56 protein-coding genes and 3 tRNA genes (2 of these 59 only partly in view) are annotated in these 55,308 nt (G+C 71.3%); 40 read left to right on the plus strand and 19 right to left on the minus strand.

What is annotated here, in order from left to right; genetic code table 11:
* Positions 1–168, minus strand: partial view of a heparinase II/III domain-containing protein gene (locus tag ID574_RS26245; RefSeq protein WP_223167076.1) — the start only. It extends 1,461 nt beyond the left edge of the window; the window shows 168 of its 1,629 coding nt (coding positions 1–168); its start codon is at positions 166–168; its stop codon lies off the left edge, out of view.
* A gap of 119 nt (positions 169–287) precedes the next feature.
* Between ID574_RS26245 and ID574_RS26250 the strand changes: the two genes are divergently transcribed.
* The gene (locus tag ID574_RS26250; protein ID WP_188191629.1) at positions 288–884 is read left to right on the plus strand and encodes an HD domain-containing protein; all 597 of its coding nucleotides are present in this window, start codon (positions 288–290) and stop codon (positions 882–884) included.
* Here ID574_RS26250 and ID574_RS26255 read toward each other — a convergent pair whose 3' ends face one another.
* Positions 885–1,226 carry an antibiotic biosynthesis monooxygenase family protein gene (locus ID574_RS26255; protein WP_188191630.1) on the minus strand — a complete coding sequence of 114 codons (342 nt, stop codon included), beginning with the start codon at positions 1,224–1,226 and terminating at the stop codon, positions 885–887.
* A 228-nt stretch (positions 1,227–1,454) separates the two neighbouring features.
* Between ID574_RS26255 and ID574_RS26260 the strand changes: the two genes are divergently transcribed.
* The 3 genes from ID574_RS26260 to ID574_RS26270 are packed head-to-tail and all read left to right on the plus strand — an operon-like array spanning position 1,455 to position 4,467.
* Positions 1,455–2,231: a fumarylacetoacetate hydrolase family protein gene (locus ID574_RS26260; RefSeq protein WP_188191631.1), complete on the plus strand. Its 777-nt coding sequence runs from the start codon at positions 1,455–1,457 to the stop codon at positions 2,229–2,231.
* A 34-nt stretch (positions 2,232–2,265) separates the two neighbouring features.
* The gene (gene gltX, locus ID574_RS26265; protein ID WP_442939329.1) at positions 2,266–3,603 is read left to right on the plus strand and encodes a glutamate--tRNA ligase; all 1,338 of its coding nucleotides are present in this window, start codon (positions 2,266–2,268) and stop codon (positions 3,601–3,603) included.
* A gap of 30 nt (positions 3,604–3,633) precedes the next feature.
* Complete coding sequence (locus ID574_RS26270; RefSeq protein WP_188191633.1) at positions 3,634–4,467, plus strand: NAD(P)H-binding protein; 834 nt, start codon at positions 3,634–3,636, stop codon at positions 4,465–4,467.
* Here ID574_RS26270 and ID574_RS26275 read toward each other — a convergent pair.
* Positions 4,445–6,412: a M3 family metallopeptidase gene (locus tag ID574_RS26275; protein WP_188191634.1), complete on the minus strand. Its 1,968-nt coding sequence runs from the start codon at positions 6,410–6,412 to the stop codon at positions 4,445–4,447. The two genes, ID574_RS26270 and ID574_RS26275, sit on opposite strands and share 23 nt — an antisense overlap.
* A 152-nt stretch (positions 6,413–6,564) precedes the next feature.
* Here ID574_RS26275 and ID574_RS26280 point away from each other — a divergent pair.
* Positions 6,565–6,636 (plus strand) — tRNA-Gln (locus ID574_RS26280).
* Between the two features lie 36 nt (positions 6,637–6,672).
* On the opposite strand, the gene ID574_RS26285 is transcribed toward ID574_RS26280, so the two are convergent.
* Positions 6,673–7,572: an alpha/beta fold hydrolase gene (locus tag ID574_RS26285; RefSeq protein WP_223167077.1), complete on the minus strand. Its 900-nt coding sequence runs from the start codon at positions 7,570–7,572 to the stop codon at positions 6,673–6,675.
* Between the two features lie 133 nt (positions 7,573–7,705).
* On the opposite strand from ID574_RS26285, the gene ID574_RS26290 reads away from it, so the two are divergent.
* The 5 genes from ID574_RS26290 to ID574_RS26310 all read left to right on the plus strand — a co-directional run bounded on the left by ID574_RS26290 (position 7,706) and on the right by ID574_RS26310 (position 11,059).
* Positions 7,706–9,163 carry a histidine kinase gene (locus tag ID574_RS26290; RefSeq protein WP_188191635.1) on the plus strand — a complete coding sequence of 486 codons (1,458 nt, stop codon included), beginning with the start codon at positions 7,706–7,708 and terminating at the stop codon, positions 9,161–9,163.
* A 450-nt stretch (positions 9,164–9,613) separates the two neighbouring features.
* Positions 9,614–10,228 carry a response regulator gene (locus ID574_RS26295; RefSeq protein ID WP_188191636.1) on the plus strand — a complete coding sequence of 205 codons (615 nt, stop codon included), beginning with the start codon at positions 9,614–9,616 and terminating at the stop codon, positions 10,226–10,228.
* A gap of 2 nt (positions 10,229–10,230) precedes the next feature.
* Positions 10,231–10,809 (plus strand): hypothetical protein, encoded by a 579-nt coding sequence (locus ID574_RS26300; protein WP_188191637.1) that lies wholly within the window; start codon positions 10,231–10,233, stop codon positions 10,807–10,809.
* Positions 10,810–10,892: 83 nt separating this feature from the next.
* Positions 10,893–10,968 (plus strand) — tRNA-Glu (locus tag ID574_RS26305).
* An 18-nt stretch (positions 10,969–10,986) separates the two neighbouring features.
* Positions 10,987–11,059, plus strand: a tRNA-Glu gene (locus tag ID574_RS26310).
* 375 nt (positions 11,060–11,434) lie between these two features.
* Here ID574_RS26310 and ID574_RS26315 read toward each other — a convergent pair.
* Positions 11,435–13,162 (minus strand): hypothetical protein, encoded by a 1,728-nt coding sequence (locus ID574_RS26315; RefSeq protein ID WP_188191638.1) that lies wholly within the window; start codon positions 13,160–13,162, stop codon positions 11,435–11,437.
* 58 nt (positions 13,163–13,220) lie between these two features.
* The gene (locus ID574_RS26320) at positions 13,221–13,937 is read right to left on the minus strand and encodes an IclR family transcriptional regulator (protein ID WP_188191639.1); all 717 of its coding nucleotides are present in this window, start codon (positions 13,935–13,937) and stop codon (positions 13,221–13,223) included.
* Positions 13,938–14,080: 143 nt separating this feature from the next.
* Between ID574_RS26320 and leuC the strand changes: the two genes are divergently transcribed.
* The 4 genes from leuC to ID574_RS26340 all read left to right on the plus strand — a co-directional run bounded on the left by leuC (position 14,081) and on the right by ID574_RS26340 (position 16,686).
* Complete coding sequence (gene leuC / locus ID574_RS26325; RefSeq protein ID WP_188191640.1) at positions 14,081–15,466, plus strand: 3-isopropylmalate dehydratase large subunit; 1,386 nt, start codon at positions 14,081–14,083, stop codon at positions 15,464–15,466.
* A 13-nt stretch (positions 15,467–15,479) separates the two neighbouring features.
* Complete coding sequence (leuD, locus tag ID574_RS26330; RefSeq protein WP_188191641.1) at positions 15,480–16,067, plus strand: 3-isopropylmalate dehydratase small subunit; 588 nt, start codon at positions 15,480–15,482, stop codon at positions 16,065–16,067.
* Positions 16,046–16,285 carry an SCO5555 family protein gene (locus ID574_RS26335; RefSeq protein WP_188191642.1) on the plus strand — a complete coding sequence of 80 codons (240 nt, stop codon included), beginning with the start codon at positions 16,046–16,048 and terminating at the stop codon, positions 16,283–16,285. The genes leuD and ID574_RS26335 overlap by 22 nt, the downstream gene beginning before the upstream one ends.
* 101 nt (positions 16,286–16,386) lie before the next feature.
* Positions 16,387–16,686, plus strand: coding sequence for an HU family DNA-binding protein (locus tag ID574_RS26340; RefSeq protein WP_188191643.1), 300 nt, complete (start codon positions 16,387–16,389; stop codon positions 16,684–16,686).
* A 47-nt stretch (positions 16,687–16,733) separates the two neighbouring features.
* Here ID574_RS26340 and ID574_RS26345 read toward each other — a convergent pair whose 3' ends face one another.
* Entirely contained in the window at positions 16,734–16,940 is a 207-nt protein-coding gene (locus ID574_RS26345; protein ID WP_188191644.1) for a hypothetical protein, read from the minus strand.
* A 56-nt stretch (positions 16,941–16,996) separates the two neighbouring features.
* On the opposite strand from ID574_RS26345, the gene ID574_RS26350 reads away from it, so the two are divergent.
* Positions 16,997–18,259, plus strand: coding sequence for an MFS transporter (locus ID574_RS26350; RefSeq protein WP_188191645.1), 1,263 nt, complete (start codon positions 16,997–16,999; stop codon positions 18,257–18,259).
* Here ID574_RS26350 and cofC read toward each other — a convergent pair.
* Complete coding sequence (gene cofC, locus ID574_RS26355; RefSeq protein ID WP_188191646.1) at positions 18,254–18,889, minus strand: 2-phospho-L-lactate guanylyltransferase; 636 nt, start codon at positions 18,887–18,889, stop codon at positions 18,254–18,256. The two genes, ID574_RS26350 and cofC, sit on opposite strands and share 6 nt — an antisense overlap.
* Before the next feature lie 74 nt (positions 18,890–18,963).
* On the opposite strand from cofC, the gene ID574_RS26360 reads away from it, so the two are divergent.
* The 3 genes from ID574_RS26360 (at position 18,964) to ID574_RS26370 (ending at position 21,848) form a co-directional block, all read left to right on the plus strand.
* Positions 18,964–19,674 (plus strand): lysophospholipid acyltransferase family protein, encoded by a 711-nt coding sequence (locus tag ID574_RS26360; RefSeq protein ID WP_188191647.1) that lies wholly within the window; start codon positions 18,964–18,966, stop codon positions 19,672–19,674.
* Between the two features lie 4 nt (positions 19,675–19,678).
* Entirely contained in the window at positions 19,679–20,689 is a 1,011-nt protein-coding gene (locus ID574_RS26365; protein ID WP_188191648.1) for an NAD(P)H-dependent glycerol-3-phosphate dehydrogenase, read from the plus strand.
* A 64-nt stretch (positions 20,690–20,753) separates the two neighbouring features.
* The gene (locus tag ID574_RS26370) at positions 20,754–21,848 is read left to right on the plus strand and encodes a D-alanine--D-alanine ligase family protein (protein WP_188191649.1); all 1,095 of its coding nucleotides are present in this window, start codon (positions 20,754–20,756) and stop codon (positions 21,846–21,848) included.
* Here ID574_RS26370 and ID574_RS26375 read toward each other — a convergent pair whose 3' ends face one another.
* Both ID574_RS26375 and ID574_RS26380 read right to left on the minus strand, forming a co-directional pair.
* Positions 21,849–22,274, minus strand: a complete 426-nt coding sequence (locus ID574_RS26375) for a DUF3515 family protein (RefSeq protein WP_188191650.1) — start codon at positions 22,272–22,274, stop codon at positions 21,849–21,851.
* 13 nt (positions 22,275–22,287) lie between these two features.
* Positions 22,288–22,521 (minus strand): Lrp/AsnC family transcriptional regulator, encoded by a 234-nt coding sequence (locus ID574_RS26380; RefSeq protein WP_188191651.1) that lies wholly within the window; start codon positions 22,519–22,521, stop codon positions 22,288–22,290.
* A gap of 47 nt (positions 22,522–22,568) precedes the next feature.
* Between ID574_RS26380 and ID574_RS26385 the strand changes: the two genes are divergently transcribed.
* The 3 genes from ID574_RS26385 to thiD all read left to right on the plus strand — a co-directional run bounded on the left by ID574_RS26385 (position 22,569) and on the right by thiD (position 26,489).
* Positions 22,569–23,537 carry a thiamine-phosphate kinase gene (locus tag ID574_RS26385; protein WP_188191652.1) on the plus strand — a complete coding sequence of 323 codons (969 nt, stop codon included), beginning with the start codon at positions 22,569–22,571 and terminating at the stop codon, positions 23,535–23,537.
* Between the two features lie 269 nt (positions 23,538–23,806).
* Entirely contained in the window at positions 23,807–25,678 is a 1,872-nt protein-coding gene (locus ID574_RS26390) for a hypothetical protein (RefSeq protein WP_188191653.1), read from the plus strand.
* A 16-nt stretch (positions 25,679–25,694) separates the two neighbouring features.
* A complete protein-coding gene (gene thiD / locus ID574_RS26395) occupies positions 25,695–26,489 on the plus strand; it encodes a bifunctional hydroxymethylpyrimidine kinase/phosphomethylpyrimidine kinase (RefSeq protein WP_188191654.1) in 795 nt (264 codons plus the stop codon).
* Between the two features lie 97 nt (positions 26,490–26,586).
* Here the strand turns inward: thiD and rpmB are convergent, their stop codons facing one another.
* Positions 26,587–26,772 (minus strand): 50S ribosomal protein L28, encoded by a 186-nt coding sequence (rpmB, locus tag ID574_RS26400; protein ID WP_043618345.1) that lies wholly within the window; start codon positions 26,770–26,772, stop codon positions 26,587–26,589.
* A 218-nt stretch (positions 26,773–26,990) separates the two neighbouring features.
* Here rpmB and ID574_RS26405 point away from each other — a divergent pair, with 218 nt between their 5' ends.
* The 8 genes from ID574_RS26405 to mutM all read left to right on the plus strand — a co-directional run bounded on the left by ID574_RS26405 (position 26,991) and on the right by mutM (position 35,118).
* Positions 26,991–28,535, plus strand: a complete 1,545-nt coding sequence (locus ID574_RS26405) for a DAK2 domain-containing protein (RefSeq protein WP_188191655.1) — start codon at positions 26,991–26,993, stop codon at positions 28,533–28,535.
* Positions 28,536–28,613: 78 nt separating this feature from the next.
* On the plus strand, positions 28,614–30,797 hold the full coding sequence (gene recG / locus ID574_RS26410; RefSeq protein ID WP_188191656.1) for an ATP-dependent DNA helicase RecG: 2,184 nt from the start codon (positions 28,614–28,616) through the stop codon (positions 30,795–30,797).
* Between the two features lie 496 nt (positions 30,798–31,293).
* Positions 31,294–31,860 carry a 16S rRNA (guanine(966)-N(2))-methyltransferase RsmD gene (gene rsmD, locus ID574_RS26415; RefSeq protein ID WP_188191657.1) on the plus strand — a complete coding sequence of 189 codons (567 nt, stop codon included), beginning with the start codon at positions 31,294–31,296 and terminating at the stop codon, positions 31,858–31,860.
* A 14-nt stretch (positions 31,861–31,874) separates the two neighbouring features.
* Positions 31,875–32,354, plus strand: coding sequence for a pantetheine-phosphate adenylyltransferase (gene coaD / locus ID574_RS26420; protein WP_188191658.1), 480 nt, complete (start codon positions 31,875–31,877; stop codon positions 32,352–32,354).
* Between the two features lie 121 nt (positions 32,355–32,475).
* Positions 32,476–33,045, plus strand: a complete 570-nt coding sequence (locus ID574_RS26425; protein WP_188191659.1) for a YceD family protein — start codon at positions 32,476–32,478, stop codon at positions 33,043–33,045.
* A 1-nt stretch (position 33,046) separates the two neighbouring features.
* Positions 33,047–33,226, plus strand: a complete 180-nt coding sequence (rpmF, locus tag ID574_RS26430; protein WP_082535183.1) for a 50S ribosomal protein L32 — start codon at positions 33,047–33,049, stop codon at positions 33,224–33,226.
* Between the two features lie 287 nt (positions 33,227–33,513).
* Entirely contained in the window at positions 33,514–34,245 is a 732-nt protein-coding gene (rnc, locus tag ID574_RS26435; protein WP_188191930.1) for a ribonuclease III, read from the plus strand.
* 27 nt (positions 34,246–34,272) lie between these two features.
* Entirely contained in the window at positions 34,273–35,118 is an 846-nt protein-coding gene (gene mutM / locus ID574_RS26440) for a bifunctional DNA-formamidopyrimidine glycosylase/DNA-(apurinic or apyrimidinic site) lyase (RefSeq protein ID WP_188191660.1), read from the plus strand.
* Here mutM and ID574_RS26445 read toward each other — a convergent pair.
* Entirely contained in the window at positions 35,066–36,223 is a 1,158-nt protein-coding gene (locus ID574_RS26445) for an MFS transporter (protein ID WP_188191661.1), read from the minus strand. The genes mutM and ID574_RS26445 overlap by 53 nt on opposite strands.
* A gap of 92 nt (positions 36,224–36,315) precedes the next feature.
* On the opposite strand from ID574_RS26445, the gene ID574_RS26450 reads away from it, so the two are divergent.
* The 8 genes from ID574_RS26450 (at position 36,316) to ID574_RS26485 (ending at position 46,891) form a co-directional block, all read left to right on the plus strand.
* A complete protein-coding gene (locus tag ID574_RS26450) occupies positions 36,316–37,218 on the plus strand; it encodes a LysR family transcriptional regulator (RefSeq protein WP_188191662.1) in 903 nt (300 codons plus the stop codon).
* A gap of 31 nt (positions 37,219–37,249) precedes the next feature.
* Positions 37,250–37,525 carry an acylphosphatase gene (locus ID574_RS26455; RefSeq protein WP_188191663.1) on the plus strand — a complete coding sequence of 92 codons (276 nt, stop codon included), beginning with the start codon at positions 37,250–37,252 and terminating at the stop codon, positions 37,523–37,525.
* Between the two features lie 191 nt (positions 37,526–37,716).
* Positions 37,717–37,911, plus strand: a complete 195-nt coding sequence (locus ID574_RS26460; protein WP_090938435.1) for a hypothetical protein — start codon at positions 37,717–37,719, stop codon at positions 37,909–37,911.
* 168 nt (positions 37,912–38,079) lie between these two features.
* A complete protein-coding gene (gene smc / locus ID574_RS26465) occupies positions 38,080–41,829 on the plus strand; it encodes a chromosome segregation protein SMC (RefSeq protein ID WP_188191664.1) in 3,750 nt (1,249 codons plus the stop codon).
* A 228-nt stretch (positions 41,830–42,057) separates the two neighbouring features.
* Positions 42,058–43,263 carry a signal recognition particle-docking protein FtsY gene (ftsY, locus tag ID574_RS26470; protein ID WP_188191931.1) on the plus strand — a complete coding sequence of 402 codons (1,206 nt, stop codon included), beginning with the start codon at positions 42,058–42,060 and terminating at the stop codon, positions 43,261–43,263.
* Between the two features lie 247 nt (positions 43,264–43,510).
* The gene (locus ID574_RS26475) at positions 43,511–45,166 is read left to right on the plus strand and encodes a tetratricopeptide repeat protein (RefSeq protein WP_188191665.1); all 1,656 of its coding nucleotides are present in this window, start codon (positions 43,511–43,513) and stop codon (positions 45,164–45,166) included.
* A gap of 118 nt (positions 45,167–45,284) precedes the next feature.
* Positions 45,285–45,815 carry an RNA polymerase sigma factor gene (locus ID574_RS26480; protein ID WP_188191666.1) on the plus strand — a complete coding sequence of 177 codons (531 nt, stop codon included), beginning with the start codon at positions 45,285–45,287 and terminating at the stop codon, positions 45,813–45,815.
* Positions 45,812–46,891 (plus strand): CU044_5270 family protein, encoded by a 1,080-nt coding sequence (locus ID574_RS26485; RefSeq protein WP_188191667.1) that lies wholly within the window; start codon positions 45,812–45,814, stop codon positions 46,889–46,891. The genes ID574_RS26480 and ID574_RS26485 overlap by 4 nt, the downstream gene beginning before the upstream one ends.
* Here the strand turns inward: ID574_RS26485 and ID574_RS26490 are convergent.
* From ID574_RS26490 to ID574_RS26500, 3 genes are read right to left on the minus strand one after another with little or no spacing between them, the layout of a single operon-like run.
* Entirely contained in the window at positions 46,888–47,682 is a 795-nt protein-coding gene (locus ID574_RS26490) for an ABC transporter ATP-binding protein (protein WP_188191668.1), read from the minus strand. The two genes, ID574_RS26485 and ID574_RS26490, sit on opposite strands and share 4 nt — an antisense overlap.
* Entirely contained in the window at positions 47,679–48,773 is a 1,095-nt protein-coding gene (locus ID574_RS26495; protein ID WP_188191669.1) for a FecCD family ABC transporter permease, read from the minus strand. Before ID574_RS26495 ends, ID574_RS26490 begins: the two co-directional genes overlap by 4 nt.
* Complete coding sequence (locus tag ID574_RS26500) at positions 48,773–49,807, minus strand: FecCD family ABC transporter permease (protein WP_223167078.1); 1,035 nt, start codon at positions 49,805–49,807, stop codon at positions 48,773–48,775. Before ID574_RS26500 ends, ID574_RS26495 begins: the two co-directional genes overlap by 1 nt.
* A 103-nt stretch (positions 49,808–49,910) precedes the next feature.
* Here ID574_RS26500 and ID574_RS26505 point away from each other — a divergent pair, with 103 nt between their 5' ends.
* Complete coding sequence (locus ID574_RS26505; RefSeq protein ID WP_188191671.1) at positions 49,911–50,900, plus strand: ABC transporter substrate-binding protein; 990 nt, start codon at positions 49,911–49,913, stop codon at positions 50,898–50,900.
* Between the two features lie 37 nt (positions 50,901–50,937).
* On the opposite strand, the gene ID574_RS26510 is transcribed toward ID574_RS26505, so the two are convergent.
* The 4 genes from ID574_RS26510 to ID574_RS26525 form a co-directional block, all read right to left on the minus strand.
* On the minus strand, positions 50,938–51,588 hold the full coding sequence (locus ID574_RS26510; protein WP_188191672.1) for a DUF2461 domain-containing protein: 651 nt from the start codon (positions 51,586–51,588) through the stop codon (positions 50,938–50,940).
* Between the two features lie 70 nt (positions 51,589–51,658).
* On the minus strand, positions 51,659–52,474 hold the full coding sequence (locus ID574_RS26515; RefSeq protein WP_188191673.1) for a polysaccharide deacetylase family protein: 816 nt from the start codon (positions 52,472–52,474) through the stop codon (positions 51,659–51,661).
* Between the two features lie 30 nt (positions 52,475–52,504).
* Positions 52,505–52,810, minus strand: a complete 306-nt coding sequence (locus ID574_RS26520) for a hypothetical protein (RefSeq protein WP_188191674.1) — start codon at positions 52,808–52,810, stop codon at positions 52,505–52,507.
* A gap of 206 nt (positions 52,811–53,016) precedes the next feature.
* Positions 53,017–53,592, minus strand: a complete 576-nt coding sequence (locus ID574_RS26525; RefSeq protein ID WP_188191675.1) for a helix-turn-helix domain-containing protein — start codon at positions 53,590–53,592, stop codon at positions 53,017–53,019.
* Positions 53,593–53,682: 90 nt separating this feature from the next.
* Here ID574_RS26525 and ID574_RS26530 point away from each other — a divergent pair, with 90 nt between their 5' ends.
* Positions 53,683–54,516, plus strand: a complete 834-nt coding sequence (locus ID574_RS26530; protein ID WP_188191676.1) for a DMT family transporter — start codon at positions 53,683–53,685, stop codon at positions 54,514–54,516.
* A gap of 27 nt (positions 54,517–54,543) precedes the next feature.
* Positions 54,544–55,308, plus strand: partial view of a sensor histidine kinase gene (locus ID574_RS26535; protein WP_188191677.1) — the 5' portion only. Its footprint extends 180 nt past the window's final position; only the first 765 of its 945 coding nucleotides appear in the window; its start codon is at positions 54,544–54,546; the stop codon falls past the right edge of the window.

The following is a 55,308-nucleotide window of genomic DNA, read 5'->3' on the forward strand; positions in this document are numbered from 1 at the left end:
AAGCCCCACCAGCGCCAGCTCGCCCCGCATGACCTCCTCGGCCGTCGGCGTGCCGGGCAGCCAGTCACCCTGGCACGCCCAGGTGCGGTCGACCTTGTCGGCCTGGGCCGGGCTCACGTGCCCGCCGAGTGCGAGCGTGAGGGCAAGAGGTATCGCGAGCCGGCGCACGCCAGTTCCTTTCGGGACAAAAGATGAGGGCGGAACATGCTGTCCGAATCGCGATCAACTGGTCAAGTTGAATGACCGATTCGTTAGCCGCGCGATGCCCCACTGGCATGCTGGTGTCCGTGACATTCGACGATCTCGTGATCCCCGACACACCCGCCTGCCGCGGCGCCCTCGAGGTGGCCACCCGCTACCACTCGCCGTCGCTGCTCAACCATTCGATCCGCGCCTACCTGTGGGCGGCCGCGTACGCGCGTGCCAACGACATCGCGTTCGACGCCGAGCTGCTCTACGTGTCGGCCATGCTCCACGACATCGGGCTGGTCGCCGAGTTCGACAGCCACACGGTGCCGTACGAGGAGGCGGGCGGGCACGTGGCCTGGGCCTTCTGCGCCGGGGCCGGCTGGTCGCCCGAGCGCAGGACGAGGGCCGCCGAGGTGATCATCCGGCACATGTGGGAGGAGGTGCCGGTGGAGGAGGATCCCGAAGGACACCTGCTGGAGCTCTCGACCGGCATGGACATCTCCGGCCGCCGCACCGACGAGATCCCCGCCGAGGTGCGGCGGGAGGTGCTGGAGCGCCATCCGCGGCTGGAGATCGCCAAGGAGTTCGCCGTGTGCATCTCCGAGCAGGGGGCGCGCAAGCCGGGCAGCATCGCCGCGCAGTTCGTGCGGAGCGGCATTGTGGACCGCATCGCGCGCAACCCCCTGGACGGCTGACTACTCCTTGGGAGCCGCGGTCTCGGCGACCTCGAACGTCCACACCTCCGAGCCGGTCGCCGCGGGCCCCTGCCCGTGGCCGTGTCCCTGGCCGGCGGCCGCGGCGGCCTGGGCGTGCCCGCGCTGGAACGCCTGGCTCTGCTGCCACTTCTGGAAGTCCTCCTCGCTGCGCCAGCGCGTGTAGACGAGGTACCGTTCGGTGCCCTCCACCGGCCTGAGCAGTTCGAACCACTCGAAGCCGTCGGCGGACTCCACCATCCCGGCCCGCTTGGCGAAGCGCCTTTCGAGCTCCTCGCGCATGTCGGCGGGCACGGTCAGCACGTTGATCTTCACGACGGACAACGGGATCCCCTTTCCTCAGTGAGGACTCCAGGCTAGCCCCGTCCCTCGTGTGATCCACTTCTCGCCGGGCCGTTCCTGTACGAACTCGGCCGGGCGACGCGCCGGCGCCGCCGCCGGGCACAGGCGACGTCAGGAGAGGCGGGGGAGGCGATCGCGGGAGTCGCGGAGATCTGCGGCGCGACCTGCTCATTGGGCCGACCCCTGTGGCGGCGGCGATAGCCTTGTCAGGTGCGTATAGCGAGGTTCTCCACAGGCGAAGGCGTGTCGTTCGGCGTGGTCGAAGGCGGCCCGGGCGAGGAGTTCGTCTCCACGATCTCCGGACACCCCTTCGCCACGGTGCAGTTCACCGGCGAGCGGTTCCCGCTCTCCCAGGTGAAGCTGCTGGCTCCGATGCTGCCCAGCAAGGTCATCGCCATCGGCAGAAACTACGCCGAGCACGCACGCGAGATGGGCAACGAGGTGCCCGAGGAGCCGCTCATCTTCATGAAGCCGTCCACCTCGGTGATCGGTCACGGCGAGAACATCGCCTATCCCACGTCGCTGTCCGACCGCGTCGACTACGAAGGCGAGCTGGCCGTGGTGATCGGCCGGCTCTGCCGCGAGGTCCCGGTCGAGCGGGCCAAGGACGTCATCTTCGGCTACACCTGCGCCAACGACGTCACCGCCCGCGACCTGCAGAAGAAGGACGTGCAGTTCACCCGGGCCAAGGGGTTCGACACGTTCTGCCCGCTCGGGCCGTGGATCCAGACCGACCTGGACGCGAGCGACCTCGCGCTGACGACCACGGTCAACGGCGAGGTGCGCCAGAGCGGCCGCACCAGCCAGCTCATCAACGACATCCCCGCGCTGGTGGCCTACGTCAGCGCGGTCATGACGCTGATCCCCGGCGACGTCATCCTGACCGGCACCCCGGCAGGCGTCGGCCCGCTGCAGATCGGTGACGAGGTCAGCGTCGGCATCGAAGGCATCGGCACACTCACGAACAAGGTGGTCTCCCGTGACTGATCTACGGGTGCGTTTCGCCCCGTCCCCAACCGGCATGTTCCACGTCGGCGGTGCCCGCACGGCGCTGTTCAACTGGGCGCTGGCCGAACAGTCCGGCGGCCGCTTCGTGCTGCGCATCGAAGACACCGACGCCTCGCGCAACCGGCCCGAGTGGACCGAGGGCATCATCTCCGCGCTCGACTGGATCGGCATCAACGGCACCCACCCGTGCTTCGAGGGCCCCTACTTCCAGTCGGCCTACGAGCCGCAGCACCGCGAGGCGGTGGCCAAGCTGCTCGCCGACGGCCGCGCCTACTACTGCGACTGCACGCGCGAGGCCCTCGTGGCCCGCACCGGCTCCGAGCACAAGGGCTACGACGGCCACTGCCGCGAGCGGGGGCTGACCGAGGGCGCGGTCCGCTTCCGCACCCCCGACGAGGGCGTCACCGTGGTCGAAGACCTCGTCCGCGGCAACGTGGAGTTCCCCAACGAGGCCCAGGAAGACTTCGTCATCGCCCGCACCGACGGCTCGCCGCTCTACGTGCTGGCCAACGCGGTCGACGACATCACGCAGGGCATCACCCACGTGGTCCGCGGCGAGGAGCACCTGGGCAACGCGGCCAAGCAGATGCTGCTGTGGCCCGCGCTGGGCGCGACGCCGCCGGTGTGGGCGCACCTGCCGGTGATCGTCAACGAGCAGCGCAAGAAGCTGTCCAAGCGCCGCGACAAGGTCGCGCTGGAGGACTACCGGGCCGAGGGCTACCTGGCCGAGGCCATGGTCAACTACCTCATGCTGCTCGGCTGGGGCCCCGGCGGCGACCGCGAGATCATGCCGTGGTCGGAGATGGTGCCGCTGTTCCGGCTGGAGGACGTCAACTCCGCCAGCGCGTTCTTCGACGAGAAGAAGCTGCGCGCGTTCAACGGCGAATACATCCGGGCGCTGCCGCTGGAGACCTTCGAGGAGCGCTGCGCGCCCTACCTCGACGCCTCCTGGGACCGCGAGCTGTTCAGCAAGGTCGCGGCGCTGGCCCAGACCCGCATCGCGGTGTTGTCGGAGATCCGGCAGAACGTCGACTTCCTCTTCCTCGAGGAGCCGGTGTTCGACCAAGCGTCGTGGGACAAGGCGATGAAGAACTCCCCGATGGAGATCATCACCGGCTACCTCGACCGGCTGGAGTCGGTCAGCTGGGATCCGGAGTCGCTCAAGGAGGCCCTGGAGGAGGTCGGCACGGCCCACGGGCTCAAGCTGGGCAAGGCGCAGGCGCCGGTGCGGGTCGCGGTCACCGGCCGCACGGTGGGCCTGCCACTGTTCGAGTCGATCGAGGTGCTCGGCCGCGAGCGTGTGCAAGACCGCCTGCGTTCCGCCCTGACGCGGCTGCATTCAGGAACGTAGTCTGCCGCGACGGCTTCTAGCGTCGTCGGCATGACCTATCTGGTGACCGGGGCCACGGGCTCCGTGGGCAGGCATGTCGTCGGCCATCTCGTACGCATGGGGCAGCGGGTGAGGGCGCTCACCCGCGACCCCGCGAGAGCCCGGCTGCCCGAAGGGGTGGAGGTCGTCCAGGGCGACCTCAGCCGGGCCGAGACGCTCGTCCCGGTGCTCCAGGGCGTCGCGGGCGTGCACCTCATCGACGTGGGCGGCCCTGATTACACACCCCTGCCGAACGGCGAGGAGATCGTCGAGCTGATCGCCGCGGCCGGGGTGCGCCGCGTGACGCTCCTCAGCGGCTGGTCCCAGGGCACGCTGGAGCCCGCCGTGACCGCGAGCGACCTCGCCTGGACCTATGTCCAGCCCACCGAGTTCATGGCCAACGCCCTCGCCTGGGCCGAGTCCGTGCGGACGAGAGGCGTGATCGAGGAGCCCTTCGGCGCGACGAAGACCGCGATGGTGCACGAGGCCGACATCGGCGCCGTGATCGCCACCGCGCTGACGGAGGACGGCCACGCTGGCCACTCCTACGGCCTGACCGGCCCGGAGCTGCTCGACATGCCGGCCAAGGTCGCGATCCTCTCCGAGGCGATCGGCAGGGAGATCGCCTTCGTCGAGCTCACCGTGGACCAGATGCGCGAGCGTTACCGGGCCCAGGGTGTCCCCGAGGAGATGATCGAGTTCCAGATCGAGGTCTTCGGCAACGTGCCCGAGGACGCCTACCAGGTCACGCCCATCGTCGAGCAGGTGACGGGGCGGCCACCGCGCACGTTCGCGCAGTGGGCCGCCGAGCACGCCGGGGTTTTCAGTCCAGGCCGCGGCGCTTGAGCAGCGGCTCGATGCCGGGCTCGCGCCCACGGAAGTTGCGGAAGGCGGTCAGCGGGTCGAGGCTCCCGCCGCGAGAGAGCAACTCGCGGCGGAAGTGGTCGCCGTTCGCCCTCGTCAGCCCGCCGTTCTCCTTGAACCACTCCACGCTCTCCGCGTCCAGCACCTCGCTCCAGATGTAGGAGTAGTAGCCGGCGCTGTAGCCGCCGGAGAAGATGTGCGCGAAGTAGTTGGTCCGGTAGCGCGGCCTGACCTGCGGCACGGCGATCTGCGCGGCCTCCAGCGCCGCAGCCTCGAACGCCTCGGCGTCGCTCACCGTCTCGCCCGGCGCCAGCTTGTGCCAGGCCCAGTCGAGCAGCGTGGCGGCGAGATATTCGACGGTCTTGAAGCCCTGGTTGAACTTCTCGGCCGCCTGCAGCTTCTCCACGAGCTCGGCCGGCATCGGCTCGCCCGTCTCGTGGTGCTTGGCGTAGTTGGCCAGGACCTCCGGCCAGGTCACCCACATCTCGTTGACCTGCGAGGGGTATTCGACGAAGTCACGCGGCACGCTGGTGCCCGACACCCGCGGGAAGCGCACCTGCGAGAACAACCCGTGCAGCGCGTGCCCGAACTCGTGGAAGGCCGTGTTGACCTCGTCGTACGTCAGCAGCGTCGGCCCCGAGGCGGGCTTGGTGACGTTGAGGTTGTTCATCACCACCGGCCGCAGCCCGAACAGGAACGACTGGTCGACCAGGCTGTTCATCCACGCCCCGCCGCGCTTGCGCTCCCTGGCGTACGGGTCGAGCAGGAACAGCCCCAGCCGGCTCCCGTCCTCCTCGAACACCTCGAACACGGTCACGTCCGGGTGGTATCCGCTCAGGTCGGGCCGCTCGGTGAAGGTGATGCCGTAGAGCTTGGTGGCCGCGAAGAAGATGCCGTCCCGGTAGACCCGGTTGAGCTCGAAGTACGGCCGCATCACGGAGTCGTCGAAGTCGTAGCGGGCCTGGCGCACCTTCTCCGCGTAGTAAGGCCAGTCCCACGGCTCGATCGCGAACCCGGCCTGCGCGGTCAGCTCCTCGGCCTCCCGCTCGGCGTTGCGCACGGCGGGCCGGACGAGCTGGCCGAGCATCTCCTCGACCGCCTCGACGGTCTTGGCCGTCTGGTCGGCCACCGAGTACGCGGCGTGGTTGGGGAAGCCGAGCAGCGCCGCCCGCTCGGCCCGCAGCGTCGCCATCCTCGCGGCCAGCTCGAAGTTGCCCGGCGCCCGGCCGACGCTCAGCTCGTAGAGCCGGCGGCGCACGTCCCGGTTGGTCAGCTCGGCCAGGGCGGGCTGGGCGGTGAAGTTGAGCAGCGGCAGGACGTATTTGCCGTCCTTGCGCAGCGACTCGATCCTGGCCTCGTCGAACCCGTCGAGCTCCTTCGGGTCCTCCACCACCAGCGCCGACTCGGTCAAGGCCTTGAGCAGGCTCTGCGCGAACCCCGTGGAGAGCTTGGCCAGCTCCTCGTTGAGCTCGCGCAGCCGGGCCTGCTCCGGCTCCGACAGGTCGGCGCCGGCCCGGATGAAGTCGTCGCGGTATTTCTCCAGCAGCCAGGCCTCCTCCGGGTCTTCCGTGGTCACCAGCTTGATGCGGGACCACAGCGCCCGGTTGAGCCGGATGGCGTCGTTGTGCCTGGTCAGCTCCGGCGAGATCGTCTTCTCGATCTCCATGATCTCGTCGTTGGAGTTGGACGCGGCGATGCTGTAGAAGACCGTGGCCGTGCGATCGAGGATCCGTCCCGACCGTTCGAGCGCGGCGATCGTGTTGTCGAAGGTCGGCGGCTCGGCGCTGCCGGCGATCGCGTCGACCTCGGCCAGTTGCTCCGCCATGCCGTGTCGGAACGCCGGCAGGTAGTGCTCCTCACGGACGTCGGCGAAGGGCGGCAACTCGTACGGCAGGGTGCTGGGGGCGAAGAACGGATTCTCGGCCAACGCTCGGGCTCCTCCACGTGGTGTTTTGTCCCCATCAGCTTGGCACGGCGGAGACACTGGAGAGACCGGCCGGCTAATCGTTTTGGTCTTACCCCCCTAGCTGGGCTATTCTTTCGGACGTCGCCAAGCGCGCCCCGAGGGGTTCGCAGCGGTGGGGTATGGTGTAATTGGCAGCACGACTGATTCTGGTTCAGTTAGTCTAGGTTCGAGTCCTGGTACCCCAGCAGTGAACGGATGTCTCCGAGCGAGACGTCCGTTTTTCATTTCACCAGCCGATCCAGGATTTCGGTGATCTCCCGATAGGCCTTCGGTGTCGGCGCGTGCGAGCTCTCCACCGTGAAGACCTTGAACCTGTTGCCCGGCGTCGCCGCGTCCGCCTCCCTGATCATCCGATCCTGCAACGCCGGCGGGATCACCCGGTCCCGCGTGTGCCTGATGTACACCCTCGGCACCCGCCCCCACGCGCTCCTGCGGCCTCGCGCGTCCGCACTCGACACCTGCAGGCTCTCGTCCGGCAGCGACGTGTTGAGCATGGCGAGGAACTCGCCGTCGGTCCCCTCGGCCATGAACGCCGCCTTGGCCGCCTCGAGGAATTTCCTGTCGTTCGTCCGCCAGTTGACGCGCACCGCCTTGAGCACCCGGGGGTCGCCGACGACGCCGGACAACAGGTTGCCCACCAGGCTCGTCCTGCCCTCCGGCGTCTCCAGATACTCCGCCGGCGAACGCAGCTTCGTGCAGCAGTAGGCCGAGATGTAAACGAGCCGGTCGATCAGGTCGGGGACGGCGTCGGCCGCCTTGGTGATCGTCGAGCCGCCCAGGCTGCCGCCCACCAGGACGACCGGCCCGTACCGCGCGACCCGGCGCACCGTGTCCACCGTGGCCTCCACGTAGTCGTCCAGCGTCACACCGGCCATCGGGGAGGGGATCGCAGCCAGCTTCGTCAGGTCCTGCGGCGCCTGGTAGGCCAGGTGGAACTGCTCCTCGGGGCCGTGCCCCGGCAGGCTCACGCCCACGGCGCGGTGGCCGCGCAGCGTCAGCTCCGGGTCGGCGGTGGCCACGCCGTTCGAGCCGGTCACGAAGACGAACGTGGTCACCTCCTTCTTGTGCCCGGCGGCGATCGAGGCGGCGCCCGCGCCGGCCACGGCGGCCATCTGGAACATGCTTCTCCGTGTCGGTCTGCTCATAAGTCGATGTTCGCCCAGGTCAGCCGAGGTCCACATCGTCCGGGCGGCGCTACGTGCGGTGGATGCCGGACATCCACCGATCGGTTGATGTCATGCCAGTCTGGACCTCATGAGCTGGTTCGACGGGCGCGAGCGCTGGGCGTACCTGGGGCTCGCGTACGCACTGCTCGCGGCCTCCGCGGTCGGCGCTGCCCTCCTGGACGTGCCCGACGGCGGCCCGTCCGCCCTGCGCGCACTGCTGGACCCACTCACTACGCGGCTGTCCGGACTTCTCGGCACCGGATCACCCGCCGACTCCGCCGACCGCGCAAGCCTGCCCTGGCCCGCCCTCACCGTGGCCGCCGCGCTGTGGCTCGCTCCCATCGCCTGGCTCCACCCTCGCCGTGATGCCTTGCGCGCCCCCGTCATCGGCCACTACCTCGTCCTCATCGCCCTCGCCGGAGCCCTCGCCGCCGAGAACGCCGCCTTCACCGTCTTCGCCTCGGTCGGCTACCCGCTCGCCATCTCCCTGCTCCCCGCCCGGCTGATCATGGCCGGGGTGACGCTCACCGCCACCGTCAACGTGGCCGCCCAGGCGAGTCCAGGGGACCAGCCGGCCCTGCTCGCCGTGATCGCCGGCGTCGCCGTCCCGCTGGTCCTGGCCGGCTGGTACGTCTCCGCCGAGCACGACAAGCGCCGCCGCCTCGTCGAGCGGCTGAGGGCCGCCATGGACGAGAACGCCGACCTGCACGCCAGGCTCATCGACCAGGCCAGGCGGGCGGGCGTGCTGGACGAGCGGCACCGGATGGCCGGCGAGATCCACGACACGGTGGCGCAGGACCTCGTCGCCCTGATGGGCCAGCTCGACGCCGCCCGCCGCGCCGTCCAGGATCCCGCCCGCCTCCGCCATCTCGACCAGGCGGCCGAGCTCGCCCGCCGCGGTCTGGCGGAGGCCCGCAGATCCGTACGCGCGCTGGGTCCCGAGCCGCTGGAGGACGCGCGGCTGCCGGAGGCGCTCGGCCGCATGGCCGCATCCTGGTCGCGGACGTCGGGCGTGGAGCTGGCCTTCGAGGTCACCGGCACGCCCGTCGCCCTGTCCACCGACGTCGAGGCCACCCTGTTCCGCATCGCTCAGGAGGCACTGGCGAACGTCGCCAAGCACGCCAGAGCCACCAGGACGGGCCTCACCCTGTCGTACACGGACGAACTCATCCTTCTCGACATCCGCGACGACGGAGCCGGCTTCGGCCCGCACACGCCCACTGACGGCTTCGGCCTGGACGGGATGCGCCAACGCGCCCGCGCCGTCGGCGGCACCCTGGAAATCGAATCCGAGCCCGGCCACGGCACGTCCATCGCCGCCACCGTCCCCGCCATCCCCCTTCCCTCCCACCCCGCCATCCCCCTTCCCTCCCACCCCGCCATCCCCCTTCCCTCCCACCCCGACCACCCCCGCGCCGAGCCCGACGACACCACCCCCCTCCAGGGCCGGCCCGTCACCCGCGCCGAGCCCGACGACACCACCCACCCCGAGGGCCGGCCGCAACGCCACCCCCCGCCCCGAGGGCCGACCGGACACTCGCGCTGAGTGACACCGCTCGCCCAGCGGACCGCCCGCTCCTCGCGGGAGGTAGGCGAGGCCGCTCACGCGGAGATCGGCGCGGTCGCCCGCGCGGAGGGCGGTGACGCGCCCGCCCCGAGGGCCAGTCCGCCACCCGTGCGCCACGGGCGGTGAGGCCGCTCGCCCGGCGGGCCGCTCCAGGCTTCGGGGGGAGGCCGGCGAGGCGACGGGCGCGGACGGCTGCCACCGCTGGCCGGGCGGAGGGCGGCGATGCCACTGGCTCGCCGGGCCGAGCGGCCACGCGCCCTGAAAGCGGCGACGCCGGGCGACCGGCGGGCTCGCCCGTCTCTCGCGTGGAAGGGAGGGCATACCACCCGTCCGGTGGGCCGTTACTCCGCTCCAGCGGAGGGCTCCGGTGCCGGGCGGGCGGTCGAGGATGGGGATCGGTGAGACGATGACCTTGGGAAGGGGAGACCGATGACGGTGCGGGTGCTGATCGCGGACGATCACCCGATCGTGCGCGACGGACTGCGTGCGGCCCTCGACGCCGAGGCCGACCTGGAGGTCGTCGGGGAGGCGGCCGACGGCGAGCAGGCCGTGGCCCTGGCACACGACCTCCGCCCCGACGTCGTCCTCATGGATCTGCGCATGCCCGGCGTGGACGGGGTCACCGCCATCCGGCGGCTCGGCGGCACGGGCCCGCGGGTGCTGGTGCTGACCACGTTCGACACCGACGTCCTCCCGGCGCTGGAGGCCGGCGCCAGCGGTTACCTGCTCAAGGACGCCCCGCCCGAGGAGCTGGTCCGCGCCGTCAGAGCCACCCACAGAGGCGAGACCGTGCTCGCCCCCGCCGCGGCAGGCCGCCTGGCCGAGTCCGTCCGCCGGCCCGCCAGAGGCACGCTGAGCAAGCGGGAGCTGGAGGTGCTGCGACTGATCGCCGAGGGTGCGACCAACAAGGAGGCGGCGGCCAGGCTGTTCATCAGCGAGGCCAGCGTCAAGACCCACCTGTTGCACATCTACGCCAAGCTCGACGTCCGCGACCGCGCCGCCGCCGTGGGCGAGGCCTACCGTCGCGGCCTCCTCACCACCTGACCATGGACGAGTTCCGCATGCGCCCGGGCGGCTTCCCGCGCTTCGCCGCCCCGTTCATCGCCCCGCTGGCACTCTTCTTCGTCGTCTGCCTCCTCCTGGGAGCGATCTTCACCGGCAGCACCGCGCTCGGCGCCGTCGTCGGCGCGCTCGCCACCGCCGCCCTGCTCACCGTCCTCGCCGCCAAGCACCGCCGCCTGACCTCGGGCACCGTCGTCCGCTTCTCCGCCGACGGCGTGGAGCTGACCGACGCGCATGGGTTCCGCGTCCGCCTGCGCTGGCCCGACATCACCAGGGTCGACGCCGTGGACACCCGGCTGGCCGACCCGCGCTCGATCGGCCGCCCCGGCGGCGTACGGGTGCGGGTCCAGCCTCTGCGGTCGGTCGGGCTCGTGGGCTGGGGCGAGCGTACGGTGCCGGCCGGCGTGCCCCGCTGGGTACGCGACCGCCTGGCCCGCGTCCCGGTGGACCCCGCCACGGGCCGCCCGGAGGTCGCGATCCCGCTGAGCGAGTTCGACGTCCGGTGGGAGAGCGGCCCCATGGGCGCCTGGGTACGTCACCACAGGCCCGATCTGATGGGCTGATAAGCGGTTTGGAGTGGTCTCCGGGGTGCGGTAGAGTTACGTGCGTCGCCGGGGGAGCCCCCGGCACACCAGCTTGTGGACAGGGTCCCGTCGTCTAGTGGCCCAGGACGCCGCCCTCTCAAGGCGGTAGCGCCGGTTCGAATCCGGTCGGGACTACCACTGTCACAAGTGCGCGAAGGTCCCGTCGTCTAGTGGCCCAGGACGCCGCCCTCTCAAGGCGGTAGCGCCGGTTCGAATCCGGTCGGGACTACGTCTGCATCACACTCGCTCCGGCGCCCACAGCCCGGAGCGTTTCGCTTTTTCCGGCGGTCCACGCCTCTCCCGGTCCGCTTCTTCTCGGTTCCCGGCGGTCCACGACTCTCACGCGGGCGGCCCACAGCGCGCACGTAACGGCGCCCGCCCCGCGAACCGGAGGAGCGTTCCCCTGGAGGGAGCCCGGCCCCGTACGGCGTTTGGACCCTCCCGTGCGAAGCCGTAAAAGAAACAAATGAGACCTTCGCCACGGACGGCGGGGGAGGGTCGACGAAACGGCGGCCGAGAACGCGAAAAGCCCCCGCCACATGCGGCGGGGGCCTCCAGCGGGGAACGCGCGCCGCCAGAGCGGGCCCGGCCCGGCGAGCGGCGGTTACACCGAGCTCGCCGAGCGGGCCTTGTAGAGCGCCCGCCGGGCCGCCTTGGCCACCTGCTTGTCCGGATGCACCTGCGAGATGAGATCCAGCAGCTCCTCCACGTGCGCGTGCGGGATCTTCCAGATCACCTCCAGCAGGTTGTTGACCATCTCAGGCCCGATGTCCTGCAGGCTGCTCACGAACTCCGACCGCCCCAGCCCCGCCGAGATGGTCCACATGTCGAGGATCAACCAGTGCGTGTCGTCCGGCGTCGGCTCGGGCGCCCCCTCAACCCCGAGCTGGCTCAGGTGCGTGGCCGCGTACGGCCGCAGCGACGGCTGCTTGAGCGCGGCCTGCCAGGCCGGGATCGCGGCCTCGCCGAGCGTGCCGACCACGCTGGCGGCCTGCACCCTGATGAGCGCGTCGTTGTCGTCCTCGGCCGCCGCCTCCAGCAGCTCCTCGGCGGCCTTGCCTGGCTCGCGCAGCCGCATCCAGGCCGCGAACTCGGCGTCGGCCTCGTCCTCGGGCAGCTCCGCGCTGAGCGCGAGCAGCTCGTGGGCGCTCATGGACTCGATCGCGGGCCGCGCGTCCACCTCGATGTCGGCGTCGTCCACCAGGTGGACGACGCCCTCGGTGCCGAGCGGCGTGAGGCTGAGCGTGCGGCCCTGGAGCTCGACCATGCCGTAGCCGCTGAGCCAGTCGATCGCGGGCGCCAGCGGGTCGCCCGCCGCCTCCCACGCGTCCGCGCCCAGCTCCTCGTCGAGGTCGGCGGCGGCCTCGGCGAGCTCCTGCGCCAGCTCGTCGAGGTCGCGCGAGCCGCCCGCGAGCAGCAGGCGGACCAGCACGCCGCGGGTCAGGCCCGTGAGTGCCATGGTCAGATCGTCGTCGGGCAGCTCGGGGTCGCCGTAGTCGACCGAGTGGAGCCCGAGCATCCACGCGTCGAGCACGTCCTCGTCGTCGTCGAACGGCCACTCCGCGGTGTCGTCCTGCACCGTCACCGTGTTGCCCTCGCCCGGCTCGAGGAACTCGAGGTCGACGGCGAGGTTCCAGATGTTCCAGAGCTGCGGGACCGCCTCGGCGATCGGGCCGTCGGTCTCCGGCCTGGGCAGCCCGACGGCCGCCAGCGCCTCCTCCACCTCGGCGTCGCTGAGCAGCGTCTCCTCGCCCACCCGGCGGCCTGACCCCACCCACAGGGCGAGGTCGCGGGCCTTGGCGATGAGCGGCGCCCGGCGGGCGGCCTCGGCCAGCTCGGAGTCGGGCCGCAGCCTGATCGTGTCGAGCTCGGCCAGCTCGTCGGCGAACTGCTCGAAGTCGCCGAGGTCGCCGGCCTCCTCTCCCTCGTCACCGTCGTCGCCCTCGGTGTCGTCGAGGAGCTCCTCCATGAGGTCGACGAACTCGTCCTCGACGTCGTCGAGCTCGGCCTGCAGATCGGCGAGGGAGTCGGAGCGCTTGGTCAGCCTGCCGGTCTGCGAGAGGAACGTGAGGTACGCGTCCACGGCCGGGAGCATCCCGTCGGCTGCGGCGTCGGGGTCCTCCACGACCTTGGGCATGCGGTCGAGCAGCAGGTTGCGCAGGTCAGCGCGCTTCCAGGTGCCGAGGTCCTGCGAGAAGGCGAGCCGGTGCCACAGTGCGGCAGGCCCCACGAGCTCGGGGTCGCTTTCGGGCGCGTTGGTACGTGCCCACATGATGAACTCTTCGAGCAGGGGTCGCAGCTCAGTGGCGGCTACCTCGATGCGATCTGTCACGCACTCAGGCTAGTGCGCCCGCGAGGTGGTCGGCTCCCGAAATACAGCCTTTTCCTGATCATGACGTGCGGCGCATCGCCTCGGTGATGCGTTCGGCGGCGGCCATGACCGGCACCGCGTGCAGCCGCCCGGGCGCCCGCGTCAGCCGTTCGATGGGGCCCGAGACGGACACCGCGGCGATCACCTTGCCCCCGCTGCCCCTGATGGGGGCCGAGACGCTGGCCACGCCCTGCTCGCGCTCCCCGACGCTGTGGGCCCATCCGCGGCGCCGTACGGAGGCCAGCGTGGCGGCGGTGAACTTGGCGCCGCGCAGGCCGCGGTGCAGCCGGTCGGGCTCCTCCCACGCCAGCAGAATCTGCGCCGCCGAGCCGGCCGTCATGGGCAACGCCGAGCCCACGGGAACCGTGTCCCGCAGGCCGCTGGACCGCTCCGCCGCGGCCACGCAGACCCGTTCATCACCCTGGCGGCGGTAGAGTTGCGCACTCTCGCCGGTCAAATCCCTCAGCTGCACCAGCACGGGGGCGGCCACCGCCAGCAGCCGGTCCTCGCCGGCCGCGGTGGACAACTCGGAGAGCCGCGGGCCCAGCACGAACCTGCCCTGCGTGTCACGGCTCACGATGCGGTGGTGCTCGAGGGCGACGGCCAGCCGGTGGGCCGTGGGCCGGGCCAGACCGGTGGCCTGGACGAGCTGCGCCAGTGAAGCAGGGCCCGCTTCGAGGGCGTTGAGTACAAGAACTGCCTTGTCGAGTACTCCGACTCCGCTAGAGTTGTCCATACACCGATACTGCAGTCTCGACATATGAGAAGGCAAGTCGGAGGCGAACTCCCGCGAGTGGGTGCCGGTCCCGGAGCGGCGAACGGGGGCGCGCCTCAGCGGGCGATGCGACGGCGCATCGCGAAATACACCAGGAGGAGATCATGGGCCGCACACTGGCCGAGAAGGTCTGGGAGCAACACGTCGTCCGGCGTGCCGAGGGCGAACCTGACCTGCTCTACATCGACCTGCACCTCATTCACGAGGTGACCAGCCCGCAGGCGTTCGACGGGCTCCGTCTCGCCGGCCGGAAGGTGCGACGGCCCGATCTCACGATCGCCACCGAGGACCACAACGTGCCGACCGTGCTCGGCCCGATCGCCGACCCGGTGTCCAAGACGCAGGTCGAGACGCTGCGCAAGAACGCCGCCGAGTTCGGCATCAGGCTCCATCCGATGGGCGACGCCGGGCAGGGCGTGGTGCACATCATCGGCCCGCAGTTCGGTCTGACCCAGCCGGGCATGACGATCGTCTGCGGCGACTCCCACACCTCGACGCACGGCGCGTTCGGCGGCATCGCGTTCGGCATCGGCACCTCCGAGGTCGAGCACGTGCTGGCCACGCAGACGCTGCCGGCCTACCGGCCCAAGACGATGGCCATCGAGGTCTCCGGCGAGCTGCCCGTCGGCGTCACCGCCAAGGACCTGATCCTGGCGATCATCGCCAAGATCGGCACCGGCGGCGGCCAGGGCTACATCGTCGAGTACCGCGGCGAGGCCGTGCGCAAGCTCTCCATGGAGGGCCGCATGACGGTCTGCAACATGTCGATCGAGGCCGGCGCGCGGGCCGGCATGATCGCCCCGGACGAGACCACGTTCGAATACCTCAAAGGCCGGCCGCACGCGCCCCAGGGCGAGGCGTGGGACCAGGCCGTCGAATACTGGAAGACGCTGCGCACGGACGACGACGCCGTGTTCGACAAGGTCGTGGAGATCGACGCCACGACGCTGACCCCGTTCGTCACGTGGGGCACCAACCCGGGCCAGGGCCTGCCGCTGGGCGCGTCCGTCCCCAGCCCCGAGTCGTTCGCCGACCCGGTCGAGCGCGCGGCCGCCGAGCGGGCTCTGGAGTACATGGGCCTGACCGCGGGCACGCCGCTGCGCGAGATCGAGGTCGACACGGTGTTCGTCGGCTCGTGCACCAACGGCCGCATCGAGGACCTCCGCTCGGCCGCCGAGATCCTGCGCGGCCGCCAGGTCAAGACCCGCACGCTGATCGTGCCCGGCTCGATGCTGGTCAAGCACCAGGCCGAGCAGGAGGGCCTGCACGAGGTGTTCAAGGCCGCGGGCGCCGAGTGGCGCGAGGCCGGCTGCTCGATGTGCCTGGGCATGAACCCCGACACGCTCCAGCCGGGCGAGCGCAGCGCCTCGACCTCCAACCGCAACTTCGAGGGCCGCCAGGGCAAGGGTGGCCGCACCCACCTGGTGTCGCCGCAGGTCGCCGCCGCGACCGCCGTCACCGGCCGCCTCACCGCCCCCGCCGACCTGTAAGGAAGAAACACAGATGGACGCCTTCACCACCCACACCGGTACGGCGGTGCCGCTGCGCCGCAGCAACGTCGACACCGACCAGATCATCCCGGCCGTCTGGCTCAAGCAGGTCAGCCGCACCGGCTTCGAGAAGGGCCTGTTCGCCGCCTGGCGCGAGGACCCGACGTTCGTGCTCAACGACCCCGCCTACGAGGGCGGCACGATCCTGGTCTCCGGCCCCGACTTCGGCACCGGCTCCTCCCGCGAGCACGCCGTCTGGGCGCTGCAGCAGCACGGCTTCCGCGTCGTGATCGCCGCCCGCTTCGGCGACATCTTCCGCAACAACTCCACGAAGATGGGCCTGCTGCCGGTCGTCCTGCCCGGCGACAAGGTCGAGGCCCTGCAGTCGGCCGTCGAGGCCGACCCGAAGCTTGAGGTCACCGTCGACCTGGTCGAACGCCAGGTCCGCTGGGCGGACGAGGTCGTGCCGTTCGAGATCGACGACTACACCCGCTGGCGGCTCATGGAGGGCCTCGACGACATCGGGCTGACCCTGCGTCACGCCGACGACATCGCGGCGTACGAGAATGGTCGGCAGCCATGGCTGCCGACGACCGTCTAGAAGACGACGCACTGGCGCGGCGGTTGCGCGATGCGCACCGCCGCGTCCGCATGCTGCCCGCCGGCGAGAAGGAGCGGGTGGCCCGCCGATATCTCGCGATCTGCGACCTCGCCAAGCGTGACCCGGAAAGGGCCGCCGTCCGTCTGGAGGCGTTACTGGCCTGCCTCGAACCGGGATCCGACACGCCACGCAATGACGAAAACACGCTCGGTGATTGAGTTCCCCCGCAATCCCGCCTACTTTCAAGCGCGTAAGGGGTTTCTACGTCGAACTCGTGAGCAGCAGAACCCTGAGGCGTAACTGGGGGAGCAGGACTTTCATGAACAAGCGAGAACTCGTCGAGGCCATCACTGACCGGGTGGGCGACAGGAAGACGGCCACCGAGGCCGTGAACGCTGTCATCGACGCCGTCCAGAAGGCCGTGGCGAGTGGGGACAAGGTCTCGATCACGGGCTTCGGCGCGTTCGAGATGGTGCACAAGCCCGCACGCACGGCCAGGAACCCGTCCACCGGTGCGGAAATCAACGTTCCGGAGAGCTGGGGGCCCAAGTTCCGGCCCGGCTCCGATTTCAAAGAGCTGGTCAATGCGGGCGGCAAGAAAATCGGCAAGAAGAAGTAGATCCAGCGGACCGCCACGCCCGGGCTGAACGGCCCGGGCGTCCGCATTCACGGGCTCGGGACCGGGAAGGTCGAGAGCGTGATGTAGGTGATCCGGCCGCCCGTCATCCCGAGATTCACCCGCTGCCCGGTGCGCAGCAGCCGCAGCGGGCCGGCGTCGAAGGCCGCCGTGCCGAACTCCAGCACGGTCCCGTCGTCCAGGAAGACCGTGCCCGAGCGGGTGTCCTCGTCGAAGCTGCGTACCGTCGCCTGCACGTGAACCAGCCTAAATGGTTTGCCCCGGCCGGGCGAGGAGGCGAGGATCGCCAGACATGGGCGGCGACTTCTGGCGATTCACGTGGGCCAACGGCATCACCCAGCTGGGGACGCAGGTCACGGTCGTCGCACTGCCGCTGACCGCGCTGCTCACCCTGGACGCGAGCGGCTTCCAGCTTGGCGTGCTGTCGGCTCTCCAGACGATCGCGTTCCTGGTGATCGGACTGCCCGCCGGGGTCTGGGTGGACCGGATGCGCCGCCGCCCGATCCTCGTCTGGGCAGACCTGGCCCGAGGCGTGGCGCTGCTGACCGTACCCGCCGCCGCCTGGCTGGGCGGGCTCACGCTGCCGCACGTCTACGCGGTCGCGCTCCTGCTGGGCGTGGGCACGGTGCTCTCCGACGTGGCGCAGTTGAGCTTTGTCCCGGCGATCGTGCCCAAGGACGGGCTCGAACGCGCCAACGGCCGCCTGGAGGTCACCAAGTACGTGTCCGTGCTGGCGGGCCCGGGAGTGGGCGGCTGGCTGGTCGCCGCGGTGACCGCGCCGTTCGCGCTGCTCGCCGACGCCCTCGGATACCTGGTGTCGGGGTTCCTGCTCTCGGGGGTACGCGCCGAAGAAGAGCCCGGACGGCGGGGAGCACGGGCCGACGAGAAGCCGGAGGGACGGCCCGGTCACCGGGCGTCTGAGACGCGCGCCCGAGGGCTGCGGTCGGAGGTCGCGGAGGGCATCTCGTTCGTCATCCGGGATCCCGTGCTGCGCAGGGTGGCGATCGGCGGCGCGCTCACCAGGTTGGCGCTCGGGGCCTGCGCGGTCGGCTACCCGCTGTACCTGGTGGCGGAGCTGGGCCTCAGCGCGACCGCCTACGGCCTGCTGCTGTCGGCCGCCGCCGCCGGTGCCCTGGTGGGCGCGCCGCTGGCGGCCCGGCTGACCGCGAGGCTGGGCGTCGGCCCGACCATCTACGGCTCCGCGGCGGCGTCGACGGTCCTGTATCTGCCCGCCCTGGCCACCGGGCCGGGCTGGCGGCTGGCGGTGTTCCCCGTCTTCTCCGCCCTCGCCGGAGTCGCCGGCGTGGTGTTCAACATCGCCCAGCTCAGCCACCGCCAGCGCATCACCCCCGACCACCTGCTCGGCCGGGTCAACGCCAGCATGCGCTTCCTCATGTGGGGCGCGACGCCGATCGGCGGGCTGGCCGGCGGCCTGCTGGGGGAGTGGTTCGGCGGCTACGCGGTCTTCGCCGCGGGCGTCGCCGGGCTCGGCCTGTCGTACCTGGCCGTCGTCCTGGCCCCGCGGATCATGCGGACCACCGTGCCCGCCTCATGAGCCGGGCCACAGCTCGGCGACCACCGCCGCCGTGCGCGGGCCCAGCCCGAGCGCGATGGCCGCGCGCAGGTCGTCGGGCGTGTCCACGTCGCGCCTGACCGAGTCGATGCCCGGCACGGTAAGCTCCTTCGCCCCGGCGGCCAGGTGCTTGGCCCGCGACTCGCCGCCGAACCTGGGCGTGAACGGCTGGCCGGGACGCACCCCGTAAAAGGTCGTGCCGACGTCCAGCGCGTCGGGCACGAAGGACCGGTCGAACTCGGCCGCCGCCGCCAGGGCCACCCCCAGCTCGGCCGGCCGCAGGGCGGGCAGGTCCGCCTGGAGCGCGCCCACGGCGTCGCCGGGCGCGACCCGTACGGCGTGGGCGGCGCCCGTGCGCAGCGCGGTGTTCAGGCCGCGGTCGGGATCGGGCACCACCTCGGCCCCCAGCGCCCCCAGGGGCCCCGCGGCGGCGGGGTCGGCCGTCACCACGATCACCCGCGCGACCAGCGGACAGGCGAGCGACGCCGCCACGGTGTCGCCGGCCACGGCCACGGCGAACTTCGTACGGTGCGGACCCGTCGCGGCGGCCAGCCTGGTCTTCGCAGCGACCAGCGTTTTCACCGGAATGACCAGTGACCAGCGGATGCTCATAGGGTTAAGCATCGTGCCTCGACATCCCATGCGGCCAACGGGGAGACTTGGGGCTCACACCGGAGGAGGAGACCATGAGCCGCCCCACGCGACCATCGCGTTTCTGGGAAACCCTGGCAGTAGTTGTGGTGAAACCGCTGTCCCGGCTCCTGGTCAAGCGGGACTGGCGGCACGGCGAGCGCATCCCCCGCACCGGCGGCCTGATCATCGCGGCCAACCACCTCTCCTGGACGGATCCGGTCCTGCTGTCGCACTTCCTCTACAACAACGGCCGCTGGCCGGTAATCCTCGCCAAGGCGGCCCTGTTCAAGGTGCCCCTCTTGGGCAAGGCCGTCACGGCGCTGCTGGCCATCCCCGTCGAACGCGGCAGCAGCGAGGCCGCCAGGTCGCTGCGGGTGTCGAAGGAGCGGCTCAGTGACGGGTGCGTGATCCTGTTCTACCCCGAGGGCACCTGCACCAGGGACCCCTCTCTGTGGCCCATGGTGGGCAAGACGGGTGTGGCGCGGCTGGCGCTGGAGACCGGCGCCCCCGTCATCCCGGTGGCCCACTGGGGGGCGCACGAGCTGCTGCCGTACGGTGAGAAGAAGCCCAGGCTGTTCCCGCGCAAGACGTTCCGCGTGAGCGTGGGGCCACCCGTGGACCTGTCGAAATACCAGGGCAAGCCGCTGCAGGCCGGCGTCCTGCGCGAGGCCACGGCCGACATCATGGCGGCGGTCACCGAGCAGTTGGCCGAGTTGCGTGGCGAGAAGGCCCCCGAGACGCCCTATGATCCCGCCAGGCGGTGATGGCATGACAAAGGTGGCCGTGTTCGGCACGGGCTCGTGGGGCACCACGTTCGCGATGGTTCTGACCGAGGCAGGCAACCAGGTCACGTTGTGGGGCCGAAGACCTGAGCTGGTCGAGGCGATCGACCGCACGCACACGAACCCCGACTACCTGCCCGGCATCGACCTTCCGCCCGCGCTGCGCGCCACCACGGACCCGGAGCGGGCGCTCCACGGGGCCGACTTCGTGGTGCTGGCCGTGCCGTCGCAGATGCTGCGGCCCAACCTGGCCGCCTGGCGCGAGCACATCCCGGCCGGCGCGGTCCTGGTCAGCCTGATGAAGGGCATCGAGCTGGGCACGACCAAGCGGATGAGCGAGGTGATCCGCGAGGTCGCCGAGGTGCCGGAGGAGCGGGTCGCGGTGGTCTCGGGCCCCAACCTGGCCAAGGAGATCGCCCAGCGCCAGCCCGCCGCGACGGTCGTGGCCTGCACGGACCTGTCGGTCGCCGAGCGCCTCCAGGCGATCTGCCACCTGCCGCCGTGGTTCCGCCCGTACACCAACCCCGACGTGGTCGGCGTCGAGCTCGGCGGCGCGGTGAAGAACGTCATCGCGCTGGCCGTGGGCGTCTCCGCGGGCATGGGCATGGGCGACAACGTCAGCGCCATGCTCATCACCAGAGGCCTGGCCGAGATCTCCCGCCTGGGCGCGGCCCTCGGGGCCGACCCCCACACGTTCGCGGGGCTCGCCGGCATGGGGGACCTGGTCGCCACCTGCACCTCGCCGCTGTCGCGCAACCGCACCTTCGGCGAGAACCTCGGTAGGGGCATGACGCTGGCCGAGGTCGTCGCCGCCACCAAGCAGACCGCCGAGGGCGTCAAGTCCTGCGAGTCGGTGCTGCAGCTGGCCAGGAAGCACGACGTGGAGATGCCGATCACCGAGGTCGTCGTCGGGGTCGTGCACGATGGCATGTCGCCGGCCGAGGCCGGAATGCTCCTCATGTCGCGATCGCCCAAACCAGAGCGTTACGGCGTGTGACCGGGCACGCCGTAACACGTGCTTGGCTCGCTGTCCCCGGAACACCCCGGTAGATTCGGACACCATGAGCAAGCCACGCGTCGCCGTCGTTTTCGGAGGTCGCAATTCGGAGCACGCCGTGTCCCTGATGGGCGCGGGCAGTGTGCTGGATGTGATCGACAGGAGCAAATACGAGGTGATCCCGATCGGGATCGCCCAGGACGGCAGGTGGGTGCTGGCCGCTTCCGACCAGCGGTTCGCCATCGAGGGCGGCGAGCTGCCGGTGGTCGACACCTCGGGCGCGGCGCTGGCGCTGCCCTCCGGCGGCCCCTCGCTGGTGGCGTACGACCCGGGCAGCATCCCCGTGGAGCTCGGCCAGGTCGACGTGGTCTTCCCCGTGATGCACGGGCCGTTCGCGGAGGACGGCACCATCCAGGGGCTGCTCGAGATGGCCGGGGTGCGTTACGTCGGCTCCGGCGTGCTGGCCAGCGCGGTCGGCATGGACAAAGCTCATATGAAGACCGTGATGACCGCCGCGGGGCTGCCCACGGGGCGCTACGTCGTCGTACGCGACCGCGACTGGCGGCTCAACCGCGAGCTGGTGCTCAAGGAGGCCGAGGAGCTCGGCTGGCCGGTGTTCGTCAAGCCCGCCAGGGCCGGGTCCTCGCAGGGCATCTCCAAGGCCCACGACCGGCCCCAGCTGGAGGAGGCCGTCGAGTTCGCCCGTCAGCACGACCCCAAGGTGCTCATCGAGGCGGCGATCGAGGGCCGGGAGATCGAGTGCGCGGTGCTGGAGTCGTCCGGCGACGAGCCCGCGGCGGCGTCGCTGCCCGGCGAGGTGAAGGTCGTGGGCGGGCAGGAGTTCTTCGACTTCGAGGCGAAGTACTACCCCGACCAGATGTCGCTGACCGTGCCCGCCGACCTCCCGGCGGAGACGTCCGAGGAGCTGCGGGCCATGGCCGTGCGGGCGTTCGAGGCGCTCGACTGCGAGGGGCTCGCGCGGGTCGACTTCTTCTACACGCCCGACGGCAGGCTGGTCTTCAACGAGATCAACACGATGCCGGGGTTCACCGCGCTGTCGGTGGCGCCGCAGCTGTGGGCCGCCACCGGTGTGCCCTATCCGGAGCTGGTCGACCGGCTGATCCAGCTGGCGCTGTCGCGGCGGCCCGGGCTGCGATGATCATTGCTGGGAGATCTGGGCGACCGGCTTCGACAGGTCCGAGAGCACCTCGGCGGGCGTGTGCTCACCGCCGATCGTGACCTCCACATAGGCGGGGTCGGTCACGGCGGTGAACAACGTGGGCCTCTCCGGATCGGCGAACCAGCCCACGCCGCCGATCTCCTGCAGCTGGTCGGTGGGCGCCATCCTGGCCGGCCTGGGCACGCCGCAGCGCAGCGCGATCACGCCGTCACCCCAGACGGCCACGTACGGCGACTCCGGCGTGGAGGCGCCGCGCGCGGCGCCGTCGAGCGTCTGGGGCAACAGCGTCGCCAGCGTGTCGCAGGCGGCCACCGCGGGGCCCTGCGGCACGGGCGGCTCGACCTGGACGGTGCCACCGCAACCGGCGAGTGCTAGGAGAACGAGCAGGACGGCGGCGGCACGCATGCGAGGACCACCTTCATATGTGAACGATCGGACACGTAAGCGTACGCGTGATCCCCTCCACTGCCTGAATCTGTGCGACGACGAGTTTGCCCAGCTCGTCGACGTTTCGGGCCTCCGCGCGGACGATCACGTCGTAGGGACCCGTCACGTCCTCCGCCTGAGTGACACCGGGAATCCCGGAAATCTCGCGAGCCACGGCGGCGGCCTTGCCGACCTCGGTCTGAATAAGGATGTAGGCCTGCACCATTACGTCCTCCCGGGCGATTGGATCACGCCGAAGGGCCACCGTACCCTGTGTGCGTCAGGAGGTGCGTCATCACAGTCGGAGATCTCGGCGAATTCGGTGTGGTAAGTCGTATTACCGGACGTCTGCCCCAGGGAGCGGCGGTAATGCTGGGCCCGGGTGACGACGCCGCGATGGTCGGCGCGCCCGACGGGCGCGTCGTGGTGTCCACGGATTTGCTGATCGAGGGTAGGCACTTCCGCCGCGATTGGTCCAGCGCCTATGACGTGGGCCGTAAGGCCGCGGCGCAGAACCTCGCGGACGTGGCGGCCATGGGTGCCCGGCCGACGTCCATCGTGGTCGGGCTGGGGATGCCGGCGGACCTGCCGGTGGCGTGGCTGGACGGGCTGACCGACGGGTTCCGCGACGAGTGCGCCGGAGCCGGCGCGAGCGTGGCGGGTGGCGACGTCACCCGGTGCGACCTGGTGGTCCTCGGCGTGACGGCGCTGGGCGACCTGGGCGGGCGGCCTCCGGTGACCCGTGCGGGTGCCGCACCGGGGCAGGTGGTGGCGGTCGCCGGCCGGCTCGGCCACGCCGCCGCAGGGTGGGCGCTGCTCGACGCCGGGGCGCCGGTCGACTCCAGGGCGCTCCAGGAGGCCGTGGCCGCGCACCGGCGGCCCTGTCCGCCGTACGCGGAGGGGGTGCGGGCCGCCGAGCTGGGCGCGAGCGCGATGCTCGACGTCAGCGACGGCCTGCTGCAGGACCTCGGGCACGTCGCGAAGGCCAGCGGGGTGCGGATCGAGCTGGATCCCCAGGCGTTCACCGTGGGGGAGCCGGTCGCCGCGGCGGCCAAGGAATTGGGGGTCGATCCGCTGGAGTTGGTGCTCACGGGTGGCGAGGATCACGCGCTTGCGGCGGTCTTTCCTTCAGGGGTACGGCTGCCGGCGTCATGGCAGGTGGTGGGCCGGGTGGTCGAGGGCGAAGGCGTGCTGGTCTATGGACGTGAGCTGGGTCACGGCGGCTGGGATCACTTTCGGTGATGACTTGTCCCGATTTACGTGAAATTTTCCCGATTTGGGGTATGACTAGTGGGATTGCTGTGACAACGGCGTAGCAAAGGTGTTATGAAGATTGGCGGCCACTGTAACCGGAAGAAAGGGCAGCCATGGGCCGCCACGGCACAGGTGGATCCGACGACGGGGAAGAACGGGGGGAGAGCAGCGCATTCTGGGGTCCTGACGACCCGGGTGAGGCGCCGGGCTGGCCGTCCTTGCCGGACCGGCCCGAGGTGACGGGGCAGTGGGCCCCGATGCCCCGGCGAGAGAGCGCGCCGCCGCCGCGCGGACCGCAGCCCGAGCCGTTCGAGACCACCGGGGCCTTCGCGCTGCCCACCGACTCCGCCGGCGGCCTCCCACCGGCCAACGACCCTGCGGGTGCCTTCCCGCCGCCGTCCGGTCCCTTCGGCGACCAGGCCGGCCCTTTTGAGACGACGGGCGCCTTCGCGCGCCCCCTGGACTGGGACGCGTCGCCCGGCGCCCCGGGCGGTCCTTCCAACGGTCCAGGCTCTTTCGACGCCTCCGGCCCCAGGGACGCTCTTGACCCCATGAGCACGCCCGGTCCTGGCGGTGCGCCGGGATCCGGTGGCGGCCAGAGGTCTGGCGGTGCTCCGGGCCTCGGTGGCGGGCCTCAGGCCTTCGACGGCCCCGTGACCGGCGCCTTCGACGTGCCGGGAGCCTTCGACCGGCCCGGTGGCCCGCGATCCGGTGACGGCCCCTTCGACGCGCCTGCCGAGCGCACCGCCGTCTTCGGCGGTCCCCCCTTCGACGCGCCCACCGGCGGAACCGCTCCCTTCGACCGGCCGGCAGGCGGAACGGACCCCTTCGGCCAGCCGGCAGGTGGAACGGACCCTTTCGGCCGGCCAAGACGCGGCATCGGCTCCTTCGACGGCCCCGACGCTGACAACGGCCCCTTCAGCGGACCCGAGGGCGGCAACGGCCCCTTCGGCGGGCCGGACGAGCGGAGGAGTCCCTTCCTCGACGGGCCGGACATGCCCGGAAGCGCCTTCTTCGACGACCCGGACGGCGGTAACGGCGCCTTCGACGGGCCCGCGGACCGGACGGCCAGGTTCGACCGGCCGGGGGATCCCCCTCCCATGCCCGGCGGACCGCCCGAGCCGGGCGACATCAAGGTGGCAGGCGAGCCGACGGCCATCCAGACCCCGGCGTGGGCGGAGGCCGAGACCGGGTTCCTGGGCTCCGGCTGGTCGTCGGACTCCGGCCTGGACGAGTCCGACGAGCCCAAGGGCCGCCGCGGCCGGCGCAAGGCCAAGGGCGCCCGCGGCGGAGGCGGCGGCGCAGGCGGCGGCGAGTTGCTCGCCGCTCCGTCAGGAGGCGGCAGGGGCCGGGTAGCGCTGTTGTCCGTGGCCGCCGTGGCCGTCGTGCTCGGCGGCACCGTGGCGGGCGTCAAGCTCATGAGCTCCAGCGGGGCCGCCGACTGCGCGGGCGCCACGTGCGCGGCCGTACAGGCCACATCCACTCCGCCCACCCCCGGGGTCTCCGACACTCCGGCGGGGCAGGAGCCCGAGCCCGAGGAGGAGCCGGCGCCGGAGGAAGAGGAGACCACGCCCTCCGAGACGCCGACGCCCACGCCCACGTACGCCGCCCGCGCGCCGCGCCGGACCACGACGCCCACGCCGAAGCCGACGCCGACCAAGACCAGGGCGAAGAAGACCCAGGAACCGACGGAGCCGGCGGAGTCGCCGGAGCCGACCGCCGAGGAGACTGAGACGCTCACACCGACCGACAACCCTTCGCCGCTGGACACCGGCGAGCCGGTCGTCAGCGCCACGCCCAGCGAGGGGCCCTTGCCCGGTGGGCCCAACGGCGGCTCGGTGAGCGTCAGCCAGACGATCAGGCAGCGCCTGACCACGTACGTGGCCGAGCTGACGCTCTCGAACACCTCTGAGGAGACGCTGGACAGGCCCACGGTCTCCGTGCCCGTCGAGGGCCGGGTCCTGGACGTGACCGGCGCCGAATGGACCCAGGACGGCGACCTGCTGATCCTGGACCTGGCGGCGTCGCTGTCGGCGGGAGCCACGGCCGAGGTCTCGTTCACCGCCACGGGCAGGGGCGTGGAGGCCCAGACGTGCGGCATGGTGAGTGGGGAGTGCGCCGTCAGCTGAGTGGTTGGATGGGGACATGACGGTTTCGACCCCTCCCCGCGTGCTGACCGTCGCCGGCTCCGACTCGGGCGGCGGCGCGGGCATCCAGGCCGATCTGAAGACCATGCTGGCCATGGGCGTGCACGGCATGAGCGTCATCGCGGCGGTGACCGCGCAGAACTCGCTCGGCGTCCAGGGCTACTGGGAGCTGCCGCCCGAGGCCGTGCGGGCGCAGCTCGACTCCGTGCTGGGCGACATCGGCGCCCAGGCGGTCAAGACCGGCATGCTGGCCTCGCCGGTGCTGGTGGCCACCGTGGCCGAGGTGCTGGGCGCCTATGCCGCGCCCGTCGTGGTCGATCCCGTGGGGGTGTCGAAGCACGGCGATCCGCTGCTGGCGCCGGAGGCCGTCGAGACGGTGCGGACGCGGCTGCTGCCCGTGGCGACCGTGGCGACGCCCAACCTGTGGGAGGTGGAGCAGCTCACCTCGGTCAAGGTGGAGGACGAGGACGGCCTGCGCCGGGCCGCGGACGCCGTACTGGAGCTGGGGCCCACGTGGGCGCTCATCAAGGGCGGCCACCTTCCCGGCGACCCCGTCGACCTGCTCACGGACGGCACGAGCGAATACCGCTTCGCCGCCGAGCGCCTCGACAACCGCCACACCCACGGCACGGGCTGCACGCTGGCCTCGGCCATCGCCTCGCGGCTGGCGCTGGGCGACGAGGTGCCGGACGCGGTGGCCAAGGCGAAGGAGTACGTGACGGGCGCCATCGCCCGCGGCTTCCCCCTGGGCGACGGCATCGGCCCCGTGGACCACGCCTGGCGCTGGCGCTGAGCGCCGATCCGGCCGTGGACCAGGAAACGTGCCGGGGGACGAAAACGCAAAAGCCCGTGGCTCCCTGAGGAGCGACGGGCTTGCGCGAAAGCGGGAACTAGCGGGTGACCTTGCCCGCCTTGATGCACGAGGTGCACACGTTCAGCTTCTTCGGGGTGCCGCCGACGACCGCGCGGACCGTCTGGATGTTGGGGTTCCAACGACGACGGGTGCGGCGGTGCGAGTGGGACACGTTGTTACCGAAGGTCGGGCCCTTGCGGCAAACATCGCAGACGGAAGCCACGGTTCGCTCCTTAAAACAGTCGATGTAGCCCTGTCCGCGGATGCTTTCCGGGCGGAGGGCATGCCGGGACAACCGGCCAGCCAGACGAGAATATCCGATCCACACCGCTGGGCGCGAACCGGAGCACTGGACCGAGCACTGACGAGCGCTCCACTTGGCCCGGCACGGAGATATTCTCCTCCAACAACAGTAGCGCATTCGGGCTGGAGGCATCGCAGATGAAGATCCTCGACCCGCCCGCGGTGCGCCGCTGGGCCCGCCTGGCGGCCGACGCCCTCGGCCGGGCCAGGACGGAGATCGACGCGCTCAACGTGTTCCCGGTCGCCGACGGCGACACCGGCACCAACCTGCACCTCACCATGCTGTCCGCGGCCGAGGCCGTCGAGTCGCTGCCCGAGGACGTGGACGCGGCCGTGGTGTGGCAGACCCTCTCGTACGGCGCCCTGGTCGGGGCCCGCGGCAACTCCGGGGTGATCGTCAGCCAGGCGCTGCGCGGGCTCGCCGAGGTGCTCAAGGACGGCCACGATCTGCGCGCCGGGCTGCACAGGGCCGCCCTCCTGGCCAGGGAGGCCGTGGCCAGGCCGGTCGAGGGCACGGTGCTGAGCGTGCTGGAGTCGGCCGCGCGGGCCGTACAGGAGCTCGACGGGGACCTGAGCGAGGTGGCGAGGCAGGCGGCGGGGGAGGCGCGGGCGGCGTTGCGGCGCACCCCCGAACAGCTGGACGTGCTGGGCCGCAGCGGGGTCGTGGACGCGGGCGGCGCCGGCGCGGCGATCGTGCTGGAGACCCTGGCCGCCGTGATCACCGACTCCTACGACGGCCACTACGACGTGCCCGCGCCGACCGCGCGGGTGACGCCGATGACCGAGGTCGGGGCGGGCTACGAGGTGATGTACCTGCTGGACGCCGACGACCGGGCGGTGGCGGCGCTGCGCGCGGAGCTCGACGCCATGGGCGACTCGCTCGTCGTGGTCGGCGGCGAGGGCCTGTGGAACGTGCACGTCCACGTGCCCGAGGCCGGGCCCGCCGTCGAGGCCGGCGTGCGGGCGGGGCGGCCGCACCGCATCCGGATCACGTACCTGGCCGAGCGGACCCATCGCGCGAGCGCGGGCAGGGGCGTGGTGGCCGTCGCCGCGGGCGACGGGATCGCCGCGCTGTTCGAGGAGTGCGGGGCCGTCGTGGTGCGCCGCGCGCCCGGCGCCAAGCCCCCGCTCCCCGCCCTCCTCGCCGCGATCAGGCAGGCCGGCAGCGAGGTCGCGGTCCTGCCGAACGACGAGGGCGTCGGCTCCGTCGCCGCCGCGGCGGCCGAGATCGCCCGCGAGGACGGCGTCGCGGTCAGCGTGCTGCCCACCAAGGCGACCGTGCAGGGGCTGGCGGCCCTGGCCGTGCACGACCCCTTGCGCCGCTTCGACGACGACGTGGTGGCCATGACCGACGCGGCGGGCCAGACCAGGTACGGGCACGTGACGGTGGCCGACAGGGAGGCTTTCACGAGCGCCGGGGTGTGCCGTCCCGGGGACGTGCTCGGCCTCATCGAAGGCGACGTGGCGGTGATCGGCGGCGCGCTGGAGCAGGTGTCCGCGATGATCGTGGATCGGATGGTGGCGGGAGGCGGCGAGCTGGTGACCCTGGTCACGGGCGCGGACGCCCCGGCGCGCCTGGCCGCCCACATCGAGGAGCGTTTGCGACGTACGAGGCCGGACGTGGACCTGGTCGTATACGACGGCGAGCAGGGCGGCTACCCCCTGCTGATCGGGGTGGAGTGACGCTGCTGACAGCCGTGGGGTGACGCGCCCGCGGCGAGGGAGGATTCCTGTCGGCCGCAGGCGGTAGAACTTAATGCCGTGAGTCGTTTCGACGAGCCTCTGACGAAGGCGCTCGACCCGAAGACCGCCAAGCTGCTGCACAGCGTGCTCGGCCTGGAGACGGTCGGCGACCTGCTGCGCCACTATCCGCGCCGCTACGCCGAGCGCGGCGAGCTGACCACGCTCGACGCGATCGAGGTCGATCAGCACGTCACCGTGGTCGGCGAGGTGACCAGGCTCATGCGCAAGCCCATGCGCAACCGCGGCGGCACCTGGCTGGAGGTCGAGGTCGTCGACGGCGACGGCAACAAGATCTACCTGTCGTTCTTCGGCAAGGGCTCCCACGTGGCCGAGTCGCGGCTCAAGCCGGGGCGGCGCGGCATGTTCGCCGGCAAGGTGGGGCTGTTCGGGTCCAGGGGCAGGCCGCGCTGGCAGCTCGCGCATCCGGAGTTCGAGCTGTTCGAGGAGAGCGAGGGGAGCGCGGAGGAGTTCGCGGCGGCGCCGGTGCCGATCTACCCGGCGGGCAAGGATCTGACGCCGTGGGCGATCAGGCGCGCGATCGGCATCGTGCTCGACACGCTCGGCCCGCTGGACGATCCGCTCCCCGCCGGCCTGCGGGCCCGCCACGGCCTGCAGCCGCTGGCCGAGGCGCTGGTGTCCATTCACCGGCCCAAAGACTTCGCCGAGGTGGGGCGGGCACGCAAGCGGCTGAAGTTCGACGAGGCGTTCGTCCTGCAGGCCGTGCTCCTGCAGCGCCGCCAGGCGGCCACCGCGTGGCCGGCCAAGCCTCGGCCGCGGCGCGATGACGGCATGCTGGCCGAGTTCGACAAGCGGCTGCCGTTCTCGCTGACGGAGGGGCAGGCGCTGGTCGGCGAGGAGATCGCGGCCGACCTCGCCTGCGAGCACCCCATGCACCGGCTGCTGCAGGGCGAGGTCGGCGCGGGCAAGACGGTGGTGGCGCTGCGGGCGATGCTGCAGGTGGTCGACGCGGGCGGGCAGGCCGCGCTCCTGGCGCCCACGGAGGTGCTCGCCCAGCAGCACCACCGCTCCATCACCGCGATGCTGGGAGACCTGGCGCAGGGCGGCATGTTCGGCGGCACGGCCGTCACGCTGCTCACCGGCTCCATGGGCGCGGCCGCGCGGCGATCGGCCCTGCTCGACGCCGCCTCGGGCAACGCCGGCATCGTCGTCGGCACGCACGCGCTGCTGCAGGAGCACGTGCAGTTCGCCGACCTCGGGCTGGTGGTGGTCGACGAGCAGCACCGGTTCGGGGTTGAGCAGCGCGACGCGCTGCGGGAGAAGGCGGGAGACGGGCGCCCCCACGTCCTGGTCATGACGGCCACCCCGATCCCGCGCACGGTCGCCATGACGGTCTTCGGCGACCTTGAGGTCTCGACGCTGTCCCAGCTCCCGTCCGGGCGCGCCCCCATCACCACACACGTCGTGCCTGCCGCGGAGAAGCCCCACTACCTCGAGCGCACCTGGGAGCGGGTGCGGGAGGAGGTGGCGCTGGGGCGGCAGGCGTACATCGTGTGTCCCCGCATCGGCGACCTGGAGGGCGACGAGGGGGACATGGAGATCGCGATCGCGTCGGGTGACGACGAGCGCCGCCCGCCGCTGGCCGTCCTCGACGTCGCCGAGCTCCTCACCCAGGGCCCCTTCCACGACCTGCGCGTCGGCACCCTGCACGGCAAGCTGCCGCCGGAGGAGAAGGACGCGGTCATGCGGGCTTTCTCGCGGGGCGAGCTCGACGTCCTGATCGCCACGACGGTCATCGAAGTGGGCGTCGACGTGCCCAACTCCTCCGTCATGATCATCATGGACGCCGACCGCTTCGGCGTCTCCCAGCTCCACCAGCTGCGCGGCCGCGTGGGCCGCGGCGGCCTCCCCGGCCTGTGCCTCCTGGTCTCCGACTTCCCCGAGGGCACCCCGGCCCGCGCCCGCCTGGACGCGGTGGCCGCCACCCTGGACGGCTTCGAGCTGTCGCGGGTCGATCTGGAGCAGCGGCGGGAGGGCGACGTGCTCGGGGCGGCGCAGTCCGGCAAACGATCGTCGCTGAAGCTGCTGCAACTCCTGCGCGACGAGGACGTCATCGCCACGGCCAGAGAGGAAGCGGCCGCGCTTCTCTCGGAAGACCCGTCCCTGACGGCTCACGAGGGCCTGAGAGCCGAAATCGACCGCCTGCTGGCCGACGAACGAGCCGAGTACTTGGAGAAGGCCTGACCCCCTGCCCCGCGCGCCCAGGCGGCGAGGCGGTGTGCGGCGGTGTGCGGCGCGACGTGTGCGGCGCTCGGCCGGCGACGGGGCGTGGCTCTCGCGGACGGTCTGATGGGGCGAGGTGCCGTGGGGCGCTTCGCTTGGCGGGGACCGGCCCGGCGCCGGTGCGGCGAGGTGGCGGGAGCGGTGAGGCGCCGGTGCGGCGAGAGGGCTGCGGTGGCGGACCACGGCAACGCGTGACCGAAAAGGAAAAAGGACCCAGCCGCGGGGACGGCCTCCCCCCGAATGCCGTCCCCGGCTGGGCCCACCCTCGGGTCAGGTGCCGAGGGAACCGGCGTGCGGAAGGGCTCACGATCACGCCGGTCGGCCTTCGTGTGGGTCACCTCGAAGGCCGCATGAATCATCATGCGGGCCCACCGCACCGATGTGAATCACCCTTGCGCAGTCGAGGCAGACACTTGTCCACTCTTGACCTGCGTGAACATGCGAAAGAATGGGGCACATGACTCGGATCATCGCGGGGAGCGCGGGTGGGCGGCGGTTGGCCGTGCCGCCGGGACGCGGCACGAGACCGACCAGCGATCGAGCCCGAGAAGGGATCTTCTTGACGCTCGATTCACTGTACGGACTCCACGACGTCCGCCTCCTCGACCTGTACGCCGGGTCCGGGGCGATCGGCCTGGAGGCCCTGTCGCGCGGCGCCGCCGAGGCGGTGATGGTCGAGTCCGACCCGAAGGCCGTGAGGACGATCAAGGAAAACGTCCGCTCCCTGGGCCTGGAGGGCGCCCGCGTGGTGGCCGACAAGGTGGCGCGGGTCCTGGCCAAGTCGCCGGACGCCCCGTACGACATCGTCTTCGCCGACCCGCCCTACGCCGTGCCGGATGACGAGGTCACGACCGTCCTGGAGGCGCTGCGCGACAACGGCTGGCTGGTCGCTGAGGGGTTGGTGGCTTTCGAGCGGGAAAGTCGGGGAAAAGCCCTGATGTGGCCTGAGGGGTACGTTGAGGAGAGGGTCCGTCGTTATGGCGAAGCATCCGTTTGGTACGGTCGCGCCGCCGGGAACCCGTAGACCTGGGAGGCGTCTTGCGCCGCGTAGTCTGCCCGGGGTCGTTCGACCCCATCACCAATGGCCACCTCGACATCATCGGCCGCTCGGCCCGCCTGTATGACGAGGTGACCGTGGCAGTGCTCATCAACGTCGAGAAAAGCAGCCTGTTCACGGTCGATGAACGCATCGAGATCCTGCAGACCGTGACCAAGGACTTCGACAACGTCAAGGTACGGAAGTTCCACGGCCTGCTGGTGGACTTCTGCAAGCAGAACGACATCCCCGCCATCGTCAAGGGCATCAGGGTGGTCAGCGACTTCGACTACGAGTTGCAGATGGCCCAGCTCAACTACCGTCTGTCGGGCGTCGAGACGCTGTTCATGCCGACGAATCCCGAATACTCTTTCCTGTCCTCCAGCCGGGTGAAGGAGATCGCCCGGTATGGTGGGGACGTGTCGGGCCTCGTGCCGGACCTCGTCCACAAGCTGCTCATCGAGCGGCTGCGCGGAAGCTAGCTTCCGCGCAGCGAAAGAACGCGCGAAGCCCGATGCCTCTGGGGGGTATGCGGGGAGCTCGCTCCCCGCAGGGCCTGCTATCCTTTCATTTCGGCCTTGTACGACGGCGATCCTCTTCGCCATGCCTAGCGAGAGCAGGATGACTCAGCACCTCGACCCCCGCTCCCCGTGGGTGATCTCAACCCATGACCTGGGAAAGCGGCCGGGGACGATGCGGCAGATGACCCTGACCCTCCCGGCACCGGCGGATCTCGGCGTCGACATGATCGGCGTCCCCAAGGACGCCGAAGTCGAGCTGGATCTCCGGTTCGAAGCAGTGATGGAAGGCGTGCTCGTCTCTGGCACGGCGCAGGCCCCGCTCGCGGGGGAGTGCGCGCGGTGCCTGGACCCGGTCTCCTCGGACATCGAGGTCGACCTGCAGGAGCTGTTCTTCTACTCCGACGAGGACGCCTCGGAGGACGACTCGCTGCTCGACGGTGAGCTGCTCGACCTCGAGCCGACCTTCCGCGACGCGGTGGTGCTCGCACTGCCGTTGAGCCCGGTGTGCCGCGAGGACTGCGAAGGGCTCTGCGCGGAGTGCGGGATCAAGCTGGCCGAGGCCGGCGCGGATCACCGGCACGAGAAGATCGACGCCCGCTGGGCGTCGTTGCAAGGTCTGATTGCCGACAAAGATAACGATCAGGAGAAGTGACGTGGCCGTCCCGAAGCGAAAGATGTCGCGGAGCAACACCCGCGCCCGTCGCTCCCAGTGGAAGACGACTGCCGTCGCCCTGGTGAGCTGCCCGCAGTGCCGTTCGCCCAAGCAGCCGCACATCGCGTGCCCCACCTGCGGCACCTACAACCGTCGTCAGGTCGTCGAGCCGTCCGCCTGATCCTCTGACAAGGAACCCGACGTTGGACCGCCGCATGGAAGACATCGGGGCGGCAGTCCGCGGCGCGGGTTTCCCGTCAGCAGTTGACGTGATGCCGACCGAGTGCAATTGTGCCTCGGTCGGCGTTACCGTCTCAGATGCGTGCGGCGGCGGTTCGCCCGCGGCCGTGGTGGACGCCGGGGCTACGCGTTACCCCGACGCCCACCACGTTTTCGGGCATCTTCCGCAGTCGTCGCGCCATGTGAAGATGTCCGAGGAGGAAGCACGTGGGCGCAGGTCCTAAGCCGGTGGCCGTGGAGGTCGCCAGAGACGAGCTGGAGCAGGTCCTTTCCGTCGGTCTCGACCCCGACATCCTGGAGCGCGCGCTGACGCACCGCTCCTACGCGTACGAGAACGGCGGCCTGCCCACCAACGAGCGCCTGGAGTTCCTGGGCGACTCGGTGCTGGGCCTGGTCGTCACCGACACCCTCTACCGCAACCACCCCGACCTCCCCGAGGGCCAGCTGGCCAAGCTGCGGGCCGCGGTGGTCAACATGCGGGCGCTGGCCGACGTGGCCCGGGGGCTCGGCCTGGGCCGGTTCCTGCGGCTCGGCCGGGGCGAGGAGGGCACGGGCGGGCGTGACAAGTCGTCCATCCTGGCCGACACGCTGGAGGCCCTGATCGGCGCGATCTACGTCGACAAGGGTCTCGACGAGGCGTTCCGGGTGGTGCACCTGCTGTTCGACCCGCTGATCGTCCGCTCGGCCTCGCTCGGCGCGGGGCTCGACTGGAAGACCTCGCTGCAGGAGCTGACCGCCTCCGAGGCGCTCGGCGTGCCCGAATACCACGTCGAGGAGAGCGGCCCCGACCACGCCAAGTCGTTCACGGCCATGGTGCGGGTCGGCGGCGAGTCCTACGGCTCGGGCACCGGCCGAAGCAAGAAGGAGGCCGAGCAGCAGGCGGCCGAGGCGGCGTGGACCCGCATCAGGGCCCGCCGCGAGCAGCGGGAGAGCCAGCGCGAGAGCCAGCCCGCGGGCTGAGCGCCCCCGAAGCGCAGGAGGTCCGGGTTGCCGGAGTTGCCGGAGGTGGAGGTCGTCAGGCGCGGCCTCGCCGAGTGGGTCGTCGGCCGGGAGATCGCCGAGGCGGAGGTGCTCCACCCCCGCGCCATCAGGCGTCACGTGCCGGGGGCCGACGAGTTCGCCGCGCGGCTCAAGGGCCGCGCGGTGCTCTCCGCGGAGCGTCGCGGCAAATACCTGTGGCTGCCGCTGTCGGGCGCCGAGGAGGCGCTCATGGCCCACCTGGGGATGAGCGGCCAGCTGCTCGTCGTGGCGCAGGACACGCCGCCGGAGAAGCACCTGCGGGTCCGCCTGCGCTTCGAGGACGGCGGCCCCGACCTTCGCTTCGTCGACCAGCGCACGTTCGGCCACGTCATGCTCACCGCCCTGGCGGACGGGACGCCGGAGCCGATCTCGCACATCGCCCCCGACCCGTTCGAGGCGGCGTTCGACGAGGACGGCTTCGCCCGCAGGCTCAGAGCCAGACGCACCGAGATCAAGCGGGCGCTGCTCGACCAGTCGCTGATCAGCGGCGTCGGCAACATCTATGCCGACGAGGCGCTGTGGATCGCCAGGCTCCATTGGGCCCGCCCCACGCACACGCTCACCCGCCCCAAGATCGCCGAGCTCGTGGCCGCCGTCCGCACGGTCATGGGTGCCGCGCTCGAGCAGGGCGGCACGTCGTTCGACAGCCTGTACGTCAACGTCAACGGCGAGAGCGGCTACTTCGACCGCTCGCTGGAGGTGTACGGCCGCCGCGACCTGCCGTGCTCCCGCTGCGGCACCCCGATCAGGCGGGAGGCGTTCATGAACCGCTCGTCCTACTCCTGCCCGCGATGCCAGCGGCGGCCCCGGTGACGACTGCCGCCAGCACGCTGAGCGCCGACCCCAGCCACATCACCGCCGAGATCGACACGCCGTCCACGAGCCGGCCGCCGGCCAGCGAGCCGAGCGCGATGGAGACGTTGAACGCCCCGACGAACAGGGCCGTGCCCAGCTCGCCGCCGCCCGACCGCATGATCCACAGCTGCAGGGTCACCCCAACGCCGCCGTAACCCAGCCCCCACACCACGAGCAGGGCAAGCGGCAGGCCGACGAACGGCAGCGCCGCCGTGGCCAGGGCCATGAGGGCGGCCAGGGCGATCAGGACCGGCCGGGGATCTCTGGCCGCCCGGGCGCCGGCGGCGAAGTTGCCGAGCACGCCCGCGGCCCCGTACAGCAGGAGAGCCGCGCTCACGAGCCCCGGACCGGCGTGCGAGACCTGCTCCAGGAACGGCCGGACGTAGGTGTAGGCCGCGAAGTGGCCGGACACGATCAGGACGGTCAGCACCAGGACGACCTTGAGCGGGCCGGGGACGCCTCCCCCTCGGACGGGACCCTCGCCGGGGAGCGGGGGCAGCGTCGCGGCCAGCAAAGCGAGCAGGGCCAGGGCCACCACGCCCAGAGCGGCGAACGCCGTACGCCACCCGGCGAACGACGAGACCAGCGTCGCCGCCGGCACCCCCAGCACCGACGCCACCGACACCCCGGCCAAGATGATCGACGTGGCCCGCCCGACCTGCCGCTCCGGCACCAGCCGCACGCCCAGCCCGGCCGCGAAGGCCCAGAATCCGCCGATGCTCACCCCCGTCAGCACCCGCGCCGCCAGCATGACCGGGTAGCCGGGCGCCAGTGCGGCCACCAGGTTGGCCGCGGCCAGCAGCGCCATCAGGCCCAGCAGCACGGTCCGGCGGTCGAGCCGGCGGGCGGCCAGCGCCAGCACGGGGGCGGAGACCGCGGCGACCAGACCGGGCGCCGACATCGTCAGCCCCGCCGTGCCCGCGGACACGCCGAGGTCAGAGGCGATCGAGGTCAACAGGCCGACAGGGAGCATCTCGCTGGTCACGAGCGTGAAGGTGCCCACGGCGAGCGAGGACACGGCGAGCCAGCGCGCCCGTACGGGCGTGGAAACGAGGGTTGTCATGCCCTCAGCCTTCTGCCGGCCCGCCGGCGGGAACAATGACGAAGATCGAAGGCTTGGTTTAGTGAGGCTAAGCGATCGCCCGGAGGTGGGAAATGGACTTCAGGGAGCTTGAGTGCTTCGTGGTGTTGTGTGAGGAATTGCACTTCGCGCGTACGGCCGAGCGCCTCTACCTGTCGCCGGGCCGGGTGAGTCAGCTCATGCGCTCCCTGGAGACCAGGATCGGCGGCAGGCTCTTCGACCGCACCAGCCGCCGGGTGCGCCTGACACCCCTCGGTGAACGCTTCCTGGCGGACCTGAGGCCCTCCTACGAGGGTCTGGCGAACGCCGTGAGCCGCGCCAAGGCGGCCGCTCGCGAGGTGACGGGGGTGCTGAGGGTCGGCTTCCTGGCCACGCCCACAGACGCCGTCACGGGCAGCGTACGGGCCTTCGAGCGCCGCCACCCGGGCGGCGAGGTGGAACTGGTGGAGATCCCGCTCTCCGACCCGTACGGCAAGCTCCGCACCGGACAGGTGGACCTGGCGTTCACCCTGCTGCCGGTGGACGAGCCCGACCTCGTCACGGGCGCGGCGCTGAACCGGGTCCCCTACCGGCTCGGCCTCTCCGCCCGCCACCCGCTGGCCGCGCGCGCGAGCATCGGCGTGGAGGAGTTGGCCTCGGTGCCCCTGATCGGGGTGGAGGGCCCCGCCCCGCGCTGGTGGCGCGAACGGGTTGCGCCATCCGTAACCCCTTCCGGTCGTCCGATTCCCCGGGCCGGAACTGTCGCGACCACTCAGGAGGGTCTGACCCAGGTGGCGCTCGGCAGGGGCGGGATGCTGTTCTGCGCCCCCACGGCGGACCACCACCAGCGCCCCGACATACGCTTCGTTCCCGTCACGGGACTGCCTCCGTCGATCTTGGGCCTGGCCTGGGTGCGGGCGGCGGAGACGGCGGTGGTCAGGGCGTTCGACGAGGCGGCGGCGGGGCACGCGCTGGGGGTGGAGGCGCTTGTCGCGTAAGACCTTTTGGGGAGGAAATATGCAAGAAAATATGGAAAACGCCAGGTTGACGGCCTGGGTACGGGGGAGGGTCCAAGGTGTGGGGTTCCGCTGGTGGACCCGGGCGCGGGCCTTGGAGCTGGGCCTGACCGGGTGGGCGCGCAACACCGAAGACGGCAGGGTGGAGGTGGTCGCCGAGGGGCCCCGCGAGCACTGCGTCAAGCTGCTCGAGCTGCTGAGAGGTTGCGACACGCCGGGCAGGGTCGATGGAGTAGTGGAACGGTGGAGCGAACCCCGAGGTAGTTTGGGCGGTTTTGTGGAGCGGTAGCGCCTTCCGTTAAACCGCCCAAATAGGGTATAGTTGTATGTCGGGAGTGCCCATCAGTAAGGGCGCAGCGGCTTGTTCGACTTGACCGCCCACACTGCCGGTGCGACTCTTGTTAGGTACCACGCGCACCCCTCCCGCGGAATAGAAGTGCGCGAACCAGTCTGGTCACTCAGCGTGGAGGACCCTTTACCATGGCGAAGGCTCTACTCGGCCACGTCGGCGGTCCTGACCCTCGGATGGTCTCGGAAATGCGCCGCTTGCAGCAGCGTATCCGTGACCTGGAGGCAGAACTCATCCGACTTCAGGCCACGAATGACGCTCTTGCGGCGCAAACCCGCGACGAGGCGCTCAGCCGCATGCAAGAGCGCGAGCCGGCACTCACCTGAGAGTGATCGGAGCGCAAGACCCAGGGACGTCTCGGAGAGGCGTCCCTCGTTATTTGCCCTGATACGGAAAGCCCTGGTCAAGGCCGTCCCGGACTGTACATGCCCACGTCGGGCAGTGAGGACCAGTAGGCTTTCCCGCATGTCCGGTCAGGGAGAAGGGGGTCGCGCTTGTATTTGAAGACCCTCACCCTGCGCGGCTTCAAGTCCTTCGCCTCCGCCACCGCCCTCCGGTTCGAGCCCGGCATCACCTGCGTGGTCGGCCCCAACGGCTCCGGCAAGTCCAACGTCGTCGACGCCCTGGCCTGGGTCATGGGCGAGCACAGCGCCAAGTCGCTGCGCGGCGGCAAGATGGAGGACGTCATCTTCGCCGGCACCTCCTCCAGGCCGCCACTCGGGCGCGCCGAGGTGACGCTGACCATCGACAACTCCGACGGCGCCCTGCCGATCGACTACACCGAGGTCACGATCAGCCGGCTGATGTTCAGGTCGGGGCAGAGCGAATACGCGATCAACGGCGACACCTGCCGCCTGCTCGACATCCAGGAGCTGTTGTCCGACTCGGGCATCGGCCGCGAGATGCACGTGATCGTCGGGCAGGGCCAGCTCGACGCCGTCCTGCACGCGGGGCCGGAGGACCGGCGGGCGTTCATCGAAGAGGCCGCCGGCGTCCTCAAACACCGCAAGCGCAAGGAGAAGGCGCTGCGCAAGCTGGACGCCATGCAGGCCAACCTGACCCGGGTTCAAGACCTCGCCACCGAGCTGCGCCGCCAGCTCAAGCCGCTGGGCCGGCAGGCCGAGATCGCCCGCAAGGCCGCCGTCATCCAGGCCGACCTGCGTGACGCCAGGCTGCGGCTGCTGGCCGACGACGTGTGCATCCTCCGGGCGACCCTGGAGCGCGAGGCCGCCGACGAGGCCGCGATCACGGCCAGGCGCAACCAGGTCGAGGCCGAGCTGGCCGAGGCCCAGCAGCGCGAGATGGCGCTGGAGACCGCCGAGGCCGAGGCCCAGCCCCGGCTGGCGGCCGCTCAGGAGACCTATTTCCGGCTCTCCTCGCTGCGCGAGCGCATCACCGGCCTGGAGCAGCTCGCCGCCGAGCGCCACCGCCACGCGCTCGACGCCGCCGCCATCGAGCGCCGCGGCCGCGACCCCGAAGACCTCGAACGCGAGGCGGCCGAGGTGCGCGAGCGGGAGCTCATTCTCAAGGCCGAGCTGGAGCAGGCCCAGGAGCTGCTGGAGGAGGCCGTCCAGCGGCGGGCGGCCGCCGAGGGCGAGCTGAGCGCCGAGGAGCAGCGGCTTGCGCTGGCCGCCCGGGCCGCCGCCGACCGCCGCGAGGGGCTGGCCAAACTGCGCGGCCAGGTCGATTCCGTACGCAGCCGGGCCCGCGCCGCCGAGGAGGAGATCGGGCGGCTCCAGCAGGCCGTGGCCGACGCCGCCGAGCGCGAGCGGCAGGCCAGGGAAGACCTCGAGGCCCAGCGGCTGGAGGAGCCCGCGGTCGATCCCGCGCTCGCCGAGGAGCTGGCCACGGCGCAGGCCCTGGTCGAGGAGGCCAAGGCCGTCGCCGACGAGGCCAGGGTGGCGGCGGAGGAGGCCAGGTCCGCGCTGGACGCGCCGCGGGCCGCCCTCCAGGCCGCCAGGTCGGCGGTCGCGACCGCGCGGGCCGCCGACCAGGAGGCGCAGCGTTCGGTGGCCGCGCTGGCCGCCCGCCGGGACGCCCTGGAGCTGGGCCTGGCCAAGGGCGACGGCGGCGCCGCGCTGCTGGAGGCCGACCTGGCCGGAGTGCTGGGCCCGCTGGCCGCCTCGATGCAGGTCACGCCCGGGGCCGAGCGGGCAGTGGCCGCCGTGCTCGGACCGGTCGCCGAGGCCATCGCCGTCAAGACCCTCGACACGGCCGTCGAAGCCCTGGAGCTGCTGCGCACGGGAGACGCGGGCCAGGCGACCCTCTTGGTGGCCCAGAACGGCGGCGACCATGGGGCCGACTTCCTCGCGAGCTCTGCGAGTGCCGCAGCGCCCTCCGAGCGCGAGGGGTACGGCGCAGTCCGGCGCGCGCGTACGGCGGCCCCTGGAGGCGGCGAGTGGGCCGCCGACCTGGTGACCGTGCCCGACCACCTGCGTCCGGCCCTCGACCACGTGCTCAGCGACGTCGTCGTGGTGCCCGACCTGGGGAGCGCCCGCGAGCTGATCGAGAGCCACCCCACCGTCAAGGCCGTCACCAGGGCGGGCGACGTGGTGGGCGCCCATCTGGCCAGCGGCGGGGCCGAGAGCGGCACCTCCGTGCTCCAGGTCAGGGCGGCCCTCGACGAGGCCGTCAGAGACCTGGAGGAGGCCGAGGCCAGGGCCGAGGAGACGGCCGCGGCCATGGACGAGGCGATCGCCCAGGAGCAGCGGGCCCAGGCCGCCCTGGAGGCCGCCCAGGCCCAGGCAGGCGAGGCGCAGACCGCCGTCACCACCGCCCAGGCCGGCGTGAGCGCCGCCCAGGGCACTCTCGACCAGGTCAGGGCACGCCAGCGGGAGGCCGACCAGCGCACCGCCGCGGCCGCGAAACGCCTGGCCCAGCTCGAGGCCGCCGCGGGCGCCGCACACGCCGAGGCCGCACGCCTGGCCGGCAGCGTTACGAAGGCGGAGGAGGCCCGCGCCGAGGGCCTGGAGGAGCTGGCCGAGCTGGAGATCCGCCTGGCCGAGGCCGAATACGCCCAGGAGCTCGAGTCCGAGCCCACCACCGACCTGCGCGACGAGTTGGCGAGCGCCTGCGAGGCCGCCAGGCAGCGCGAGATGGACACCCGGCTCCAGGTACGCACCGCCGAGGAACGCGTCAAGGGCATCGAGGGCCGCGCCGACGCCCTCATGCGCGCCGCCGCCCGCGAGCGCGAGGAGCGCGCCCAGGCGGCCGCCCAGCGCGCCAGGCGCCGGCGGCAGGCCGCCGTGGCCGAGACCGTCAGCAAGGGCGCCAAGCAGGTCCTCAGGGCCCTGTCGGAGTCCGTCCAGCTGGCCGCCAGGGAGCGCGACGAGGCCGACCTCGCCAGAGTGGCCGTCGACGCCGAGCTCAAGCAGGTGCGCCTGCGCGTCCGCGAGCTCGGTCAGGAGCTCGACAAGCTCGTCAACCGCGTGCACGGCAGCGAGGTCGCCCGCACCGAGCAGCGCCTGCGGCTGGAGCAGCTGGAGGAGCGGGCGATGGAGGAGTTCGGCGTCGAGGTCGAGGCGCTGATCTCCGAGTACGGTCCCGAGGTCCCGGTCCCGGGCGACCCGCCCGTTCCGTACGTGCGCGAGGAGCAGGAGAAGCGGGCCAGGGCCGCCGAGCGGCAGATGAACCAGCTCGGCAAGGTCAACCCGCTGGCGCTGGAGGAGTTCGCGGCGCTGGAGGAGCGGCACTCGTTCCTGACCTCGCAGCTGGAAGACCTCAAGAAGACCAGGCGCGATCTGCTGACCGTGGTCAAGGAGGTCGACGACCGCGTCGAGCAGATGTTCGCCTCCGCGTACGAGGACGTGGCCCGCGAGTTCGAGCAGATCTTCACCAGGGTGTTCCCCGGAGGCGAGGGCCGCCTGGTGCTGACCGACCCCAACGACATGCTCACCACCGGCATCGAGGTCGAGGCCAGGCCGCCGGGCAAGAAGGTCAAGCGGCTGTCGCTGCTGTCGGGCGGTGAGCGGTCGCTCACGGCGGTCGCGTTCCTGATCTCCATCTTCAAAGCGCGGCCCTCGCCGTTCTACGTGATGGACGAGGTCGAGGCCGCGCTCGACGACACGAACACGCAGCGGCTGCTGACGTTGTTCGAGGAGCTGCGGCAGAGCTCGCAGCTGATCGTCATCACCCACAACAAGCGCACGATGGAGATCGCCGACGCGCTCTACGGTGTGTCGATGCGTGGCGACGGCGTCACGCAGGTCGTCAGCCAGCGGCTGCGGGAGCGCGAGTCCGCCTGACAGCAGCGCCACGCCGGTAACCCTCCCGCCGCCCGGGGCTGGGGTCCTTCAGGGAAAGGGAAAAGGGCTGGGGTCCTTTGGAGGCGCGGGAGAGCGCTGGGGTCCTTTGGGGCAGCGGGCCTGGGTCCTCTGGGGGCGCGGGAGCGGGCCTGGGCCGGAGTTTCCTCAGGTGCGGCCGTGCGGTGGGAGACGCCGGCTGGGCTGATCGGTGTGGTGTCGTGCGTGACCATGCCGGACGATCTGGAAAACTGGCATGTTGTGGAAGGTTACCTCGCCGTCATCGTGATCGTGGCCGTCGTCGCCCTGCTGGCGGCCGGCGGTCTCTTCCTGCTCTTCAGACCGGGTCGCAAGGCCCCACCGCCGGTCAAGCCGCCAGAGGCGCCGCCCATTCCGGAGAAGCCCGAGGAGCGGCGGCCCGCGGCGGAGGAGGCGGAGGGCGCGACCACCACGCTCCCGCCGCCCGTCAAACCGGCCGAGCCGGCGGTCGTCAAGCCCGAGATCGAGGTGCCGCCGCCGTCCGCGGGCCGGATGGTGCGGCTGCGCTCGCGGCTGGCCCGCTCCCAGAGCGCGCTCGGGCGCGGGCTGCTGGAGCTGCTCTCCCGCGACCGGCTCGACGACGACGTGTGGGACGAGATCGAGGAGAGCCTGATCACCGCCGACGTCGGCGTCGCCCCCACCCGCGTCATGGTCGACGACCTGCGCACCAAGGTCAAGGTGCTGGGCACCCGCACGCCCGACGAGGTGCGCGCCCTGCTGCGCGAGGAGCTGCTCACCCAGGTCAACCCCGACCTCGACCGCACCCTGCACGTGCAGAAGCACGGCGAGCGGCCCGCGGTGGTCCTGGTCGTGGGCGTCAACGGCACCGGCAAGACCACCACCACCGGCAAGCTCGCCCGCTCGCTCGTCGGCGACGGCAAGAAGGTCGTCCTCGGCGCGGCCGACACCTTCCGCGCGGCCGCGGCCGACCAGCTGCAGACCTGGGGCGAACGGGTCGGCGCCGACACCGTGCGCGGCCCCGAGGGGGGCGACCCGGCCTCGGTGGCCTTCGACGCCGTCGCCAAGGGCATCGAGGAGAAGGTCGACGCCGTGATCGTCGACACCGCCGGCCGCCTGCACACCAAGACCGGGCTGATGGACGAGCTCGGCAAGGTCAAGCGGGTCATCGAGAAGAAGGCCACGGTGGACGAGGTGCTGCTCGTCCTCGACGCGACCACGGGCCAGAACGGCATGCGCCAGGCCCAGGTGTTCGCCGAGGTCGTCAACATCACGGGCATCGCGTTGACCAAGCTCGACGGCACCGCCAAGGGCGGCATCGTGATCTCGGTGCAGCGTGAGCTGGGGGTTCCCGTCAAGCTCGTGGGGCTCGGCGAGGGGCCCGACGACCTGGCGCCGTTCGACCCCGAGGTGTTCGTGGACGCCATTCTCGGAGAGTGACGCGTTACGGTCGCGCTGTAATGAGCAGTGGAATAGCCCTTACCAGATAAGTGTTGATCGGCGACTTTTGTATGTGCTGACATGTTCCGGTCATCAATGATCGTGAGAGGGCGCCCATGAAGAAGATCGTCGTCCACCGGCCAGGGACCGTTAAGCCGACTGCCGCGGCCGCGCCGAGGCACAGCCCCTGATGCCGTCCAGGCCGGCGTCCCCACCCGGGGCGCCGGCATCCGGGCGGAGTACACACGTGGACCCGATCCTCCTCGACGCCGATCGCCGCATCGGCGGCCCGTACACCTTCGCCGCCGCCCTTCTCGATCATCTCGTCCCGGTGGCGCTGGAGCGCTGGCCTGAGCTGGTGGCCGCGTACGACATCGAGATCCGTGCGGCGGCGCCCCACCTGCGCGGGGTCGTTCCGGCACGCAGGCGCTCGCTGGCCGACGACCTTCCCCGGGGGCAGCGGATCCTCGTGCCCGGCGCCCGTCGGAGCCTCAGGGTCGCCAACGGCCTGGCCGAGTTCGTACGCGATCATCTGCGTCGCGCCGGGGCGCTCGCGGTAACCGTGGCGAACCTCGCCGAGGCCGACCATACCGACGCCGAGCTCGTCGCCGTGCTGCGGCGCAGGCTCGAGCCCGGCCTGCTCACGATCGCCGAGGGCCCGTCCGCGCCCGGGACGGGGCCGCTGCCCGCCGACTTCGACCGCTACCGCGACGAGGGCTTCCATCACGCGATGGCCGAATCCGGCCTGGCGCGGCTGCGGGAGCAGTACGACCCCATCCTCCTTCAGCGGGTGGGCGCCGCCCTGGAGGCCATCGAACGCGAGGACGAGGCCCGCGCGCTCTACGACCGGGCCCGGCGCGCGACCACCGACCCCAAACACCGGGCGACCATCGCGTACTCCACAGCCATGATCCTCGTCCGCCACCACGACCCGGTCCGGCGCGACCCCGAGGAGGCCCTGGCCTGGATCAACGAGGCCATCACGATCACCTCGCTGCTGCCCGACCCGCGCGAGCGCGCCTTCCACCTCGGCTTCGACCTCAACGGCAAGGCCCTGGTCGAGGTACGCAGGAGGCGCCCCGACGCGGCCATGGAGCTCGTGCGGCAGGCCATCGACCTGGCCGAGACGCACCTGCCGGACGAGCACCCGATCCACCGGCTCGTGCTGTACGCCAACCGCGCCCAGCTCCTGGCCGCGGCGGGCCACGCGGAAGAGGCGCTGGCCGACTACACCCGCGCCATCGAGACCGACCCCGGCTACCCCGACTACTACCTCGACCGCGGCAACCTCCTGCACGCCCTCGGCAGGGCGGAGGAGGCCCTGGCCGACTACGAGGCCGTCATGCGGCTGAGCCCGCCGTTCCCTGAGGCCTACTACAACCGCTCGGAGCTCAGATTCGCCGCGGGCGACCTGGAGGGCGCCCGCGCCGACCTGGACCACACGCTGGAGCTGGATCCCGGGTTCGTCCCCGCCTACGTCAACCGCAGCGGGATATATGCCTCGACCGGGGACTACGGCCTGGCGAGGGAGGACGTCGAGCGGGGCCTGGCGCTGGCGCCGCGCGACCCGCACCTGTTGTGCGTGCTCGCGCAGGTGGAGCTGGCCGACGGCCGCCTTCCGGAGGCTCGGGCCGCCTACGACGCGGCCCTCACGATCGACCCCGGCCTGGTGGCGGCCTGGGCGGGCCGGGCCGAGCTGGCCTTCGAGCGCGGCGACCACGACGCGGCGCTGGCCGACCTGGCCCGCGCGCTCGACCTGGAGGAGAGCGCCGAGCTGCTGTTCAACAGGTCGGTGGTGTACCGGGCCGCGGGCCGGCCCGAGCAGGCCAGGCGCGACCTGCTCAGGGCCGCGGAGCTGGCCCCGGGAGACGAGGACGTGGAACGGGCGCTGGCCGAAGCCTGAGCCGGGCGTCGGGCGGGCGCCGACCGCGGCGTGAGCGTTGTGAGGTGCGTGGTGTAAGAACGGGCGGGATTCGGTCACTTCCCTGTGTGATGACGAACATGAGACAGAGGAGGGCGTGTTGACCGAGCCTGATCCCCGGGACCGGTTCACCGCCCTCTACAGCGCCTGCTACGCGAGCGTGTACGCCTACGCGGTCGGCCGCGCGGGACGGCAGCTCGCCGAAGAGGTGGCGAGCGAGACCTTCTGCGTCGCGTGGCGACGCATCGACGACGTGCCGGACGAGGCGCTGCCGTGGCTGCTCGGAGTCGCGCGCAACGTCCTGCTGGAGTCCTACCGGGCCGAGGCGCGGCGGAAATCGCTGGAGGCCGAGCTGTCGACCTGGACGGTGGCGGAAGGCGACGTCGCCGAGTCGGTGACGGAGCGGGCGGCCGTCCTGCGCGCGCTCGCCACCTTGTCCGACGGCGATCGTGAGCTGCTCACGCTGGTCGCCTGGCACGGGTTGCGGCCCGCGCAGGCGGCGAAGGTGGTCGGGTGCTCCACGGCCACGTACTTCGTCCGGCTGCATCGTGCCCGGCGGAGGTTGGAGCGGGCGGTTGATCCGGGCGTGCCCGCCGCATCGGTGGCACTCGTGAAGGAGGCGACACAGTGAAGAAGATCGACGTGATGAAGGTGCTTCCCGAGGCCCGCCCGGCGTCGCTGCGACCGGCCGACGACCCGGACCGGCTCGCACGGATCGTCGCCGCCGCCACCACCGCCCCTTCCTCCCGGAACGGAGTCCGTGCCCGGCGCCGCCGGTTGGGCCTGGCCTGGCGGGTGGGGATCGCCGCGGCCGCCGGCGTCGCGGTGGCCGTCCCCCTGGCGCTGATGGGGACCGGCGGTCCATCCGCCGATCCCGCCGCCCGGAGCCTGCTGCTCGCCGCCGCGGAACAGACGGGGCGGACGCCGACGGGCACCGGCAGGTACTGGCACACCCGCGGCGCGAACTGGGGCGGATTGTTCTCCGCGGGCAGGACCCACGGCTTCTGCAAGGACGAGACCTGGGTGGCCCGCTCACCCGCCGACCCGAGCTGGTGGGTCGTCCATTCCTGGAGCCGGGTGGAGGCCGCGCCGGACGCCCCGCCTCCCGAGGAGGGCTCGTTCGACTCGCGACAAGCGCACTTCACCTGCGCTCGCGGCAACCGCGCCCTGAGTGAGCAGACCGACACGACACCCTATGCGGGCCGGCTGAACGATTTCGCCGAGCCGGGTTCGAGCTGGCCCAACGTGAACGGCAGGCCCGTGACCGTCGCCGAACTCGAACGTCTGCCCAGCGACCCCGAGGCGCTGAAGGAGGTGCTCATCGGATGGCAGAACGCCGATCTGAGCGACGCCAAACGGGACGAGATCCTCTTCCAGCAGGCCGCCGAGCTGCTGCTCGAACTCCCTGTTCCGGCGGGAGCCAGGTCGGCGTTGTTCACCCTGCTCGCCGACCTGCCGCAGGTCCGGTCGCTCGGCGCGGTACGTGACCCGCTCGGTCGCGAGGGCGTCGGGGTCGCGTTCCGCACGTGCGAGACCCGATACGGCACCGAGACGCGGATCCTGTTCGACAAGGGCACCGGGCGGCTGCTGTCGGTGCAGAATGCGGCGGGCAAACAGGGATGCGGCGATCTCCGCCCGCGCAGCTGGACCGCCGTCCTGGAATCCGGCTGGACCGACGAGACCCCGGAACTGCCCGGACGGTCCTAGGCCGCGGGATGGGAGCGGGGGCGGATCGGGACGACCAGCGGCGTGCCGGCCACGGGGTCCTCGATGACCTTGGCGTCCAGCTCGAACACGTCCCCGAGCAACTCCTCGGTGAGCACCTCGTGCGGGCTGCCCGCCGCGATCACCTTGCCGGCCCGCATGGCCACCAGCCGGTCGGCGTAGCGGGCGGCCAGGTTGAGGTCGTGCAGCACCATGACGACCGTGCGGCCCGCCTCCCGGTGGAGGTGCCGGACGAGCTCCAGCACCTCCACCTGATGCGCCAGGTCCAGGAACGTCGTGGGCTCGTCGAGCAGCAGCAGGTCCGTGCCCTGGGCCAGGGCCATGGAGATCCACGCCCGCTGCCGCTGCCCGCCCGACAGCTCGTCCAGCGGCCGCTCGGCCAGGTCGGCCAGGCCCGTCATGTCCAGCGCGGTCGCGACGGCGTCCTCGTCGTCGGAGGACCACTGCCGGTACCACGTCTGGTGCGGATGCCGGCCCCTGGCCACCAGGTCGGCCACGGTCAGCCCCTCGGGCGCGGTGGGCGCCTGGGGCAGCACGCCGAGGATCTTGGCCACCTCACGGGTGGGGATCTTGTCGATGCGTTTGCCGTCGAGCAGCACCTCGCCGCCCTGGGGCTTGAGCAGCCGGCCGAGCGCACGCAGCAGGGTCGACTTGCCGCAGCCGTTCGGGCCGATGATGGTGGTCACGGAGCCCGCCTCGATGCCCAGGTCGAGCCCGTCGACGACGATCCGGTCGCCGTATCCGAGCCGGACGGCGGCGGTCTGCAGTCTCACTTCTGCGCCCACTTCTGGGCCCTCCAGATCAGATGGATCAAGTACGGAGCGCCGAGCACGGCGGTGACGATGCCGACAGGCAGTTCGAGCGGGGAGAACGCGGTCCTGGCGATCAGATCGGCGCCCGTGGTGAGCACCGCGCCGATGATCGCCGAGCACAGCAGCGGCGGCCGGCCCGAGCGCACCAGCCGGAGCGCGATCTGCGGCGAGGCGAGCGCCACGAACGCGATCGGCCCGGCGGAGGCGGTGGCCACGGCGGCCAGCAGCACGGCGGCCAGGATCAGCAGGGCACGGGCCAGGTTCGTCCGGACGCCCAGCGAGACGACCGTGTCGTCGCTGAAGCGCAGCGCGTCGAGCGAGCGGGTGCCGAGCAGGGTCACCGGCACGAGCACGGCCAGGGCCAGCGCGGTGGGAACCACGTGCTCCCAGCCGCGGCCGTTGAGCGAGCCGGTGATCCAGACCATGGCGCGGCCGGTGTCGTTGACGTCGCCGACGGTCAGGAGCCAGAACTTGACGTTGGTGAAGACGGCGGCCACCCCGATGCCGACCAGCACCAGGCGGTAGCCGTCCAGGCCGCGCCGCCACGCCAGTCCGTACACGACGGTCGCGCCGACCAGGCCGCCGAGCAGGGCGAGCGCGGGGATGCCGAGGGTGGACAGCAGGCCGCTGGTGCCGCCGTACACACTGCCGCTGAACACCACGCCCGCCACGACCGTGACGGAGGCGCCGGTCGTGACACCGAGGATCTCGGGGCTCGCCAGCGGGTTGCGGGCGATGGACTGGATGATCGCGCCGGACAGCGCGAGCGCCGCGCCGACGAGGGCGCCGGTCAGGGCGCGCGGCAGACGCAACTCCATGATGACGAAGTGGGCGGCGCTCGCCTGGTCGAACGTGCCGGCGACGACCTCGGCGAGCGTCATCTCGATCTCGCCGATGCGCATGTTCATGGCCATGAGCAGGGCGAGCAGCCCGAGGCCGAGCACCGAGACCGCGACGCCGCGCAGGCGGATCCGCCAGGACAGGGCGCCGCCGACGCGCAGGGGGAGGACAGCGGTCTCAGAAATGGCATGAGATCGCCCGAACACAGTCATCACAGGCGCACCGGCTTCCTGCGGCGGACCATGGCCACGAAGAACGGCGCGCCGATCAGCGCGAGCACCACGCCCACCTCCAGTTCTCCCGGCGGCGCCACCACGCGGCCGATCACGTCGGCGAGCAGCAGCAGCGCCGCGCCGATCAGCCCCGAGTACGGGAGCAGCCACCGGTGGTCGGTGCCCGACAGAGGGCGCGCCAAGTGGGGCACGATCAGGCCGACGAACGACAGGGAGCCGCAGGCGGCCACCGCGGCGCCGGTCAGCAGGGTGACGGAGGCGACACCGACGGTGCGGGTCATGGTGATGTTCTGGCCGAGGCCGCGGGCCACGTCCTCGCCGAGGGAGAGCGCGTTCAGCCCTGGTGCGTTGGTCGCCGCCAGGACCAGGCCCACCAGGATGAACGGCAGCACCTGCCAGACCACGTCGGCGCCCCTGGCCGCGATCGAGCCCGCCTGCCAGAAGCGGAAGACGTCCATCGCCTGCTCGTCCCAGAGGACGATGGCCGAGGTGAGCGCGTACAGGAAGGCGCTGACCGCGGTGCCCGCGAGCGCCAGTGTGACCGGGGTGGGACCGCCCCTGCCGCCCACCATGCCGAGCGCGAACACCGCCACGCTCGCCACGAGCGCGCCCGCCAGCCCGAACCAGATGTAGACGAGCAGGCTGGAGGCGCCGAGCAGGATGATCGATGCCACCATCGCGAAGGCCGCCCCCTGCGTGACGCCGAGCAGTCCGGGGTCGGCGAGCGGGTTGCGGGTGTGGCCCTGCATGAGCGCGCCGGCCACGCCGAGCGCGATGCCGGCGAGCACTCCTAAGACGGTCCTCGGGACGCGGAGGGAGCGGATGATGATGTCGTTCTCGCTGCCGGTGGGCGCGGTGAGCGCGGACCAGGCGTCGGCGATCGGCACGGACTTCGAGCCGATCGTCACGCTGAGCACCACGGCGACGGCCACGGCGGCGAAAAGCGTGAGGAGAACGCTGAAGCGGCGATGGCGGAGGCCATGGAGACGCGGCGCGGCGGCGGTTGCGCTCACCCGGTTCCTCCTCAGCATTTGCTCGATCCTGGTGAAGTATGCCAGCTTAGGCAGGGCTAACCTAATTTAGGGTTGCCTTACTTTTCTGGGAAAGGGATTTCACATGAGACCGTTGCGCGCGCTGGTCGGCGCTCTCCTCGTGGCGGGCCTCGCCGCCTGCGGCTCCTCCGAGCCGGCCGCGACCACCTCGACGACTTCCACGGCGGGTTCCACGGCGGGTGCGACCTTCAGGACCGTGAAGCACGCAATGGGCGAGACGAAGATCCCGACCCAGCCGAAGCGGGTGGTGGCTCTCGACCAGAGCTTCGTCGACGCGGTCCTCACGCTTGAGACGCCGGTCGTGGGCTACACGACGTACCGGTCGCTCGACGACAAGCTGCCGGGCTACCTCGGCACGGTCGCCGAGCAGTACGGCAAGGAGGCCACCCCGGTCGGCACGCTGGAGCAGCCCAGCCTGGAGAAGATCATCGCGCTCAAGCCCGACCTGATCGTCTCCGCGAAGGTCCGGCACGAGGCCCTGTACGACAAGCTCTCCAAGATCGCGCCGACCGTCTTCAGCGAGACCACCGGCGCCATCTGGAAGGAGAACATCCGGCTCATGGGCCAGGCCCTGGGCAAGGAGGAGCTCGCCGAAACCAAGATCAAGGAGTATGAGGAGCGGGCGGCCAAGATCGGCGCGTCGATCAAGGAGAAGGACGGCAAGCTGCCGACGATCTCCATCGTCCGTTTCGCCGGTGAGCCGACCGTCCGGCTCTACGTGGAGAAGTCGTACTCCGGCATCGTCATGAAGGACGTCGGCTTCCCGCGCCCCGAGGGCCAGCCCACCGTGGAGGACACGATCGCGGTGGACGTGAGCCAGGAGCGGATCCCGGACCTGGACGCCGACCACATCTTCGTCTCCACCTATGAGGACCCCTCGGTCGAGGAGTCGAAGAACAAGTTCGTCGACAACCCGCTGTGGGCCAAGCTCAAGGGCGAGAAGCACGAGGTCGCCGACCTGACGTGGATGACCGCCGTGGGCATCCAGGGCGCGCACTCGGTCCTGGACGACGTCGCCAAGTTCTTCGGCGTCGACGCGGCCAGGACCGCCTGACCGCTCGCCCCACCGCCCGGTGACCACGGCCCGGTGGTCACCGGCGGGGGAGCTCGCTGCCGCGGACGTGGGTGCGGAGCCACTCGACCAGCGGGTCGAAGGCGCGCCAGGCCCGCTCCACCCGGGGGCGGACCTCCGGCGTGTGCACCCAGGGCTCGGGCTCGAAGCGGATGCCCGCGTAGAGCGACTTGTGGCGGAGCAGGTCGATGCGCGGATGGTCGTCGGCGAAACCGCGCGGCTTGGTCTTGAGCCGCTCGCCGAGCACCTCGTAACCGGCCGCCGTCAGCGCGTCGGTGATCGCCGACAGCGGCTTGCCCGTCAGGTCCTCGTCGACTGCCGCGCGGTAGCGGGCCACCTGGTCGGACGCCTGGGTGTAGCAGCCGCCCGCCATGAACAGCCCCGACGCGCTGACCTCGACGTAGAGCCCGATGCCGGGCATGACGTCGGCGAAGGCGCCCTGGTGGGTCTTGTAAGGCGACTTGTCCTTGGAGAAACGCACGTCACGATAGGGCCGGAAGAGCTGCGCGGGCCCGAACTCGGCGGCCAGCTCGTCGGTGAGCGCAAGCATGGGCGCCCGCACGGCCTCCTCGTAGAGCTGCTTGTGCCGGGTGAAATATGTCTTCGAGTTGTCCGCCTCGAGGCCCTCGTAGAAGAGGAACGCCTCGTCGGGGAAACCGGTGAAACCCATGCCGCAAGAGTGCCACGGCCCACCGACAACGCGGGAAGCCGATCAACGCGACAGGTAGGTGCAAACCCCGCTACCTGCCTTGGACTGCTGAACGCAGCCCAAGGTACATCTTCCCCGGCGTCGGCGTCTTGCCGTACAGCTCTGACACCGTCACGAACGTGTAGCCCTTGCGGGCGAGCGTGTCGATCATCGCCGGGACGGCGTCCACGGTGCTGCGGTGGATGTCGTGCAGCAGGATGATCGACCCCGGTTTGGCCTCGCCCGCCCGCTTGGCCACGGTCGAGGCGACCCGGTCGCGCCAGTCGAGCGTGTCGACGTTCCAGAGGATCTGCGCCAGGCCCTCGCGGCGGGTCTCCGCGGCCACGTCGTCGTCCGTGGATCCGTACGGTGGTCGCATCACCCGCATCCGGACGCCGGTGAGCCGCTGCACGAGGTCGTCGGTGTGCTTGAGCTGGCGCCGCACCACGTCGTTCGGCATCTCCGCCAGCGGGGGATGGCTCCAGGAGTGGTTGCCGATCTCGTGGCCTTCCTCGACGATGCGCCGGACGATACGCCCGCCCTTGTCCGCGGCCACCATCTGCCCGATGACGAAGAAGGTGGCCCTGACGTCCCGGCTGTCGAGCAGGTCGAGCAGCCGGCCGGTGTGCTCACCCGGCCCGTCGTCGAAGGTCAGGGCCACGCACTTGATCCGCGCGCAGTCGAACCTGCGGCTGAGCGGCCAGCCGGCCTGCATCGACGCCAGCCGCCTGGCCAGCGGGCCGGGATCGATGGCCACCGGCCGCAGCGGTGTGATGGGCGGCTCCTTGCCGGACCGGCGAACTGCCACGGAGTACGTGACGCAGGCCACCAGGGCGAGCAGGGCCAGCGGCAGGGCCCATACGCGCATGATTCCCCCCGAAACGCCGCACGCGGGGGCCTACGGATAATCCTGGACCGGTTCCCCCCGCAACTCCCTGGCCAGGTCGTCCCACCAGAGTGGGATATCGGCCTGCAGTTCCTGGTAGCGGCGCGCCACGCGTATGGCACATCCGACCGGATCCGTACCCAGATGCCGACGTTTCACCGACCCTTCCTGCCAGCGGTAAAAACCATCCCTATACCGCACGACCAGGCCGATCCACACTGAGATGGTCGCGTCGTCCCCCACCTCGTACGCGCTGGTGACGCCCAGACCATGAAGCTCTACGTGGAGCTTCTCCGTCGCCGCTCGGGCCTCACTCACACGCCACCCCCTGCCGACTTTTCGCCGTGACACCAGGGATGTACCCAACAACCGGCATCTGCCGTCCAAGACATGGAGTAATCGTCAACTACCACCGGGGTATGGCTCCAGCACGCGCCATCGCGCACCTCCTGTCACGGCGGTCTCACTTACCGGATACGTTACCTATCGTGACCGGGTCTTTGCATGGCGTTTGAGAACGACGGTCAGTGGTCGTGCGTCTCGCGGGGCTCGGCGACCACCATGATGAGCCTGAGCTCCTGGTCGCCCAGATTGGCGTAGCGGTGGGGGCGGTCGGCGGTGAAGAGGACCGCGTCGTCCTTGCCGATCACGTGGCTCTTGCCGTAGACGGTGAGCGTCAGCTCGCCCTCCAGCACGGTCACCATCTCGCGGGTGCCGGGCGGGTGGGCGTCGCCGTCGTGGTGCTCGCCCGGCCCGATGTGCCAGTCCCACAGCTCCAGGATCATCGGCGTGTCCGCGCCGACCAGCAGCTTCGCCTGCACGTTGCCCTGGTGGAACGTCACCACGTCCGCCTTGTCCACGATGCGCACCATGGGGACGTCGGCGACCTCGACCAGCCGGGCCACGGTGACGCCCAGGGCCGAGGCGATCCGGGTGAGGGTGGAGACGCTCGGGTTAGTCCGGCCCTGCTCCACCTGTACGAGCATCCCCCGGCTCACTCCCGACCTGGCGGCCAGCTGGTCCAGCGTCAGCCCTCGGTGTGAGCGCTGGAAGCGGACGTTGTTGGCGATGGCCTGGTTGATGAGCTCGGGATCCTCCATGGGAGTGCAGTTTAGTGAAACTGATTTGCACTCTGTTGCACCTAATGTGTTGTACTAGCAGTGCAACACAGTGAACTGGAGGAGCGGCGAATGACTGCGGTGATCTTGGCGACCGCCTGTGCGGTGGTCTACGGCACGGCCGACTTCTTCGGCGGCCTGGCCACCAGACGGACCCAGGTGCTGTCGGTCGTCGTGCTCTCGCAGATCGCCGGGCTGGTCCTGATCCTCGGCCTGCTGCCGCTGCTGCCGGGCACGTTGAGCGACCGGGCGCTGCTCTGGGGGCTGGCCGCCGGGCTGTCGGGGGCCGCGGGGCTCGCCCTGTTCTACCGGGCGCTGGCCACGGGCGTCATGTCCGTGGTGGCGCCCACGACGGCGGTGACCTCGGCGGCGCTGCCGGTCGTGTTCGGGCTGGCGACGGGCGAGCGGCCCCGCTTCTGGGCGCTGGTGGGCGTGGCGCTCGCGCTCGGGTCGGTGCTGCTCGTCAGCAAGGACGGGACCACGGGCGGGCGCGCCTCGGTCGGCGCGCTGCTGACCTCGCTGGCCGCGGGCGCCGGGTTCGGCGGGTTCTTCATCCTGCTGGCCATGGCGCCGGCGGACGCGGGGCTGTGGCCGCTCGTGGGCGCCCGGCTGTCCTCGGTGAGCGTGGTGGCGCTCGTGGCCCTGGTGATCCGGCGCTCGTTGCGGCCACGGGCGGGCTCTCTGCACATCATCGTGGCCGCGGGCGTGCTCGACATGGCGGCCAACGTCCTCTACCTGCTGGCACAGCGCCAGGGTCTGCTCAGTCTGGTGGCCGTGCTGGTCTCGCTCTACCCCGCCAGCACCCTGCTGCTGGCGAGGCAGGTGCTCGGCGAGCGACTCAGAGGTGTGCAGGTGACCGGTGTGGCATGCGCGCTCGGCGCGGTGGCCTTGATAGCCGTTGCGTAGCTCTGCCGGGCTTGTTACGTTTCGCCCGTGCGCCCTGACCGGGCACGTATCAATGGCGAGGGTCTGAGGCACGTCGGCGTGCCGTACGACTCTGATGAGTCGTTTCTGGAGCTCGTCCTGCCGCGCGTGCGGGCCGCGCTCAACGAGGGCAGGCGGGTGCTGGTGATCACCTGCGCCCGCAAGCTCGACCTGCTGGCCGACGCGCTGGGCCACGACGCCGGGCGCATCGACAGCCGCGTCTCCAGCACCTGGTACGGCCACCCGTACCGCACGCTCGCCGCGTACCACGAATACACCCGTGGGCGGCGCACCCTCGTGATCGGCGAGCCCATCTGGGAGGGCAGGAGCCGACGCGAGATCACGGAGCTCATCCGCTACGAGTCCGTGCTCAACGCCGCGCTCGGCCCCGCGTCGGCCGTCATGTTATGCCTGTACGACCTGCGCAGGGTGCCGCCCGCGGTGCTGGAGTACAACGCGGTGAACCATCCCCTGCTGCTCGGGGCGGAGGGCGAGGCGGCGAGCACCAGTTTCGTCCCGCCCCACGAGCTGGTGCTGGGCGGCGACCGCGCACCGCTCCCCGAGCCCGGCCCCGGTGCCGTGACCATCCGGTTCACCGGCCGCGAGCTGCGGCGGCTGCGCCGGAGCGTGGACGACTACGCGACGGCCGCGGGCATGGACCGCAACCTGATCACGTCGCTCGTCATCAGCGTCTCCGAGATCGCCGCGAACAGCATCGAACACGGCGCGGGGTACGGCACGATCACGATGTGGTCCGCTGACGGGGAGCTCATC

This window comes from Nonomuraea sp. SYSU D8015 (assembly GCF_008065375.1).
GTDB lineage: Bacteria > Actinomycetota > Actinomycetes > Streptosporangiales > Streptosporangiaceae > Nonomuraea.

What these genes read in the sequence shown, in the direction of transcription:
- ID574_RS26510 (WP_188191672.1), bottom strand. Translation starts at nt 51,588, where the DNA reads ATGGGTTTCACCGGTTTCCCCGACGAGGCGTTCCTCTTCTACGAGGGC.
- cofC (WP_188191646.1), bottom strand. Translation starts at nt 18,889, where the DNA reads ATGAGCATCCGCTGGTCACTGGTCATTCCGGTGAAAACGCTGGTCGCT.
- ID574_RS26270 (WP_188191633.1), top strand. Translation starts at nt 3,634, where the DNA reads ATGACCTATCTGGTGACCGGGGCCACGGGCTCCGTGGGCAGGCATGTC.
- ID574_RS26390 (WP_188191653.1), top strand. Translation starts at nt 23,807, where the DNA reads ATGCCCCGGCGAGAGAGCGCGCCGCCGCCGCGCGGACCGCAGCCCGAG.
- ID574_RS26285 (WP_223167077.1), bottom strand. Translation starts at nt 7,572, where the DNA reads ATGTTCCAGATGGCCGCCGTGGCCGGCGCGGGCGCCGCCTCGATCGCC.
- ID574_RS26495 (WP_188191669.1), bottom strand. Translation starts at nt 48,773, where the DNA reads ATGACTGTGTTCGGGCGATCTCATGCCATTTCTGAGACCGCTGTCCTC.
- ID574_RS26365 (WP_188191648.1), top strand. Translation starts at nt 19,679, where the DNA reads ATGACAAAGGTGGCCGTGTTCGGCACGGGCTCGTGGGGCACCACGTTC.
- ID574_RS26360 (WP_188191647.1), top strand. Translation starts at nt 18,964, where the DNA reads ATGAGCCGCCCCACGCGACCATCGCGTTTCTGGGAAACCCTGGCAGTA.
- ID574_RS26320 (WP_188191639.1), bottom strand. Translation starts at nt 13,937, where the DNA reads ATGGACAACTCTAGCGGAGTCGGAGTACTCGACAAGGCAGTTCTTGTA.
- ID574_RS26350 (WP_188191645.1), top strand. Translation starts at nt 16,997, where the DNA reads ATGGGCGGCGACTTCTGGCGATTCACGTGGGCCAACGGCATCACCCAG.
- gltX (WP_442939329.1), top strand. Translation starts at nt 2,266, where the DNA reads ATGTTCCACGTCGGCGGTGCCCGCACGGCGCTGTTCAACTGGGCGCTG.
- ID574_RS26375 (WP_188191650.1), bottom strand. Translation starts at nt 22,274, where the DNA reads ATGCGTGCCGCCGCCGTCCTGCTCGTTCTCCTAGCACTCGCCGGTTGC.
- ID574_RS26380 (WP_188191651.1), bottom strand. Translation starts at nt 22,521, where the DNA reads ATGGTGCAGGCCTACATCCTTATTCAGACCGAGGTCGGCAAGGCCGCC.
- ID574_RS26335 (WP_188191642.1), top strand. Translation starts at nt 16,046, where the DNA reads ATGGCTGCCGACGACCGTCTAGAAGACGACGCACTGGCGCGGCGGTTG.
- ID574_RS26445 (WP_188191661.1), bottom strand. Translation starts at nt 36,223, where the DNA reads ATGACAACCCTCGTTTCCACGCCCGTACGGGCGCGCTGGCTCGCCGTG.
- ID574_RS26515 (WP_188191673.1), bottom strand. Translation starts at nt 52,474, where the DNA reads ATGCGCGTATGGGCCCTGCCGCTGGCCCTGCTCGCCCTGGTGGCCTGC.
- ID574_RS26525 (WP_188191675.1), bottom strand. Translation starts at nt 53,592, where the DNA reads ATGGAGGATCCCGAGCTCATCAACCAGGCCATCGCCAACAACGTCCGC.
- ID574_RS26300 (WP_188191637.1), top strand. Translation starts at nt 10,231, where the DNA reads ATGGACGAGTTCCGCATGCGCCCGGGCGGCTTCCCGCGCTTCGCCGCC.
- ftsY (WP_188191931.1), top strand. Translation starts at nt 42,058, where the DNA reads ATGCCGGACGATCTGGAAAACTGGCATGTTGTGGAAGGTTACCTCGCC.
- ID574_RS26460 (WP_090938435.1), top strand. Translation starts at nt 37,717, where the DNA reads ATGGCGAAGGCTCTACTCGGCCACGTCGGCGGTCCTGACCCTCGGATG.
- leuC (WP_188191640.1), top strand. Translation starts at nt 14,081, where the DNA reads ATGGGCCGCACACTGGCCGAGAAGGTCTGGGAGCAACACGTCGTCCGG.
- leuD (WP_188191641.1), top strand. Translation starts at nt 15,480, where the DNA reads ATGGACGCCTTCACCACCCACACCGGTACGGCGGTGCCGCTGCGCCGC.
- rsmD (WP_188191657.1), top strand. Translation starts at nt 31,294, where the DNA reads ATGACTCGGATCATCGCGGGGAGCGCGGGTGGGCGGCGGTTGGCCGTG.
- ID574_RS26295 (WP_188191636.1), top strand. Translation starts at nt 9,614, where the DNA reads ATGACGGTGCGGGTGCTGATCGCGGACGATCACCCGATCGTGCGCGAC.
- thiD (WP_188191654.1), top strand. Translation starts at nt 25,695, where the DNA reads ATGACGGTTTCGACCCCTCCCCGCGTGCTGACCGTCGCCGGCTCCGAC.
- ID574_RS26530 (WP_188191676.1), top strand. Translation starts at nt 53,683, where the DNA reads ATGACTGCGGTGATCTTGGCGACCGCCTGTGCGGTGGTCTACGGCACG.
- ID574_RS26425 (WP_188191659.1), top strand. Translation starts at nt 32,476, where the DNA reads ATGCCTAGCGAGAGCAGGATGACTCAGCACCTCGACCCCCGCTCCCCG.
- ID574_RS26505 (WP_188191671.1), top strand. Translation starts at nt 49,911, where the DNA reads ATGAGACCGTTGCGCGCGCTGGTCGGCGCTCTCCTCGTGGCGGGCCTC.
- ID574_RS26290 (WP_188191635.1), top strand. Translation starts at nt 7,706, where the DNA reads ATGAGCTGGTTCGACGGGCGCGAGCGCTGGGCGTACCTGGGGCTCGCG.
- ID574_RS26450 (WP_188191662.1), top strand. Translation starts at nt 36,316, where the DNA reads ATGGACTTCAGGGAGCTTGAGTGCTTCGTGGTGTTGTGTGAGGAATTG.
- ID574_RS26455 (WP_188191663.1), top strand. Translation starts at nt 37,250, where the DNA reads ATGGAAAACGCCAGGTTGACGGCCTGGGTACGGGGGAGGGTCCAAGGT.
- ID574_RS26370 (WP_188191649.1), top strand. Translation starts at nt 20,754, where the DNA reads ATGAGCAAGCCACGCGTCGCCGTCGTTTTCGGAGGTCGCAATTCGGAG.
- ID574_RS26340 (WP_188191643.1), top strand. Translation starts at nt 16,387, where the DNA reads ATGAACAAGCGAGAACTCGTCGAGGCCATCACTGACCGGGTGGGCGAC.
- ID574_RS26405 (WP_188191655.1), top strand. Translation starts at nt 26,991, where the DNA reads ATGAAGATCCTCGACCCGCCCGCGGTGCGCCGCTGGGCCCGCCTGGCG.